Consider the following 57,149-nt stretch of genomic DNA (forward strand, 5'->3'; position numbering starts at 1 on the left):
CAATCTCATGTTCAGTAATAATCATTTCAATAGTGACTCGGTATTTCAGATTGATCGAAATGCTTTGTAAGCCATCAAGCCTTCCAGACAAACTATGAAGACGCAGAGAAGGATGATGGGGATTGGGCTCTAACAGTTCTAATGCTTTGGCATACTGTGTTTCCACATCAGGATGACGCTTTAGAAACTTCGCAGCACGCCGGTTGTATTGCTCAGTAAAGATTAACTGCCAACTCATTAGGCTGACTTGTTGATTTGCTTAAGACGTTTAATATGCTGAGCCACGGTTTCTTTAACAAAGCGTCCACCCGCCAAATCAGCCCTGGATTCAGCCAGTGCAGCCTCCAGTTCGCATTCACGTAAATATTGATATTGCTCCTGGCTCATCACCACATACTTCACCTGTCCACGCACGGATACAGGCGCTTCTAGTTGATCCAGTAAAGCTTCCTCAATGGCTTTAATGCCCTTAGTTTTTAAATTATTTGCTACGACGGTACCCATTATAGCCTCCTTAATAACACTATTAATAGTATTGTATAGAATATTATTTATGCTGGCAAGGCTCTTGGTTGGGTAAAAATCAATGCCTAACATGGAGAGTTCAAATAGCGGCATTCATTGCGCGTCAATTTGCACAAGTAGCCCAGGTACACTGCACTGCTCTTGAAGGATCTTCATCGGTAACTGCCACTCCGAGCTTATGCAGAGCGTCAAAATGATTGGGATCATTTTGAAGAATATCTTCGTAAAGTAATTTTGCTTGCTCTACTTCGCTTTGCTGGTGAAGGGTGAAGGCTTGTTGGAAGGTTGTATTCATAGGCTGTTTTGAATAGCTGACTGGTTATCTAGCTTGCTAGCTTATAGTCACGCCGACGTTCGAAAGCTTGGTAAGTCTCAGCCACTTGCGGATCCGCATATTGCGCTGAAGAATCTACCCCTGCATTGACCCCATCAAGGCCTGGCAAGATTGATATATATTCCAACCACTGATCTCGGTGAATTTTCTCGCCAATGAATGGGCGCAGATATTGATCTAAAGCACCAGCATGAGGATATTCAATTTCACGAGTTAATGCCTCTAGATAAGCAGTCTTGTCAGTAGCAATCCAATCAATCGACATATTCGCACGAAAACATAACTCAGCATGAACAAGGAGCATGGCACGCCCATTGCCATCTAGAAATGGGTGACCAAATGCAAACATGCCCATAATAAATCCTGGCCTTACTGCCATTTGTTGTTTGTCTTGAGCGGATGAAAGCCCCTCCTCAATCGCACGCTGACAATCTTTTGGGTGGCAAAAGTACACCCCACCTTTGCTGATGGACCTATCTGGCAAAAGCGTATTTCGATCTTCACCAGCCCAAGGATAAAGACCTAAAAATAGAATACGGTGGACCTCCAAAAAATCAGAGTACTCAATTCTTTTGCATTGTGCTAAAAAATCCAAAGCAATTGGTAACTGAGCACGAAATAGTTCGTGCTCCGCAATTTTAATGATTTCTATATCTTTTTCGCCAGCGGTGTTGCGCAGATAACCACGTGAAGCATAATCTCCAAATGGATCAAACACGCTTGAGGTCTTTATGGTGTTTGATTACCAGTGCCACCATATCTTTGGGGGTCATTTTTCCTGAGCGTGTAAGAGCGACTAGTAAATCATCGGTTGCGTCACTCATTACTTCATCGCCTGCTAACTTAGTAACTGAACTCGCCCAACGATCTGCATAGATGGGATTAAATCTAACGCCCTCACTTTTTGCCAAACTCTTGACATACCGAGCGGTTGGCGTCAAACGAGTTCGCTTACTGAGGCGTATGAATTGATCGCGCAAGTTTTTTACTCTCAAAGAAGCGCTTGCTAGCAACGCTTCCTTACCCAATTCCAACACCTTAGAAGGCTTAGCGTAAACACCTCGATCTAGCTTTTCAATGAGGCCACTATCAACCAAAGAACGCAGGGCATCAGACACTTGACTAGGGCTGCCAAAAGACTTAGTGTCTAAGCGCAACAAAAGCCCATCTCGACGCGGGCGAAGGGATTGCAAGATGCGGCCTTTAATGTCCATATGGTTATTGTAATTTAGATGTAAATATAAAGCAATATCAATAACTTAAAGACTTACTATATGCCGGTTTAAAGATCCATATATTGGGGGGGATAGTGTTCAATGCCGCATAAGGCTAGATAATTTTCCATATCCAAATATCACCTCAACTTCAGCATATTTTTACTAGCCTCAATTCCCTGCTCGATCACGATTTGATAAGGGGCAGCTAGTGTGGGTAGCATCAGCATGATTACTAAGAATCCAACCAATAGGGTTAGTGGAAAGCCGATACCAAAAATATTGAGCTGCGGTGATGATCTTGTCAAAATACCTAAAGCTAGGTTAGTAATGAGTAAAGTCGCCACAATGGGTAATGAGAGTTGCAAAGCGATGCTAAATAGCTTAGCGCCCCACAGAGCAATCATCATGCCATCTACCATATGGGCTTGTGCTGTGACGGGGAAGTCATAAAAGCTCTGCAGCAATGCAGAAATCATGATCAAGTGGCCATTCATACTTAGGAAGACTAAGAGTGCCAAGATACCCATGAGCTGACTAATCACCACGGTTGTGCCGCCTGATTGAGGATCGTAGTTGGTTGCAAAACCAAAGCCCATAGTCATACCACTCACCTGCCCGGCAAACTCAATCGCACTAAAGATAATCTGCGCCATAAAACCGATTGCCAAGCCTATGATCAATTGCTCGGCAACAATCAAAACACCACTCAAGGAGAGTAAGTCAATGTCTGGCATTGCTGGTGCTGCAGGCGCAATCACCATGGCGAGCAAAATACCCATAGCCACTTTAATTTGCGGTGAGACTGCTTGATTACCAAAAAACGGGGCGATGGCTACAAAGCCTAGAATCCGCGTGAGCGGTATTAAGATCGTGACAACCCAAGCTTGGATGAGTTCGCTATTGAGCGTCAGCATGGGTAAGAATGAATGGTGTTAGCCCATCAAGAGCGAGAAATTACTAAACATACCCCGCATATAGGTCACTAATACTGAGATCATCCAAGGCCCTGCGATGAGGAGTGTCAGCAAGATACCCAGCAGCTTTGGAATAAAAGACAAAGTCGCTTCGTTAATTTGAGTGGCTGCTTGAAATACCGAAATAATCAAACCGACTAGCAGAGAAACTAAGAGCAAAGGTGCGCCGACCAGCAAGGTGGTCTCCATTGCAAGGCGTCCGATATTCATTACTGATTCTGGTGTCATGACTTTTGTCCTGGTCCTATTATTTATTTTTTCTATTTTTTATCTGTTTGATTATTGAGTTTTTGCTGCCACCACTTAGGATGCAAAGCTAGCTGCTAAGGAGCCCAATAAGAGCTGCCAGCCATCTACCAATACGAATAGCATCAGCTTAAAGGGCAAGGAAATAATCGCCGGCGAGACCATCATCATGCCCATGGCCATCAGCACACTGGCGACCACCATATCAATGATACAAAAAAGGAATAAAAATACTAAAGCCAATCTGAAAGCCGGTTTTTAACTCACTGGTCATAAAGCTAGGCACCAAAACACTCATCGGAATATCTTCAGGTGAGGCAACTTTCTTGCCAGACATATTTAAGAACAAAGCCAGATCGGTTTCACGGGTTTGTTTGAGCATGAACTCTCTAATCGGGACTGAACCTTTTTCTAAAGCCTGCTGCATCGTGATCTTGTTTTCATTGAGCGGCTGATACGCCTCGTTATAGACTCGATCAAACACCGGGCCCATCACAAAGAAGGTTAAGAATAGCGCTAAGCCTAATAAGATTTGGTTTGGTGGGGTTGCTTGCGCACCAATCGCCTGGCGCAAGAGTGAAAGCACAATAATGATGCGGGTAAAGCTGGTCATCATTAATAAGACGGTTGGCAAAAAGGATAATGAAGTCAACAGAATCAGAGTCTGCAGACTCAAGCTATAGTTTTGACTGCCACCAGGTCCAGCGGAGCTGGATAAAACATTCAATGATGAATTATTGGCTGCATAACTGGGAATCGTGTAGAAAATACAAGCCAAGGCAAAGCCCAAGTACAGCGCCCAAAATATAGTCTTGGCATTGAGATGGATGGGCTTCATTTCATTGAGATCATTCATTGCCATCACCCACTCTGAGGACTTTACGTAAAAAACGCTTCACATTTTCTTTATGAAACTTGGCAGAATTGGTTTGAGGCTTAAAACTGCTTTGTATATTGCGCGGCTCTTCTTGGTATTTAGATGAAGGAGTTGACTGCTCTTCATCAAATTCAGATCTGAATTGAAAACGGGGTTCGGATTGGCGTTGCTCACGACCGCCCTGCTTAGTAGATGGTGCAGTCTCATCTTCATAGAATGGCGCTTCATCGTAGCCATCACTAAAGTCAAGATCTGCCACCTTAAAGTTGGCCAAGCTATTGACCTGACCTGAAGCCACGCCAACAACCACCCAATTGCCACCAATTTCAACGACTACCACACGCTCACGCGGACCGACACTCACGCCACCGACAATTTTGGCAACCGATTGATTGCCAATCTTGGCATGATTGAGTTTTTTCATCGCCCACGCTAAACCAGCGATTAAGGCTAATACCAATAACAAACCCAGAATCACTCGAAATGGTCCACCGTCAGACTCTGGAACACGAGTGACCTGAGCTAGCGCTACTTCAGCAAAGAAGAAGCTTGCGAGTATTGCCCAGTTTGGTGTTTTCAGGATGGTCATCGTGCTGTTTTCTGGCTTATTGAGCTTGTATGGTTTGATGATTGATTGATTTATTTATTAAGCTTGCGAATACGCTCGATTGGGGTAATGATTTCAGTCAGGCGAATACCAAACTTTTCATTAATTACGACCACTTCACCTTTAGCAATCATCGTGCCATTGACGAGGATATCCATCAAATCGCCAGAGGCAGCATCTAATTCAACAATAGAGCCCTGTGTCAGTTGCAAAAGTGACTTAATTGGAATTTTGGTGCGGCCGATTTCTACCGAGAATTGGACCGGAATATCTTTAATGAATTCCAAATCCTTTTCTTGTGGCAGGGACTTGTCGGCCCCTTCCAACTCATTAAATACTTCGGCACCCGTTTGATTGCCGGATTCAATTTCATTTGCCATCATTGGCTCCTTTAATATATTCAGATGCGTCAGGTTTCAAGAGTTTTTCAACTCGCAATGCGTATTGATTGTTATAAATGCCATAACGGCAAGATAAGACAGGCACGTTATCTACCGTTACCGGTATTTCTGCTGAATAAGGGAAGGGAATGACGTCGCCGCTCTTTAAGGCAATGATTTCTTCCATCAGCATGGTTTTATTGCCTAAATTAGCAACCACCTCTACTTCAACTGCTTCTACCTGTTGAAGCAAGGTCTCTTCCCAAACATGATCATGCTCAGCAACCATACCCTGAGTCTGGGATGTCAGAATATCCATGATTGGCTCGAGCATCATATAAGGGATGCATAAGTCAATCTCGTAGCTGGCTTCACCAATCACCAGTGTAAATGTGGTGGTTGACATCAATTCACTTGCCATAGCGATATTCACAAATGACAAATTCATTTCTGAGCTCACGTGATCACATTCGATCTCGTAGGCCGGGGCCCATGCTTCTTGATATGAAGCAAAGAAAGTCTTTAATAAAGTACCCACAATCCGCATCTCAGTAGCCGTGAACTCGCGACCCTCGATGGACACTGGGAAACGGGCTCCGCCACCAAAAAGATTGTCAACGGTGTACAACACCAAATTGGGATCGATGATCAACAAACCAGTACCACGTAGTGGTTTGAGTTTGATCAAATTAATATTGCTTGGTTGACTATGTTTGGATAGAAGCTCACCATACTTACAGGTTGTTGTTGCTGAGGTCTTTACTTCTATGAGCGTGCCAAATAAGTTAGAGGCGGTAATTCTCAGCAAACGAATAAAACGTTCATGAACCGTTTCAATCGTGGGCATATGGCCACGAACTAGGCGCTCTTGGGTGCCTAAATTAAAAGTCTTCGCTGGTGCACCCTGCAGGCTTTGTTCCTGCATTTGAGCATTTTTTTGCTCTTCAGTGAGCTCAACGTCTTTTAACAGCTCGTCAAGTTCACCTTCGGTGAGATTCTCATCTGCCATGATGGGCTCTTACTTACTGAATAATGAAAGAAGTGAAATAGACGCCAGTGATCTTTTGCTCTGTCTCACTGCCGCTAAATGGTTTTTGGAGTTGCTCAATAATGTCAGTCATCAAGGCATTCTTACCTTCAACTGAAGTGATTTCTGAAGCTTTTTTATTGGTGAGAATTAACAAAATACGACTTCTCAACTCTGGCATACGCGCTTTCAAACTGGCGCTCATCTCTTCAGAAGGCACTTGTAAGTTCAAAGTAGTTTGTAGGTATTGTTGCGGCTCTGTACTCTCAGGGCGCAAGTTCACTGTGAACACTTCCAAAGGTACAAAAATCTGGAGTTCTGGAACCTTTGGCTTGGAGGATTCTGCCGACTTAGAATCGGCTTTCATGACCAAGAAATAGTAAGCTGCCCCGCCACCGATGGCCAATGCGAGCACCACACCTAGGATGATGAATAACATCTTTTTAGATTTGGGCTTAACCGGTTGTTCGTTCTCTGCCATTTACCGCTCCATTGTGAAAATTATTCCTCATTATCAATGGAATTGATGACACTAGATACTTAGAAAAGAGGGAGAAACACCCCTTATAAAGGCGTTTAGAGGCTATTTTGAAAACTACTTTAGAGGTTTACTCGGGGCTAAATTCCCTTAAAAGGGAATATTCAGTAAAACTTAGGCCGAAGTAATGAAACTAGCCCCTGGGAAGGCGGCAGGCTGAGCTTGATAAGGGTGACGCGGCATCATTTGACCGGCAGAAGCAGCCATACCAGCTAATGCAGACATCTCATTTTTAGGAGCACTCGAAGTTTGCGAGCTCAGTAAACCATGTAACAAAGTACTGGCTGCTGCATCACCCAATTTAGAAATACCCAAAGAGGCGCCAGGCATGGCAACGGAGGCAACTGCTAAACCACCAGACAGTGTTTTACCTAAAAAGCTGCCTAATCCATCCATAAAACTGGATGAAGGCTCGCCCACAGAAGATTTGCTATTTGCGGGTGCACCATGAAATTCAGCAGAAACCCCTTTAGCTAGAAAGCCGGAGTTCAGTGAATTACCAAAAGAGCTAGGTAGGTTGCCTAAATTAGTCATCATCTGATTTTAGAGGGATGGGCGGGATTCAAATCGGAGAATAAAGGGGGTTTTTGCCCTCAATTCTGAATTTTGGGCAGGCTCTAGACGGATGATTTGACTATTCAGGACCAGTTTCAAAGCTTATCCTGCCACTGAATCGGCGAGCCAACATGCTCGTATTCCTCAGTCTGAGGGTTATAAAAAGTCATTGCCCAACTAGGATACTCACGGGTGCTAATTTCACCCTCCTGGATCACGCTTACTAGGGTGTGACGAGAATCTTGCTCAATTTTGCCAAAAAGTCCTTTCACAGCCAACTCCTCACCTTCGAGGACTTCCATGAAATTACCATCCTTAAATACCAACATACCAGTGATACCCACCTTGGTATTTTCACTACTCATCACAAAAGCCATATCCAGAAACTTTTCTCGAGTAAAAGTCTCTGTTGCAGAACTGACGTAGATGAGTTGATAAATAGCCATAAAAATTAGACGAATACGCTAACAGTGCCATCGTACTGCATTGGCTGGCCCTGAGCTTTGCTGCCCTTGGGTGCTTGATCATTGAGCACTTGGCTCAAAGCATTTTGATGTTCTGATGAAAGGTCAAAATTGGCACCAGACTCGGCCTGAGAAGCTAGAGCGCTCGCCTGACTCTCTTCATAACTAAGCCCAGAGCGGACATCCGCCTGCTCCAAAACGAGATCTGCTTGACTCATCGAGCTACGCAAATGCTCTAAGCCGTCTTGCAAGGCTTGGCGTACATCGGCATTGTTCGATACAAAAGTCGCATTCACCTGATGATCTTTAACGGTAATCACAATTTTTAGAAGTCCAAGATTGTCAGGATTGAGATTTAAAACAGCTAAATGCATATTAGCACCAACCATCAAAATCATTCTCTGTGAGATCTCCTCGCTCCACTGTAAAGAACCAAACTGGGCATGCACTTGACCATGCATCGTATTGGCTTGAATAGGTGCATTACTAAACTCTGATTCACCACCAGTGTCCGCTTGACTGCCTTGCCCCTGATTTTCTGATGCCAAAATTCCCATGGCAGTAATCGCCTCGGTTTCTAGATTTGTACTCTTTTTGGCTACCAACTGATCTTTCTCTGGCATCTCAAACGTCGCATTTTTGGATAGCGCTTGGGCAGGACCTTGGCGTCTAGCCTGCGCTTGCAGAATCTCAGCATCAGTATTCAGCCCCGGCTCTCTCGAAATCACCCGCATATTTTTGGCTTGCGCTTGCATTTCAGCTAGCTTGGCAAAAGGGAACTCATTACGAGGCTGCGTACTCTGAGGATTTTGCGCTGTGCTTGTCTGCACAGAATGGATCTCGCCTGCCTTAGCAATGTTGATAAAGGCATCGGCTTGCCTACTCACAGCAGCCCTCACCTCTTCCTGGTGAGGATTGTCTTTAGCTTGTAATTTGCTAGCCTGCACGACATTAGGTGAAAGTAATTGCGCGGTATTCACCGTGTTTTTAGCATCCAGATCTTGAAATACTTTGGCTTGAGAAGAAAGCAATTGACTAAAGATGGGCAAAGTCGCTGCACCCGCTTTGGTATTTGACGATCCGCCAGCCTCCTGCCCAACACTATTGTTGAGCAAGGATTGGGTTTGTGCTTTGAGGTCAATATTCATGGTGATCTTTTCTATGCACCAGAGTGATTGGCCGATAAAAAGCGGCGTTGATTGCTGCTAAATTCATCCATTTGCTTCTGCTCGCGCCTATTCGCTAACTTTTGCATTTGCAATTGATTTCTTTCAATGATGACTTCGTATGATCTTTTTTTAGCCTGACATTTTTGCCAGTACGCTAAATGATGTTTGACAATTTCTTCGTATTGATGAATAGCGCCGCCCTGACTAACGATGGCCTGATCTAAATTCTTCAAGAAGAGCATATAATTTTGCAGATCAGTAGCCGTAACCCCTTCAAGTGATAAAGCATTGCGCTGAGCAATATATTCATCGCGATAGGTTTGCAAGCGAGTTTCTTGTTCACGCGCCTGCGCGACATCACGATTCGCTTTGGCTAATCTTTCGGCTGCCTTATCGAGATTTCGCTTAGAAAGCTCTAAGAGGGTATTCATGCCATTTAGAATATTCGCCATGCTTAGCCTTGCTGCGTAATAATCTGATTAAGCTGCTCAATACTATCCTGGGTGTTGCACTGTGTCGCAAAATCTTGCTGCAAGAAACTTTCAATCATCGTGCGTTTCTGAATCGCTTCATCCAAAACGGCATCCGCTCCAGGTACATAAGCACCCACATTGATCAGATCTTGATTACGACTATATTTTGAGCTGAGCTGTTTGAGCTTACGAGCCGATTGTTGATGTTGTGTATCCACAATACTATGCATGACGCGACTAATCGACTGCTCAATATCAATGGCTGGATAGTGCCCTGCTTCGGCTAAAGTTCTATCCAAGACAATATGGCCATCTAATATTGCTCGTGCTGAATCGGCAATCGGATCTTGTTGGTCATCACCTTCTGTCAATACGGTATAAAAAGCAGTAATCGAACCACCACCAACATCACTATTGCCAGCACGCTCAACCAACTTAGGGAGTTTTGCAAATACTGAAGGTGGATAACCCTTAGTTGCAGGCGGCTCACCGAGAGCCAAAGCAATTTCACGTTGCGCCATAGCAAAGCGCGTCAATGAATCCATGATCAGCAATACATGTTTACCTTGACTACGGAAATGTTCTGCAATCGTGGCTGAATAATTAGCGCCTTGCAAACGCATGAGTGGTGAAGCATCCGCAGGTGCTGCAATCACCACAGAGCGCGCCAAACCAACCTCACCCAAAATATGTTCAATGAATTCTTTTACTTCGCGGCCACGCTCACCAATCAAGCCGACGACGATGACATCAGCATCGGTATAGCGGGCCATCATGCCAAGCAGCACACTTTTACCAACGCCAGAGCCTGCAAATAGGCCCATCCGCTGACCACGTCCTACTGTCAGCAGACTATTAATTGCCTTCACACCAACATCTAAAATTGTGTCAATCGGAGCACGCTTTAAAGGATTAATCGGCTCTGACTGCAAAGGAGCAAAATGATCCGCCTGCAGAGGTCCTAAGCCATCTAAAGGCACGCCTGCGGCATCAAGTACACGACCTAAGAGATGATTGCCCACTGGCAATCGGGTTACACGAGTTTCACTCTGATTAGAATCATCATTAAGATCAAAGGGCTTATGAAATTGTGAAGTACGCACTGGCATAGACTTCAAGATCACTTTAGCGGATGGAGCAATACCTTCGATATTGCTTTGAGGCATCAAAAACAAGCGTCCATGATCAAAGCCAACGACTTCTGCTTCAACCTGCTGCCCATCACCCATTGGAATCACACAAACACTACCAATCGGTAAAAATATGCCGCCCGCTTCAATCACTAAACCAGTCACCTTCGTGACACGTCCAGCCACTTCAACATTATCGACAGTCGATACTGCGCTAGAGCAATGACGTAAATAATTACTGAGAAGCCCATCTAGATTCAGGTGAGCATGATCACTACCGATTGAATCTAAGGGGTTCGCGATGCTCATGATTTTTCCACCAGCCAATCATGGTTCTGGCCTAAGGCATCACAAATTAAGCGCCAGCGATTCTCATGCGTAGCATCTACGGTGTTGCCTGATGTTTCAATGATGCAAGCGCCACGTTCAATCCGAATATCTTCTTCTATCTGCCAATTACTTAATTCAGCTTGTAAATATTTCTGCACAATCTGCACATCTTCAGGGTTTAACTTGAGATGGAGTGGCCCTTCGCTATCGATCAGGCTATTAGTAGCTTGTCGCAATATGGGTAAGATGGCTTCTTGATTAATCTTGAGATGCTCTTTGAGCATTGCTTTAGCAATATCTAAAGATAAAGCTAATACATCTTCACACAAGACCTTACTTTTTTCTTTGGCGGTATTCGAAAATCCATTTATCAGATTTTTCAAATCGGCTTGTTCAGCTGCCAATTTTTCATTCGCCATATTCATGCCGGCTTCGTGACCACTTTTCATGCCACGGTCATAGCCATCCAAGTAGGCTTTATCCAAAATCTCCTTGATTTTCTCAGGAGAAAAACTCATCGATTGAGCAGGGCTAGGTTCAGGCTTAACAGCCGGCTTAGTCGGGATCAGATCAGTAAAAAAAGATTCGCCTATTGCTTTAGGCCAGGCGCGAGAAGTTTCCATATTAGAGGTAATCCTCACCGCCTCCGGCACCTGGCAACATCACCGAGCCGTCTTCGATCAAGCCCCTGACAACAATCAGAATTTCTTTTTGCTGTGCTTCTACTTCGGAAAGTTTGACAGGACCTTTGTTTTCTAAGTCGTCGCGCATCATATCAGCTGCACGAGATGACATGTTCTTAAAAATCTTTTCACGCAACTCAGCGCTAGCGCCTTTGAGGGCGGTTACCAGGGCATCAGATTGAACGTCACGCAAGATGGTCTGGATACCACGATCATCAATGTTGATGATGTCGTCAAAGGTAAACATTTCATCATTAATCTTTTCTGCAATTTCAATATCGTATTCTTTAATACGATCCATCAGCACTTGCTGTGGAGCTTGGCCAATATAGTTCATGATATCTGCAGCCGCACGAATGCCGCCAATTTGTTTTTTAGTGGAAGTCTGAGCTCCACTCAATAAACGGGCCAGTACCACATTTAACTCTTTGAGCGCTTGTGGCTTCACTTCTTCTAAAGTAGCAATACGCAACATCGTATCTTTGCGTAAATCTTCATTAAACAAGGTCAGAATTTGAGAAGCCTGCTCAGGCTCAAGATGCACCAAAATCGTGGCAATAATTTGAGGATGCTCATAACGGATAAGATCAGCGACAGCTGTTGCATCCATCCACTTGAGGTTATCAATACCCTCTGAATCTTTATTTTCTAGAATGCGCTCAAATAGACCTGAGGCAGTTTCTTGCCCCAATGCCTGGGTTAAGACATTGCGGGTAAACGAATCGGTGTCAATATTAAGAGAGGCACCTTCACCAGCATAGCTAAAAAAATCCCGTAGCGTATCAGCTACCGTAGCCTGCTCAACCCTGCGTAGGGTAGTCATGACGGCACTCAACTTTTGCACATCTCGTGGAGAGACGTGCTTCATCACCTGTGATGCGCCCTCTTCGCCGAGAGCTAACATCAAAATAGCAGCTTTAAGAACGCTACTTTCGTTTGGATTTGTTGCCATTAGCTATTTCCTACCCAACCCGCAACCACATCAGCTACTACTTTTGGATTTTCCTTAGCCAAAGCTTGAATGGTCTTGAGGTCTTTTTGATATGGCGTCAATTTTGGTATGGGTCTGCCATTTTCGTCAAGACTATCATCAAGCGTAGTCGGGGCCTCATCTGGCGCCAATAAATTGGCTAGCATCGGTTTAATTGCTTTGCGATACATAATGAATAGCACGATTAAGCCGACCAGAATTTGACCAATATTTTTGGCCATTTCGATATACACAGGATCTTTCCAGACAGGTAATTCAGATACATCAGCCTCTTTAGCAGGGGTAAATGGGGTGTTCACCACGCTTAAAGTATCGCCTCTCGTTTCATTAAAGCCCATTGCTTGTTTGGCCAAATCGATAATCTGCTGCTTTTCAGCATCATTTAAAGGGCGTGTAGTAGGCTTGCCTTCAGCATCAACATCAGCCTTGTTATTAACAACGATACCTACTGATAAACGCTTCACCCCGCCCATGGATTTTTGGGTAAACGAGATCGTTTTATCAATTTCATAATTCGTAATCGAATTTCTTTGCGTACTCATTGGATTTTGAGCAGCAGCATTATTGGCTCCGGCGCCGGCACCAGCAGCAGCGCCGCCAGGAGCTGCATTATTGGTGGTGTTCAGAGGAGCAGTTGCATTTGCAGGAGGCTGATTACTTAAAGCACCTGGTACGCCACCATTGGTCGATCCTGAAGGCACAATCGATTCATTAGTCTGCAAGCTACGTATAACGGCAACCTCAGGCTTTTGATTTGGCTTATAAATTTCATTAGCCTCTTCGGTATTTGAAAAATCAATTTCGACATTCGCCTCAGCCCGCACATTTTTCTCGCCCACAATTGGGGTAATAATCGCCTGTACTCGCGAGACAATATTTTTTTGCAAGTCCTCAACATATTTGAGTTGGTTTGCATCTAGAGTTTTTGAACCGCCCTTTTTGGCATCAGAAAGCAAGCTACCAGACTGATCAACGATATCAACGCTGGCTAGACTTAAATTTGGGACGCTACTAGAAATTAAATGGGCTATTGCACTGACCTGATTTTGGTCTAGGGTACGACCTTGCATTAATTTCACTAAAACGGATGCCGTTGGTTTTTGCGCATCACGCACGAACACGGACGTTTTAGGGATGGCTAAATGGACTCGAGCACCCTCAACCCCAGAGATGGATTGAATACTGCGCTCTAATTCACCCTCTAAGGCACGTTGAAAGTTAACCTGTTCTACAAATTGAGAAACTCCAAACTTTTGATTTTCCAGAAGTTCAAATCCAACATTGCCACCTCTAGGCAAACCCATAGCTGCTAGTTTCAAACGGGTCTGGTACACCAATTCGGCTGGCACCAGAATGGAAGAGCCACCATCCGCTAATTTATAAGGAATGTTTTGCTGTTCTAAAACAGACACGATGGCACCGCCATCTTTATCGTTGAAATTAGAGAACACTACCTTATATTTAGGTCCCTGACTCCAGATCCAAAAGACGGCCATGATTGCAATCACCGCAGCAATACCCGCTGACAGCAGCACTTTTTTACTAGTGCCCTGCAAATTTAAGCGCGCTAACAAGCTTTCCATAACAATTTTCCCGACCTACTAGTGATATGAAAAGGCAGATTGAAGATCATTCTGGAAACTGATAAGATCGGTTTTTTGCATGATTTGTCCAATACGCCCTAAATAAATATGATGGTTAGACGTCATTATGAATAGGGAAATTTCATTTCAATTGAAGGAATAAGGCCTTTTTTTCCTTCTTATTGCCAAAACTGCCGCCATTCTTTACTGCTACATTACTTCCATTGAAAAGTTTCAGTGAGGAGTTCCATCATGAGTGTCGGCGCTATTGATTCAGGGCGTATTCAAGCAATGTTGGCCCAATTAAAGGCTGCGTCTTCTGCCGCCCCTGCAAACCTGGCTGCCCCAATTCAGGGCCTAGATAGTATTAAGGGTATTAACAGCGGGGATGGCTCAAAGCCTACCCCATCGATTGATTTTGCCACCGCACTGAGGTCATCTCTTGATCAAGTAAACCAAAGCCAGACTAAGGCAGTTGAGCTAGGTAAAAACTTTGCTCTCGGTGACGATAGCGTCAACCTCTCCGATGTCATGGTAGCAACACAAAAGGCTAGTCTGTCGTTTCAGGCGACTGTTCAGGTTCGCAATAAGCTCGTTTCCGCCTATCACGACATCATGAATATGCAGGTGTAATACCCTGTCACTAGTGCAATAGTGACAATTAGCTCGTTATCTTTTGTTGGGTAGCCTCGGTCAACTCAGCACGCGAGTAATGAGAACCTACAACATCACCGACTAGATAGACGATCACATCTACTGCAAAGTTTCGTAACTGCGCTCTGCTGGTAAAGGTTTTACCCATCGAGAATAAAGCCAATACCTCTTTAGGATTTACTGATCTCAGCTTGGGATGTAGCGAATTGCACATCTCCATCATATGCACTAGGGCTTCTCCCGCATTTGCATTTTGCATAAAATGGGCGTTATAAGCAGCGCTCATTTGCAAAATTAGGGTGCTCTCAATGGATACAGACATATTCTCAATTCATGCAATATAGGTTTGAAACTCAATGACTATGCTCACTACTGATATTTTAGCAATCCATTGCATTACTCTATCAGGTAATTCCCTAAGCCTGCTTTTCGAGCTGATATAGCCACGCCAGAATTTCTGCTACTGCCTGATATAAAGCCGGCGGTATATTTTCATCAAGATCGACCTGCATGAGCAAGCCCACCAGATCCTTTGATTCATGAATATAAATCTGATGTTCTTTCGCCTTGGCAATGATTTGCTCGGCCACTAAGCCCTTCCCGCTTGCCAATACCTTAGGGGCAAATTCACCATGCTCATAAGTCAAAGCTACCGCCTGCTGTAGATTCTTAGCCTTATCCATGTGCGATGACCTCCATCGCTTTAAGCTCTTGGCCATTAGCATTAAAGGTATTCTTGAGATCTGATAATTCTTGTTTGAAGAGATTTTCAGTCTGCGACTTCTCAGCTTTAAGTTGCACACTTAAGGCCTTATCCCGCAAGGTCAGGCGAGCCTGCACTTTGCCTAAGTTGGGTAAATCTAACTCAATCACACTCACAATGGTTTGAGTGACACCTTCCTCTGAGACCGTTCGAGGTGACTGCTCTTCCTTGTAAGTCAATTGCCAATCCATTGGCTGCCCTGGCCAAATATTGCCGCTCCAGCGAATCGTCTGATTCTCCAAAGCATCTAACTGTTTATTCACAACTTGTGACGCATTGAAGTTAGGGCGATTTTGAGGCTCCTTCATCAATGAATTTAAAGGCCACTTCCCTTTAGCAAAATTTGCCAGATGGGACTCATAAAAAAGCCCGCTCATGATGATGGCGTTTTGCAATTGGGCTGCAGTGAGTTGTGAGTTCAGGGGGCTTTGCATCAGAGGAGGCAGCAAACTCTCTACCCTTGAAAGCTGTCCTTGTAACTGAGCTTCGTCTTGCAATTGTGTAATCAGCAAGCTAGTGCCGCTCAAAATCACATTCTCAAAAGCAGATTGATTAGCACCAGCGCTTAATAATAGAAAGGTAGGGTTTGGATCGCTGCCGAGAAAGCGAAAATGCAGCACATCTCCTACTGCAAAATTACTGCCCAGCTTCATGCCGAATACTTGTTCACCAATTTGTACCTCAGCCGTTCCAGCAGGATCAAAAGAAACAATTTTTCCGACGTACTCTAGACCTACCTTGAGGGCGGGTTGGCTAGACTGCCCGATTGCCGTTGGCGCGACTGCTGGATTGATACCACCAATCGGATTGATAGCCATGACTGGTCTACTTATTTCTTGAAAGACTGGCCATTCATGATGTCAGTCAAGCGCAACATCCACGGCTGCATTAAATCCATAATTTCTTTATCGTTAGACAAAATAGTTTTGAGGCAAGCAATTTTTCGCTCAAGAGCTTCAGAAGTAAGCGGAGCTTGCTCACCATGCACCGGAATTTGATGAATATAACCCTGACACAAAATCTCTAATTTACCGTAGCCATCCCAATCTTTTTGACGAGCAGCTTGCAACATCTGCTGACTGATTTCAGTCACAGCTTCATAGAGGGAGAGCATATCGCTATTGGGCATTAAATTTTTGACTTGTAAAAGCGATTGCGATGATCGTAAGAAAACCTTGTTTATCCAATATAGATACTACAAAACTTTGAGTCTAGACAATTCCAATATAAGACCTGTAAAAGCGGTTTAACTAGATTAATTAGGGACACTAATAGCAACTTTTATACTGCAAAGACCCGAATTAAGCCAATAAATTGTTTTTAATCGCGTAATGCACTAATTCTGCATTCGTTTTCATACCCATCTTTTTCAGCGTACGAGTGCGGTACATGCTGACCGTTTTCGGCGAAAGGCTGAGCTTTTCAGCAATTGCATTGACGGTCAATCCAGTAGCCACCATCATCATAAATTGATGCTCGCGGTCAGATAGACATTGATGCGGGTCTGCAGCAGTTTGGGCATCCCCAAAGCGTTCCGCTAAAATTTCTGCAACGACAGGGCTGATATATTTCGCACCGGTTGCGACGCGACGAATCGCTAAGACTAGCTCCTGGGTGGGCTCACTTTTAGTAATGTATCCCAAAGCACCCGCAGATAAAACACGGGCCGCATACTGAGAAGGGGGATGCATTGAGAGCACCAGAATCGGTAGCTTTTGATTATTGCGACGAATCGATTTAATAACCTCAATACCATTGCGGTCCTGCAAATCAATATCGAGTACCAAACAATCCAATTCAGGATTGTCGGCTAATTTAACAGCCTCTTTACCTGACTTGGCCTCGGCCACAACTACAATACCAGGGTGTGTATTGAGCACCTGGACTAGACCCTCACGAATGATCGCATGATCATCTGCAAGGGCAATACGTAGGTGCTTCATTAATGTCATAAAAGCCGTCTCAATTTAGTTTTATGACATTCTAACGAAATCTTCAGAATTGCCAAAAATGGCAAATTTATCAGTACATCAGCCCTTCACTGCACTCATCTGCCGATCAAGCTCATTGGTCCAATGGATTGCCTGAAGCTGTAAATCCGTGAGAGATTGTGCTGAAATTCCCAAGTGACTCCTGGAGGCCTCCATGCGACCAAAATCAGCTGCCTCAATCGCATCCGTCAAGACGAGTAATTGACCTAAAATACCCTCATGATGCAAGAGAGCATTTTGTAAATGCTCGGCTAGATGAATATGCTTGAGTACTTCTTCCAAAGTTTGACCGGTGACCTTGTGCGCCAAAGAAAGGAGGCCCACTACAAAAGCCTGATCACTTAATCCTGGCTGAGTAATGTCTTCATGCTGTGAGAGCAGTTCAATTAAACGAGCACGGTTCACGACACGGCGCTGGAGTTCTGAAGTAGCCGCATTCCCGGCTTCTGTGTAGATAAGGAGCAACATCCACTGCAATAGTTGCTTTTGGCCCAAGGTGACCAAAGCCTGACGTACCGAACTAATTTGTAAATGCCCTGCTACGCCAACAGAATTGACTAAGCGAAACAGTCCCAATGTGAGATCGGGGTTGGCCTTAAACAGAGGCTCTAAAGTCGCAATGCCCTCATCCTTAAATAGGAGTCCGACAATTTTCATTAGGCTGACTTGCAATGCTTGCGGTTTTTTACTGCGCATCACTAGAGGCTGGGAAAAATAAGGTCCGCTAAATAAACTAAAACCCTGTGCCTTACAAGCTGCTAAATCTTCACCGGCCTTAACCTGCGTTGCCCAAAAAATCGGGTTTGCTAATTGACGAACCCGGCTCATCAAATCAGCAGTATTTTCAGGTGAAGTGTTTTGTAGGTTTACCTTAACAATGTCAATCAAAGGCAAAATAGCGTCGATATTCTCTACTACGCCCTTTGCTGGAGTTGCATCGCTCAAGCTAGTATCTATAAGCGCAATCCGAAATCCAGCTGTTTTTAGGTCTTGTAAGCGCTTGAGCATTTCTGCATTCAGAGAAACGTCTGGCAAGATTTCTAAAATGATGCGCTGCGCAGGCAGAATCTCCAGGGTATTACTCTTGAGTAACTTCTCAGTGACATGAATAAAACCATCGGCTGAACCGAGCACGCCTTCTAAACCAAAGTGACTCATCGAATTGACAATCACTTGGGTGCTTGTTGCTAAATCATCAGGTTGCCCTTCATCTACGCTTTCTCGGGAACGGAAAAGCATTTCATAGGCCATCACCCTGCCCGAGCGATCAAACACGGAATTGCGCGCAAGAAAGATTTCGGAGGTGCTTAAATCCACAGAAGACTCAGTAGTCGCAATCATATGATCCTTGTTGAAAGGTGCCCCAGCCAGCTAATGGACGGACTTTGGCTATCCTGATAAATAAGCTACCAATGTAGAGGAAAGGGGGGATTTTCAATTCGAAGAATAAGGCCACTTTTTCGGGCTTATTCTCAAGATTCCAGGTTTAACCTGAAACTGAGCCTGATAATTGGCTATTAAACCTTGATATTGACCAAGGAGCCTGTACCGGAGGCAGCCATTAACTGAACTGGCAAAGGTGCTTTTTGAGCACCAGGCATCTTTTCGCTATTGTGATAGGAGTCAACCTGGCCCGATTTTCTGTACTCATCAAGAGCCAAAGAAGCTGACTTAATTTCATCCGTACGGCTTGACTTGATCGAGTTATCAATCTTTTCAAACAGGGCATCTGGGCTAACGCCACCGCCAACGCCACGCAACTCTATCAAAGCCTGTTGAGCAGCAACTACATCACCATTGCGCAAAGCAGCAGCCAACGCGCCCAAGTACCCTTGGCGTGCTTGTGATTCGCTGGCTGATGAATAACTAGAAACAGCAGCCGAAGGTGTTATTTGCATATTCATATAACCTCCTCTAACCTTGCTATCCTTTCAATTCGTGCAATGAAACCCTAAAATTCGACCCGGGCCAACATAAATTACAAGCCCTCACCATCTTTTACGACCCATAAACTCAAAACTTAAGCTCAATGAATAGAAATTTCTAATTATTATGGCTAATATTTATTAAGTTATTGATTTAATTGATTATTTATTATTATCTAGAGCGGCAATTTGGGCTGCAATATCCATCGATTCTTGGCTTGCTTGCAAAATAGCCTGGATTTTCTTCTTGATAGGATCGGAGCCCGATTCACCAAGAGAGTGCATTAATAACTCGGCATTTAAGCGAATAGCAAGCAATGGTTGACCCAAATCATGCAACAGAGTCTCTATTTCGGTTCTTTGATCCATTGCATATCCATTTTTGACGGCAAGACTAATTACAGGTCTTTTTATTGCCCTGCACAACGCAATTGCTGCCGTTGGAATAAATGGTGCGATTGCCGTTCGTCACAGAGCTTCCGCCAGGAGAATAGTAGGTGGTAGTGCCGACCTGGGTTTGAGTAGAGCCATTTGGACCATTCATCACGGTCACGGGCTGGTTGCTATTGGGAGCTCCAGGTACATTACCAGCGTCATAGGGCACCACAACATAGTTGTTATTGTTACCGTAGCCGTTGTTACCGTTATTGCCATGCCCAATATCTCGTCCCCCACCCTCTCTTTGGGCATAGGCTGATGAAGAAATCATGAGAGCAGCGAGGATGATGAATGGCTTGTGCTTCATTAGCTTTTTTCCCTTTTAAGCTTTTGATACCCTAAGACTCTATCCTACTCTTGAATCTAGCTTTGGTCTCTAACCCAAGGTAAATTTGAGCTCCCCAAGCTTTTCTACAACACTGGTTACAACATCACCTTTTTTTAACCAAACTTGCTGATCCTTAGGCATGTTGGCAATGACACCCTGTGGGGTGCCGGTGAAAATAATATCGCCCGGCTCAAGCGCCCAGTAAGTACTGATATAGGCAAGCAACTTTTGGACATTATGGATAAAGTCTGAGGTATTAGAGTTCTGTCGTATCTCCCCGTTGACAAGTGTCTGAATTTGTAAATTATTAGGATCGCCCACAATATCAGCGGTGACAAAATTTGGCCCAATGGGAGCATATTGATCCAAGGTTTTACCCATCATCCACTGGCCACCTGGGAGATCTAACTGCAAATCACGTGAAGTAAAGTCATTTGCAGTGCAATATCCAGCAACGTAATTGAGTGCTTCTGATTCAGGAATATTGCGGCCCCTCTTCCCAATGACTACTAATAGTTCGGTTTCATAGTCAAGCTTATAAGAAACCTCAGGCGGAGGAATTTCTAATACGCACTGATGAGCAGCCAAACTATTGTCATACTTATTAAACAATGCAGGTACAGCTGATTTAGGCACCCCCACCTCTTCTGCATATTGGCGGTAATTAATGCCGACACAAATTATTTTGCCTGGGCTCTTAAAAAGTCTGCCATAGCGAATTTTCGATTCTGCTAAATAGGGTACTCCCGACTTTTCTGCGCCAGCTACTACCTTATTAAAGGCGGTGACATTACCCTCTTGCAGCAATTGATCCAAGGTATATGGCGCAGCAATATTGAGCTTTTTAGCAACAGCGCGAATGTCAATTACCCCTTTTGCACTGAAGACCCCCATTGTCTCTGAGCCATCGCCATTCTTAATGGATAGGATCTTGGCATTTTTGACCATCATATGAGGGCCGCTATAAGCTTCCTGTTCCTTAATAAACTTAAATCTACGCGCAGAAGCCTCCGAAGAAAAACTTAGGGTTGAGGCGGCCACAATACCAATTCCGGATAAGGAAAAGGTCTTAATAAAGCGGCGACGTGCGCTCATGTTTACTCCAGCTTGATGATTGGGTTAGATAGTTTAACGGCTAAATGAGCCACTAATTGAGTCACTTTAAGCTCATCACGCATTTAACAACTCAGTTAATAAACCAGTTAAAACTCCGTTATTAACTGAATTACTCTTCCTCAGTCGCTTCCGCCTGCTCCCAAACGTCCTCATCTGGCGCTAGCTGAGTTTGAGCAACGAAGGTTTTAATTGCCAATAGAGAGTCTTGGGCAACATCATCCAAAGTCAATGACCCTAATTCACCAGCGCATAGCTGCTGACATTTTTCTAAGTCGCCAATCTCGGCAGCCTCAGCCAGGGTGAGTAATTTACCTAAAACGCCACTGCGATCTGCGATGGCATCGACAACGACTCCAGGCAAATTGAATTTAGACAAAATCTCTCGGCTGGACTCATCAAAGAGGTTATCAATTAGGGATAAACCACCAACTAGGAACGCTAAATCGCTCGAGCCCAAACCAGCGCCAGCAGGCAATTTGACCGATGCCAATTCCATAAAGAATGCTCTGACGCAAACTAATTGCAGTAAGGGGGTAGATTCCAAAGAAACTTTAGCCTTGCTATCGGCATAGAGCAAGAGTTGAGTCCAACGGGTAATCCGCTTAACTCCAGAAATCACTGCAGCGTCTCGAACATTCTCAGGCTTTGCACGCTTCCTGCCAGCATCGACTTCCGCGATCACCATTAAATGTTTTGCCACAACTGGGTTCAACTCGATCTCATCAACCAACTCGTGTAGCTCAGGTGAAGAAAGCAGCAAAGTCAGTAGCTTTAATATCTTGCGGTAGTCATCACCGCGATGTAAGGACAGATCTGGATCAGGCTTAATGAAATAAAAGCCCTCATAGGCATCAAAACCTAAGTCGCGAGCCTTATGAAAATCTTCTGGAGTTTCTACATGTGTTGCAATCATCTGCATCACTGCACCATCACTACCGGCTTTTGCGCCTTTTTTCGCAGGCGACTTAGTATCTCTTGGTAAAGGCGTGGCTTTACATAATTCGATCAAGCTTGCTGCATTCTCTACATGCTGAATATCCAGCTTGACATAGCGAAATTTCGGCAAGATATCTTCAAGCCCATCAAATACCTCTGTCAAACCAGTTAGCACAAACTTGTAACCGATGTTGGACATCTTCTCGAGTTTTTCAAGAATCTCAGGCACCTTAGGCGCATCTGGATCATCGGGATTTTTGGCGTCCTTCTTGCTATCTTTCACAGTTTCATCTGGAGGGACTTCAGTTTTAATTGCCTCAAGAATCTCCGCTAAATCAATTTGCAAAGGAAACTTCATTGCCGGAATACCGCGCAGTTCATCCCCTAATTGATGGGGGTGAATTTTGATGAAACCCAGATGCAAGCCAAGTGACTGAGCCACACCCTTGGTCTTCAGTGCGTATAGCATTTCACCGAGAGTGACTTCTTTGACCTCATTGTCCTCATCATCCCGCAAATTAGCCTCTGTAATTTCATCGGGATAAGTGACTTCTGCCTTGGGATCTGCCGCCAGGCGCTTGGCAATTTGTGCCAGCACTTCATTGCGTTCATTGATCCGCTTTGCCTTCAGAGTGGTTCCCGGGCGAAAAAAAAGTTCATACCCAATGATCGCTTGATCGCGATCGATGATAGGTTCACGTCCTAAATATGAATTTTCAGGCGCAACTTTTTCAGGCCCTTTAGGAGCCTGGACGGGAGCTGACTGAGTTTTTTTACCAAATAGTGCCATTTATTTTCTTACCAAGAAGATTTCCTTTTGAATGAATACGGTTCTAAAAATATTTATGATTCATTTTTTTTAGAGCTATCCCACTCTTTTATATAGCGCTCTAAAAATTGAATTTGACCTGTTCTGTGCTCCAAAGTATCTTTCACTACATCTCCAACAGAAATCACACCTCTGACCTTGCCCTCATCCACTACGGGCAAGTGACGAATTCTTTTGGAAATCATGATTTGCATGCAGTCTCGCAAATCATCTTCATAAGCTACTGAGATAGGGTTTGGAGTCATTATCGCTTTGACCAATACTTCTTTGGCGCTCAAACCTGGAAGCAGCACTTTAATAGCGCAATCACCCTGGGAAACAATTCCTACTAATTGATCAGAATCAATCACCAATACAGAGCGCACTAAATTATCGCGCATGAGCTCTAATACTTTGACAACACAGTCAGAGGAACTCACTGAAATCAGTGTATTCGATTTGTTGGCTAAACAGTTTTTTACCATTGGCATACGACGCTTATCCTTTTATATCTTCAGAGCAATATGAGCACCGGAAAATCCAGCTAGCAACATACATTGATCAATCATCGATTCTATCCAAGCCACAGGCTGATCCAAACAAAAAAGCTCTGCCAACTTATACGTATATCCTATCCCGATTGGCCTGTTTTTTGTGCAATCTTAGGGAAAATCCTAAAAAAGGAGCTTAAATATCGCTCTATAGCCTTGCAAGAAAGGGGAAGAAGCTCAAAACAAGCCCTCAATGCCTCAAGCAAAGTATTTAGTTAGTTCAAAAACTGGCGCTTGAAATGCTGATTCTGGAGGGATTGGCTCATTGCCCAGGAATTAGGTACGACTTTTGAATTTTAAGTTCCAGCTATTGCCATTCTTATCCCAATATTCTCGGTAGATTACAGAGCTATCGCCCTGACCAATCGGCTGGTCAATCACTAAAGTGGATGTTGATTCTGGGGCATAGATTGCTTCAGGCGGGCCAATAATTTTGCTTTTGGGGCCAGCAGCTCTAAATCCGGCAATTTCATTGGTTACCTTGTTGGCGCGTGCGCTCCAATCAGCTTTCTTGAGCCATTGAACCGAGGGAACTACAGTGACATTAATTTGTCGCTTACTAGCTAGCTCAATAATTTCTCGTACATCATCATTCGCAAAGGCAAGGCAGCCATCAGACGCTTTTGGCGCTCTACTATAGGTATCTTTAGGTACCCCATGCAACCAAATTCCTGAACCACTGATATCCAGCTTCTTATCGAGCGCATTAGGGAAGCTCAACTCTAGCGCCCCGGCGCCAAAAATAGATCTTAGCTGTTGCTTCGGAATCTGCATGGTTACAGAATAGACTCCGAGAGGAGATTTGAGATCACCCTCTTTTTGTTTCCCAACACCAAGCTTACCGATAGTAACGAAATAATCCTTCTCCCAGACTGGGTCCCCATCTTTATTACGCAAGAGATAGGCCCGGGAAATGGATGCATCAACCAAAATGACATCTGCATTTTTTGGCATTTTTAAGATCTGTGCTGGGCGAAGTTCGGCCAAGTTAGGTATTACCGCATTTCTTAATTGCAGTTCAGACAATAAGTTTTGAGGAGCCTCACCGTCTCGAACTTCACTTTTTGACTTATTAGCTATTGCTCCACCCGTAAGAGCGGTTAACAATTCTGCTCGCATAAATGTTGCCAAACGGAAATTAGGGTGCTCCACTTCGGACTTATTCAATAAGTCCATGGCTTTATCTAGATTGCCGTTACGCACTAATTCTTGGGTAGCCTGACGAACAGTGGTGTCACCGTTAGCCAAACAAATAATAGGCGCTATAGAGAAGCAAGTGATAAATAAAAGCTTAAAACGCAACTTTAGGGCTCCGCTATCGAGGTGTGAGTTATTTATTGAATTCACGAGCAATTAACCAAGTTCCCTTGTCATTGACCCACTCTAAACACTTTACAGAGTTTGTATTAACGTTTGCAGAGCTGTACTTCTGTCTAAAGGTTACAACAATTTTGCTCTTTGACTTGACCACTTTCATAATACTAATTTCAACATTGATAGCCCCAGGCTTAGCAACCCTCTGCTTCCTTTGCTCCAACCAATCTGAATACGATAATCCCTTGTCAGGCGAAAAACTAGGCGAGTAAAACGCCAAATAAGACTTAACGTTTTTACTTGACCATGCCTTCACCCAGTTATCGATATTTGCAGTAATCATCTCAAGCTCCTGCGGAGATGGCGCGGTATCTTTTTCAGTTGCAGCAACCTGGGCTGGTGGCGCCTCAAGAACTGGAGTAGCTAAAGGACTGGTCTTGGGTGCCTGAGCAATAGGGGCAGCGGCTAATGATGAAGGCGTTGCAGGCGCTGACGCTGGTCCTGGTGCTGGTGCTTTTGGAGCCTGTGCCACCACTACCGGTTTATCAACTAAATCAGCGCCAGTAGTAGAGGCCGCCATGAGAATCGGTGTGGGAGCAGAATTTTTTTCATTCAAGGCTTTTGCATAAGCTTCCGCTGCCTGAGCTGAATAAATTTTGCGCAAACTTCTATAGGCTGGCGATGTAGAATTCAGAGCCGTTTCTAGGACCTTTCGTGCCTGCTCTTTTTTATCCATTCCCCATAGGGCAACTGCATAGTTATTAGCCACCAAAAGATTGGCACGGTCCTTTTCATAAAGGGGCTCCAAAAGATTAGCGGCCTCTTGCCAGCGGCCTAACATTAGTAAAGCAGAGGCTTTAGTGTTTGCATAGTCAATGGGGGATAAATCCTTTTTTAGCGACTCGGCTTGCGCAAGAGCCGCCTTTGAGTCCCCTTTTAATAAAAGACTTTCTATCGCCTGTGGAGACACATAAGCAGATGCAGGGGTAATGCCTATAAAAACCAGTGTTAAGGTGCCACAATAAAGTTGAAGGAGCTTGCGCGAAAGGCACAATTTTCTAGCTTTAAGCAAGTGAAATTCAGTCAAAATGGATGGCATTAGGTAAAAGGGGCATTAAAACTCATTGATTTTAGCATTTTCGTAAAAATTATCAATGCCGATAGTCTGTTAGAGCACTTTGAGCCAACAAAACCCCCTTAAAAATCTCTAAATAATTGATCCATAATGGGGTCTTTTACCCATTGATTGTGAGCATTTGTCCGTCTTTTCAAAAAACTCTAAGTCGAGCATTATGAATCGACAGCTCCATTAAAATGAATTGCATAAGCAATTTCCATTTAAGACTCCGTTTATAAGGCCTGCAATTACGTGAAATACCTCATCGCCATTCTGCTGTTAACTACGCAACTGGTTTTTGCTCAAAATTCAGAGAGCGAAAAGCTGGGGGGTATCGGAATTCGATATACCAGAAATGCCGAGGGGATGATCCTTATCAAACATGTTGAAGAAAGATCACCGGCAGCTCAGGCGGGCATTCAGACCAATGACATTATTATTAGCATCGATGGATCAACTCTTAAAGGGATGGATCCGGCCAATATTAAAAATGTACTTCGTGGCAAAGTCGGCAGTACCGCGGAGATTAAATTAGAAAATTCGCAAACTAAGAATGAATACTCCGTTAGCGTAGTTCGAAAGATTGTGCATTTTGGAGCAAATGATGCTCCCAAAGAAGCTGCTAAAACCAACACTCAGGCCGAGATAAAAAATGTTGAGAAATCGGAAGTCGCACCAAAAGTAGTAGCCCCAAAAATAAGTCCCAAGCCTACTGAAAAAAGCTCCACGTCTTCACCTTCTGGCCCCTCTGCATTAGTAGCTTCAGCAACGCCTGCTATCACCAGCGTAGAGAAGACTTCCGCAAGCCCCACCAGTGACTCTAAATACTTTATTCAAACTGGAGCTTTTTTTACGAAAGAAATTGCAAATGATCAGGTAGCAGCATTTAATCAAAAGGGCTATACCAGCTTTGTTGATCCTACAAAGATTAATGGTAGCAATATTTATCGCGTTAGGATTGGCCCCTTAGCAACACAACAAACCGCAGAAGCACTATCTAAAAAATTAGCCAGTCAAGGGATTACTAACGCGATCATTGACGGCTCTCAGATAGCACCCAAGAACTAATCAATCGCGATATGAATGTACTTTTACCTCCTCAAAAAACAACAAGAAACGTATTAGCTTAGCTACACTCTTTTTCACTTCAAAAATCAAGTTACATTATGCAAATCATTTGGATTTCCGGGGCAACATCCCACTACAGAAAATTTAATGTCACGAAAACCCAGCTGACAAGATTTGCGATTCTGCTCGCTTTGCTATTAATTATGATTGGTAGTGCTATCTATTTCATGGGCTTTAGAGTTGCAATCAAATTTGACCCTAGCATGGCTCGAGACATGGGTGGCGTGATTACCTCAGAAGAGCTATATCACCTTGAAGAAGAGTATCGTCAAAAACTAACTAAGCTCCAGGGCTCTCTCAAAGCAATGGACCAAAAAATTGATAGTCTGAGCAAGCTCAATGAGCAGTATGCCGCACTAGCAACACCACTGCCAATAAAAGAAAAACGCAAAGACAAGGAAAAAAGTAGCGAGGCAAGCGAAGGCAAAGGAGGCCCATATTTACCCCTCTTTCCCAATCAAGTCAATTTTGAAGAAAATGTCAGCTTGCGTATTGGCATCATAAAAACACTAGAATCTACGGAAAGCCTGAATAAAAAAATACAATCAATAAAAGAGGCATGGCTTGAAAAATATGAGCGCTTGAGCCTTTTACCTACAAAACCACCTTTAGCTTCGGGTTATGGTTTGAGTAGTAACTTTGGAACGCGCTTAGACCCTATTAACAACAGTCCAGCATTTCATCCTGGAATTGATTTCAATGCTAAGCCTGGTACACAAGTATTTGCGGCAGGAAGTGGCTTAGTAATCAAGGCTAAATACGATACAGAGCTGGGAAACGTCATTGAGGTCAAGCATAGTGAGGGCTTTACTAGCTTATATGCGCACTGTCAAAAGCTACTAGTCAACCAAGGCGATACCGTCACGCGCGGCCAACTCATTGCAGAAGTTGGCAATACCGGTCGTTCCACAGGACCACACCTACATTTCAGTATTTATAAGAATGGCACCCTGTTAAATCCGATGGAAGTTTTATCATTCTCTAAACCATTAGCTGCTAAAGAAAACTAAGAAGAAATTCCTGCATCTTGCTTAATCTTATCAATGGTATTTTGTAACTGCGTGGCTGAGTCAGCAGTAGAGTTTGGCTCTGGTCTCTTAGAAATCATCTGCCCATTGAGGGTTGCGCCAGGCTCAATCCCAATCGTATCGTAGGTAACATCCCCATGAACATTAGCGGTTGCATGTAATTCAACCCTCTCATGCGCGTAGGTGTTGCCATTCACCATACCAGCAATGAGAACTCGAAATGCATAGACATCACCATGAACTTCACCGCCCTTACCAATGGCTACCGTAATTCTTTGACCAGCCCTCTCTTCGATATTCCCAAATATCTTGCCATCCACTCTTACGCTCTCAGAAACCATCAGGGCGCCATGAAACTCGGTAGCATTTCCAATAATTGTCCCGAAAGACTCGATCAGCGGTTCAGAAAACTTGTTTTCATGATTTTTTTTACCAAACATAATCGCACCCCTTTAATTTTGCTTGCTGAGAAAAGCAGGAATGCGGGAAGCCTCAGTAACGTGCTGTTCGCTAGCTTTAAAGGCCTGCATTTGAGAGCGCGCCTGCATACCAGATAGTTTTTTATTCTGACGATATCTATCTAATATCAAAATACCCTTACCCAAACCAGAATAAATAGCGCTCAATTTAGAAGTAGGTGCTTCACGCTCACGCTTTTTATCTAAAATCTTTTCCGATACAAATTCACCAAAGCGGCAAAAGTAGTTAGAAATAGTAGCATTGCTCGAGACACAGAAAAAATCTTCGTAGACAAAGTTATCAATATCATTAGCACGCAACACAGGCGGAGTAACGTAACACATTCCTAATGAGGCAAGATTTGTGGAGATGCTAGTTTCTGCAAAATTGGTCTCTACTCTACTAGGCACAGCCATGATGACTTGTTTATTTTTAGAAATCAAAGGCGAATTACGCAATACATATTCCAATATAAAAATTTCTGTACTAGCTAGCTCAAACTTAGAGGTTGAGGTAGGAACTAAAATGATATCGAAATCATGCATAAAATTTTCTGCCATATTTGGCGTCCAAGTGAGGTCGGAAATACTGACATCAAAACCTGTTGAAAATTTGCGCAAAGATGATCTGGCGCTTAATAGAGTCATACCTGCGCTTTGATAAGACATTTCAGCACGATAGGTCTCAATACCAATATTGGGAGCCTTTTTAATCCAAGCAGAAGATGAACTTTGCTCATCGTAATCAATCAATGAAATCTTTAGGCCTTTTTGAAGAGCTAGATATGCAGCAAGATTGGCGGCAATAGTACTTTTGCCAACACCACCCTTGCGATTTGTTACCAGCACTTTTATTGTTTCCATGACAATCACTCGCTCTGCTTTACTCAAATAGGACATTTATCCTATTGCTATGCATCAGAATTTGCAACAAATTTCTCATAAAAATTAAGTGATTACGGATCAAACTTCAACTTAAAAAGACGAATTGAAGTAGAGGACCATCAAAATGTAAGTATTTTCCTTACATTAAGTTAATGATCGGGATATTTGATCAATCTAAAAATAAGCGCTCTATTGTTCCGTAAATTGAGGCAGATTTAAATCTCGTTCACTAATAAAAGATTTTTCTTCTTTGCTAATGGGATCTACAAAATGAATCTCCTTGGCCAAAAGCTGTAAGGGTTTAGAGAAATCCAAGTCATACTCTTGATATGGTGTTAGGAAAGGATAAATTTGATCATTCCTAATGGGAATACCTAATGTATTCAAATGACTACGCAATTGATGCTTCTTACCACTACCGGGTGATAATCGATACTTAGCCCAGGGCTTGTTGACTTCCATCAGCTCTATGTAAGTATCTGAATTAGGATCGCCCCGCACTTCTTGCATCTGTAAAAAATGTTTGGACTCCACCAACCTGCTTTGGTAGGTCATTGGCAATCTTAAGGCCCGCTCTTCGCAATAAGGTGCTATTGCTTCGTATACTTTCTTGACAGCTCGATCTCTGAATAGGTTTTGGTACTGCGCCCTTTCTTGCGGCCTCACTGAAAAAATCACCAAACCGGCAGTATCTCGATCAATGCGATGAATCGGACTCAATGTTTGGATACCAGTTTGCTTTTTCAGGCGATTGAGTAGAGTTTGATGTAAATAAAGGCCGCTCGGTGTTACTGGTAAAAAATGGGGTTTATCTGCAACAACAATATGCTCGTCCTGATAGAGGATTTCTTCTAGAAAAGGAATTTCAGGCTCGCGTGCTAAGCGCCTGAAATATATTAAATGGGTATTTGCTTGATAAGAATCGTCAGCTTGAACTGGGTCGCCATCCATAGTCATTACTAAACCCTCAGTAAAACGTGCCTCCCACTCACTTGAATCTACATGAGGAAATGTTCTGATAAAAAACTCCAATAAATCATGGTATTTTTTATCAATTGGCAAATAAACCCGCGATGAGGATATACCCTCAATATTAACTTGCATATATTAGATTTAATTATCAGAAGCTAGAGAAATGAAATCTTAAAGGATTGGCAATCACTATTGCTAAAAAGGCCAACTCAAGTAAATATATCTTGAAATAGGTCCCCAAACACTGATTCTATTGCATACTTATACCGAGCCTTCAGTCAAAAAGAAGAGATTGTCCAAATGAGTCCTATCCTACCGATACGCCTTAGCACTTTTGCAATTTGCATTGCCGGAACCATTGCTAGCACTATTGGTCTCCTGGTAAGTACTATCGCATGGTACCCATTAGCTATTTTTGGCCTTCTGACTCTCGTTGGTATTTATGACTGTACACAAACAAGACATGCTGTTTTGCGCAATTATCCTGTTTTAGGTCACATACGCTTCTTATTTGAATTTATTCGACCGGAGATCCGTCAATACTTTATAGAGGGTGATAACGACAAAACACCCTTCTCAAGAAGTCAGCGCACCCTGGTTTACTCACGATCAAAGGCAGTATCAGATAAGAAACCTTTTGGAACTACGCTGGATGTTATGGCACCGGGCTATCAATGGATCAATCAGTCATTAGCTCCCACCCACCTTTCTGATCATAATTTCCGTATCGAGATTGGCGGAAAAGACTGTACACAAAAATACTCAGCTAGTATTTTTAATATTTCAGCAATGAGCTTTGGAGCCTTAAGCGCTAATGCGGTAATGGCGCTTAATTTGGGTGCAAAAAAAGGAGGCTTTGCACACGATACCGGTGAAGGATCTATTTCTCGTTACCACCGCTTGCACGGTGGCGATCTTATTTGGGAAATTGGTTCTGGGTATTTTGGTTGCCGCACTAAAGACGGTCAATTCGACCCCAAAAAGTATATTGAGAATGCCCTTGACCCTCAAGTCAAAATGATTGAGATAAAACTGAGTCAAGGCGCAAAGCCTGGTCACGGCGGCATCTTACCGGGACCCAAAGTAACCGCAGAAATTGCCGAAGCACGCGGTGTACAAGTTGGCGAAGCCTGTGTCTCCCCCTCTTCTCATAGCGCTTTCTCGACCCCCTTGGAGATGATGCAATTTATCCAGCGCTTACGCGAACTTTCCGGCAGAAAACCAGTGGGCTTTAAATTATGTATTGGCCATCCTTGGGAATGGTTTGCAATTGTGAAGGCCATGCTTAAAACAGAAATTTATCCAGACTTCATCGTTGTAGACGGGACTGAGGGTGGTACTGGAGCATCTCCTGTTGAATTTAGTAACCATGTTGGTACGCCATTACAAGAGGGATTGCGACTCGTTCATAATTCTTTGGTTGGAGTCAATTTACGTGAGCAAATCAAAATTGGTTGCTCAGGAAAAATTATCAGCGCCTTTGATATGGCTGTTGCTTTTGCCTTGGGGGCTGACTGGTGCAATAGCGCTCGAGGTTTCATGTTCTCAATCGGCTGCATACAAGCACAAGTCTGTGATACTGGTTTTTGCCCTACTGGCGTTACCACGCAAGACCCAAATCGTCAAAAGGCATTGGTAGTTACCGACAAGTCAGAGCGGGTGTACCACTTTCACAAAGAAACACTCAAGGCTCTAAAAGAAATAGTCGAAGCAGCGGGTCTTAATCATCCTATTGAAATTAATACATGCCATATTGTGAGACGTATCAATGCAAATGAGGTGCGTCTACTTGAAGATCTATTGCCAGATATTGCTGCAGGAAGCTTGTTATCAGATGAAGAAGGTAGTAGTTTGCCTGAGGTATTTCAAATGTATTGGGATGCTGCTCAAGCAGAAAGCTTTGCTGCAAAGCGCACTTGAGTATTCAGTCATTGGCCATTCTATTTAAAAATATTCTAAATAAAACCTGTATTAAGCAATACTCAATCAAATTGCTAGATCTAGCGACAAAATCGTATTAAATTTAAAGATGATGTAAAGATTATTAAATTCAAATAAATCAACGGGGGACAGATGAAAATACTAGTGCCAGTAGACGGCTCAAAATCATCGCTCAATGCTGCCAAATACGCAGCCAAACTGGCTAAGACTTGCGGAGTAAATGCACTGTCACACTAGCAAGTATTCATGACGATATTGGCTTAGGTCATGTTAAACAGTTTGTTGCCCAAAGTGTAATTAATGACTACTTGAGAGAGATTAGCGAGAAAGACCTCAAATCCGCACAAAAGGCTTTGGATGTTGCGGGCATTAAGCACACCATTATGATTAAACGCGGTAATGTTGCGCAAGAGATCATTAATTTGGCCAACAAAGAAAAGTTTGACTTAATCGTCATGGGGTGCAAAGGTCGCACTGGGATCTTGGATGCATTGATGGGTTCAGTGGCTCAAAAAGTCAGCTCTAGCGCAAAGCAAGCAGTTTTGCTCGTGAAATAAATCACTCCTTACTGCAAGCAATCAGAGCCGCTTCTGCGGCCCTTTTTATTAAGTAACTAGCATTCATTAGATCTTGTAGTAACGCTCTTTAATCCAGAGGGCAACGGTCACTAAGCCAATCATGATGGGTACTTCAACCAAGGGCCCTATTACAGCCGCAAAGGCAGCTCCAGAGTTAATACCAAAGACAGCAATTGCTACTGCGATAGCTAGTTCGAAGTTATTACTAGAGGCTGTGAACGATAAAGTGCAGCAGCGCTTGTAATCAATACCCATCTTGGCAGTAATTACGAAGGTGAGAATGAACATCACACCAAAATAAATCAAGAGTGGGATAGAGATGGTTAAAACATCTCCTGGCAACTCGAGAATCAGCTTGCCTTTGAGACTAAACATCACCACGATAGTAAAGAGTAATGCAATTAAAGTCAGCTTGCCAATCTTTGGTACAAAGTGTTCGTGATACCACTCTTTAGAAACAAACTTCAACATGAAGAATCGGGTCAGTAATCCTGCAATACAAGGAATGCCTAAATAAATAAAGACAGTCTTGGCAATCTCACCAATAGTGATGCTCACATTTGATCCTACAAGACCAAAGAATGGTGGAAGTATGGTTAGGAATATGTAGGCATAAAGACTAAAGAATAGAACTTGAAAAATGGCATTAAACGCCACTAAGCCAGCGGCATATTCTGTAGATCCCTTGGCGATATCATTCCAGACGATGACCATCGCAATACAAGGCGCAATTCCAATCAAAATAAGGCCTGCCATGTATTCAGGTTGATTGGGTACAAAGGTAATTGCTAATAGGAACATGAAGATTGGGGCAATAATCCAATTCATGAGAAAGGCAATACCAAATATCTTTTTATCTTTAAACACATCAGGCAGATCTTCATATCTCACCTTAGCAAATGGTGGGTACATCATGAGTATTAAACCCACTGCAATTGGGTAGTTAGTACTACCTACCTGAAATGAATTAATGAAACCTTCTACCCCAGGAATGAAATAGCCCAAGCCAATACCCAAGGCCATAGCAGCAAAAATCCAGACCGTTAAATAGCGATCCAAAAAAGACAGTTTTTTAGTAAGTGAACTCATGAGTTTGAGTGAATTGCTTTTAAGGACATTGCGTCCAGTTTTTCAAGAGGCATAGCAGCCAAGATATCTACTCTCTTTTTCAGGCCATTCATGACTTCGTTAAAGGCAGCTTTCTTCTCCATATCAGTACCCTGCACTTGCGATGGATCAGGAAATCCCCAATGGGCACTCACCGGTTGTCCAGGCCAATGGGGGCATACCTCACCGGCTGCGTTATCACACACCGTAATGATGAAATCCATCTTTGGAGCATCGGGCCCCGCAAATACATCCCAGCTTTTAGATTTCAGTAAAAAAGTATCAAAGCCCAGCTCTTTAGCGATCTGAGCAGCGTATGGGTTCACGCTAGTTCCAGGAGTAGAGCCTGCTGAAAACCCACGGAGCTTACCGCTGGGATGAGTTGATGCTAATGCCTCACCAATAATAGATCTAGCTGAATTATGGGTGCAGAGAAAAAGCACGTTGTATTGCTTCATATTGATTTTGCCTTCTTCAAAACTTTGACTGGAACACACACCTGGCCATTACAGCAGTTTTCTAACAGGAACTCGCTGAGGTCTTGAACAAGCTTGGCATTTGGGCGGTAGATGAGATTACGACTTTGCCTCTCAACTACAAGTAGGTCGGCCTGCGCTAACTCTTTGAGGTGAAAGCTCAAGGTTGCATTCGGAATACCTAATTTTTCGATGATTTGGCTGGGAGTAAGCCCCCCATCTCCTCGCTGCACAATTAAACGGAAGATATTGAGCCTTGACTCTTGCCCCAAGGCCAAAAAGGCCAGTACTGCGTCAGTATTTTTCATATTTCTAATTATATAGAAATATATATGACGAATTGATGACAGTAAAAAAGCCACCCGCAGGTGGCTTTACTGATGAAGCTTGAGGTACTTACTCGCGTGAAGCTTTTTTGCGATCATGTTCCTTGAGGTGACGCTTACGAACACGCACACTCTTAGGCGTTACTTCCACCAATTCATCATCGCTAATGAATTCAACCGCATATTCCAAAGTCAGATCAATTGGAGTGACTAGGCGAACTGCTTCATCGGTACCAGAAGAACGTACGTTGGTTAATTGCTTACCTTTAATCGGGTTCACAACCAAGTCATTGTCACGACTATGAATACCAATCACCATACCTTCATAAACTGGGTCACCATGCTTTACGAACATACGGCCACGATCTTGCAATTTCCAAATAGCGTAAGCAACTGCTTCGCCATCATCTTGGCTAATGAGTACGCCATTATGACGCTCACCTAAAATGCCATCTTTAGCAGGTGCATAAGCATCAAAGGTATGACTCATCAAACCATTACCGCGGGTCATGGTCATAAAATCACCTTGAAAACCAATCAAGCCACGTGCTGGAATGCGGTACTCAAGACGGGTACGCCCTTTTCCATCGCTCACCATATCTTGCAACTCACCCTTACGTTTGCCCAAATCTTCCATCACGGCGCCTTGAGTTGCATCTTCAACGTCAACCGTTAAATTCTCATACGGCTCCATCTTCACGCCATTCTCTTCATGGAAAACGACACGTGGACGAGAAACGGCCATTTCATAGCCTTCGCGACGCATAGTCTCTACCAGAATAGTGAGGTGCAATTCACCGCGACCTGATACTTCAAACACAGTATCGTCATCCGTTTCTTTTACACGCAATGCCATATTGGACTTCAGCTCACGATCTAAACGTTCGCGAATCTGACGGCTAGTGACAAACTTACCTTCACGACCAGCCAATGGACTAGTGTTCACCATAAAATTCATCGTTAAAGTCGGTTCGTCAATTTTGAGCATCGGCAAGGCATCTGGTTTATCAACTGCGCAAACCGTTGTACCAATAGCCAACTCTTCAATGCCATTAATCAATGCGATATCGCCTGCAATGGCCTCTTCAACTACTTCACGCTCCAAGCCTTTAAATTTCAGGACCTGGTTTACACGGCCTTTAAATGGCACGCCATCTGGACCATTCATGCAAATGACTTCCATGCCAGACTTAACGCGACCACGGTTTACGCGACCAATACCGATTTTTCCAACATAGCTGTTGTAGTCAATGGAGGAAATCTGGAACTGCAAAGGACCATCGGGATTATCGTCACGGACAGGTACATGCTCCAAGACAGCATCAAACAATGGGCGCATATCGCCCTCACGCACATCTTCAGTTATGCCTGCATAGCCGTTTAAGCCTGATGCATAAATAATTGGGAAATCGAGCTGCTCTTCAGTAGCCCCCAGTTTGTCAAACAATTCAAAGGTTGCATTGATGACGTAATCGCAACGGGCACCTGGACGGTCAACCTTGTTGATCACCACGATTGGCTTTAGGCCAAGCGCTAGCGCTTTCTTGGTAACGAAGCGAGTTTGCGGCATTGGACCTTCAACTGCGTCAACTAATAGCAATACACCATCAACCATAGACAGTACGCGCTCGACTTCACCACCAAAGTCGGCGTGTCCTGGGGTATCAACAATATTGATATGGGTACCGTCGTACTCTACGGAGCAGTTCTTGGACAAAATAGTAATGCCACGCTCTTTTTCCAAGTCATTTGAATCCATGACGCGTTCGGTCATTTTTTCATTCGAGCGGAATGTGCCCGATTGGCGTAAGAGTTGGTCAACCAGAGTAGTTTTACCGTGGTCAACGTGGGCGATGATGGCGATGTTACGAAGTGCGCGTTTAGTCATTTGAAGCTTTTGAGGTTAAGAATAAGGTTGGAATAAGGATATTGATTAAATAAGTCAATTTGGTTTAATGACCCTGCGAAATCAAACGCTTGGGATGTAATACCCCGGAGCGCCAATCAGCAGTCCCAATAAAGTTATGGGGTGCCGCAGTAGCACGATAAATACGTACTAAAGCTTCAATCGATGGCAGGTTCAGGGGTACACGCTGACCCATCTCTAAGCGCTTAGCCTGTTGCTCATCCACAGTTAAGTGTGGCAAGGTTTGCAGTAATGCATCTACTGGCAAGATGTAATTGGAGCTATTTTGCAAACCGCTCTGAATAGATTCGATCGTAAATGACTGCTCCAGATTTAAGTGCCCTACTTCAGTACGGCGCAGGCCAACTAAATGAGCGCCGCAACCTAAGGCATTACCAATGTCTTCAGCCAATACTCGAATGTAGGTACCCTTGCTGCAAGAGACTTCTAAAGTTGCTACCGGCCATGCAATTTCAGTCCAACGAATGTGATGAATCGTGATATCGCGGGCAGTACGCTCTAATTCAACACCGGCACGCGCATATTCATATAAAGGTTTGCCATCGCGCTTGAGTGCGGAGTACATAGGTGGCACTTGAGAAATCAGCCCAGTAAATTTTGGAAGTAAGGCATCGAGAACTTTTCTGATGCCTGCTTCACCCGTAAAGACTGGTAAGGGTAACTCTTCAATAGTGAGGCCTTCAGCATCACCCGTATCGGTACGCGATCCAAATTTCACTTTAGCTACGTATGTTTTATCTGCCTTCAATAAATCTTGAGAGTATTTAGTCGCCTCACCCAAGCAAATAGGTAAAAGGCCCGTTGCCATCGGGTCTAAAGTACCTGTGTGGCCAGCTTTATCAGCATTGAATGCGCGCTTGACTGCAGTAACCGCGCCTTGGGAACTCATTCCTGCAGGTTTATCTAGCAACACTACGCCGTCGATCCGAATAGCCATGAAATTATTGCGCTTTGTCTTTGCGATCACTGTCCACTGCTTGATCGATCAATCGAGACATCTCTATACCATGCTCAACTGAGCTGTCATAGTGAAAGTGCAAAGTTGGGACGGTATGAATATGCAAACGCTTAAACAATAAAGAATGTAAGTAACCAGCTTTTTCCTGGAGCGCCTTTAGTACATGCTCAGGCTCAGCGCCCAGTACTGTGAAAAACACTTTGGCATGCGCTAGGTCCGGTGTCAGCTCAATACTTTGTAAGGTAATGAGGCCTAAGCTCGGACCCCGTAATTCACGTGGAATGAGCTCGGCCAGGTCTCGCTGAATTTGATCGGCGAGACGCTGGTTACGATGCGGACTAGACTTTTGCATTAGCTGATAACTTAGAGCGAACGAGCTATTTCGGTAACTTCAAATACTTCAAGTTGATCGCCTTCTTTGATGTCGTTGTAGCCTTTTAATGACAGACCACATTCAACACCGGCACGAACTTCCTTAGCATCATCTTTAAAGCGCTTGAGTGAGTCGAGCTCACCTGTCCAGACAACCACGTTATCACGCAGTAAGCGCACGCTTGAAGTCCGTTTAACAATGCCGTCGACTACCAAGCAACCTGCAATCGCACCCACTTTAGATACCAAGAAGACTTGACGAATCTCAACTAGACCCGTGATCTCTTCTTTCTTATCTGGAGTCAACATACCGCTCAGAGCTAGTTTTACCTCATCAACAGCGTCATAAATAATGTTGTGATAACGAATATCAACACCATTGTTCTCAGCCAACTTACGGGCCGCTGCATCTGCACGAGAGTTAAAGCCAATGATCACTGCTTTAGAAGCAACTGCCAAGTTAACGTCAGTTTCAGTAATGCCACCCACCGCTGCGTGAACGATTTGCACCTTCACCTCTGGGGTAGAGAGCTTCATTAAGGACTGAGAAAGGGCTTCTTGCGAACCTTGTACGTCTGCTTTGATGATTAATGGCAATAACTTGGCCTCAATGGCGCCCTCTTCCATATTTTCCATCATGGTTTCGAGCTTGAATGCTTGTTGCTTCGCTAACTTCACATCGCGGAACTTACCTTGACGGAAGAGTGCAATCTCACGAGCCTTACGCTCATCAGGAACCACTTGCACCGACTCACCCGCAGCAGGGACCTCTGCCAAACCTTGGATTTCTACTGGAATCGATGGGCCAGCCTCATTACAAGGCTTACCATTTTCATCCATCATGGCGCGAACGCGACCAAAGGTAGATCCAGCCAACAACATATCGCCACGCTTAAGCGTTCCAGACTGAACCAAAATAGTTGCAACTGGACCCTTACCTTTATCCAGGCGCGCTTCAATCACGAGACCTTGAGCAGGCGCTGCTTTGGCAGCCTTGAGTTCTAAAATTTCAGCTTGCAAAAGAACGTTCTCTAGCAATGCATCAATACCTTCACCGGTCTTTGCAGATACCGGAATAAATGGCACATCACCACCATATTCCTCAGGAACGACTTGCTCTGCTACTAACTCGGTCTTCACTCGCTCAGAATTGGCTTCTGGCTTATCAATTTTGTTGATAGCAACAACAATCGGCACGCCACCTGCTACTGCATGGTGAATCGCTTCCTTAGTTTGTGGCATCACACCATCATCAGCAGCCACTACCAAGATTACGATATCCGTTGCCTTGGCACCACGAGCACGCATGGCCGTAAAGGCTTCGTGACCTGGGGTATCTAAGAAGGTAATCATGCCACGTGGTGTTTCTACGTGATATGCACCGATATGCTGAGTAATACCACCAGCCTCACCAGTAGCTACTTTTGCTGCACGAATCTTATCGAGCAAAGAAGTTTTACCGTGGTCAACGTGACCCATGACTGTCACCACTGGAGGACGCGGCAATAATTCTGCATCATGCCCAGCAATACCAAGATCTAAATCGGGATCATCCAATTTCGCTGCATGGGCTTTATGACCCATCTCTTCAACGATGATCATCGCCGTGTCTTGATCAAGCACCTGGTTAATCGTGACCATTTGGCCCATACCCATCAGAAGCTTAATGACTTCAGCACTCTTGACCGCCATTGCATGTGCTAACTCAGCCACAGTAATGGTTTCTGGAACCTGCACGTCATGCACTACTTTTTCTGTAGGTACTTGGAAATTGGTATCTACGTTAGCCTCTGCAATTTGACGTTGCTTTCTACGGCCACCGCCAGAGCGCCAACCACCAACACCGCCAGATGTATCGCCTCGCGTTTTGAGGCCACCAGGTTTCTTCGCGCCTTCTTCTTGCCAAGTAGAGGATGTCTCTGAAGACTTGATTGTTTTACCGCCAACCTTAGCTGGAGATTTTTTCTTATCCTCGGCACCTTCTACTTTAGCTGGCTTATGTAGCGTTCCTTTTTTCGCTTCCTCAGCAGCGACTTCACTTGGTGCTTTGAGAACGCGAGCTGGCGCACTCATCATGTCGCGAATCGCTAAAGCTTCAGCTTCAGCAGCGGCACGACGAACACGAATCTCAGCCAACTCTTTTTCTTTGCTTGCAGCTAAATCTTTAGCCGCCTTTTCAGTCTTGGCTTTTTTCTCAGCCGCTACTGCAGGCGCATCTTGACCACTCTCAACTTGCGACTTTGCAGCCTCTTTTTGACGAGTCTCTTCTGCCGCCTTCATTTCTGCTTCTTGACGAGCCAATAACTCAGCTTGACGAGTTGCTTCTGCAGCGCGTTTTTCTAACTCTTCAGCAGGAAGAGTTGCTTTAACTGCTGTGGCAGCTTTAGCTGGCTTGGCTTCGGGTTCTTCAGCTGCTGGGGCTTTATCTCCAGCCTTGACCAACACGCGCTTTTTACGCACCTCAACCTGAACGGTACGGGTACGTCCAGCGGAGTCCGCCTGACGAATCTCAGTATTCTCGCGCTTGATTAAAGTAATCTTTTTACGGGCGCCAGCATTAGCACTGCCGTGTGCCTTTTGCAAATGCTCAAGCAGAACAGTTTTGTCCTTTTCGGTAATGCTCTCGTCCTCGGAACCTTTTTCGATGCCAGCCGCCTTTAATTGCTCCAAGAGGTCAGCCGCAGTTCGTTTCAGCTCCTTAGCGAGTACTTTTACTGTTGTTGCCATGCACTACTTCCTCTCATGAAGTAAACCAATGTTCGCGCGCTTTCATGATGAGCGTTTTCGCAGTTTCTTCGTCAATTTGTGTCGCCTCAACTAGCTCATCAACAGCTAGTTCAGCAAGGTCGTCACGGGTATGAACTTGATTGTCAGCAAGCTTAGCAATCAACTCCGTTGTCATTCCCTCTAAGGAACGCAAATCTTGGGAAACTTCACCAATACGCTCTTCTTTTGCCAACTCCATCGTCAACAAGGAATCACGAGCACGAGTACGCAACTCATTCACAGTGTCTTCATCAAATGAATCGATCTCTAACATTTCAGAAAGCGGTACATAGGCCACTTCTTCCAAGGTGTTGAAACCCTCTTCAATCAGAATATCAGCCACTTCTTGATCAACGTCTAACTTATCCATGAACAACTGACGTACAGAAGAAGCTTCTTTTTCTGTTTTCTCAGCAGACTCTTCTGGAGTCATGATGTTGATTTGCCAACCAGTCAAATCGCTCGCTAAACGAACGTTCTGTCCGCTACGGCCAATCGCGATTGCTAGGTTTTCTTCATCAACTACAACATCCATCGCATGACGCTCTTCGTCAACCACGATTGAAGAAACTTGTGCTGGAGCCAATGCACCAATCACAAACTGCGCCGGATCTTCAGACCACAATACGATATCGACTGCTTCGCCAGCAACCTCGTTACGGACTGCAGTAACGCGAGTGCCACGAACACCAACGCAAGTACCAATTGGATCGATACGCTTGTCGTAAGTAACAACGGCAATCTTGGCACGAATACCAGGATCACGAGCTGCACCCTTAATCTCTAATAATCCCTGCTCCATCTCGGGAACTTCATTCTCAAATAATTTGATCAAGAAATCAGGGCAAGTACGGGACAATTCAATTTGTGGACCACGTGCTTCACGATCTACCTTCAGGATATAGGCACGCACACGGTCGCCTGAACGTAAATTCTCTTTTGGGATCATTTGGTCGCGACGCAATAAAGCCTCAACACGGCCAGATTCAATAATCAAACCATTCTTGTCAGCACGTTTAACGGTACCGGTCATGACTTTTTCGCCACGCTCAAGATAGTCATTCAAAATTTGCTCACGCTCAGCATCACGAATGCGTTGCAAGATGACCTGCTTCGCAGCTTGCGCGCCAATACGGCCAAAGGCTAAAGATTCGATTTGCTCTTCGATGTAGTCGCCAACTTCCATATCAGCAAGTTGCTCTTGGGCTTCAAATTGCAGAATCTCTTTATCAGGCTCTTGTAGACCAGCCTCATTGGGCACCACCAACCAGCGACGGAAGGTTTCGTATTCGCCTGACTCACGGTCAATCGATACACGAATATCCACATCTTCGTTGGGATAACGTTTCTTAGTGGCTGATGCCAACGCCATTTCGAGCGCCTCAAACACAATCGCTTGATCAACGTTCTTTTCACGCGCTAGGGCGTCTGCCAACATGAGAACTTCTCGGCTCATGACTTTCTTCCTTTGAAATCAATAACAGGGACCAACCGAGTCTTATCGACCTCGGCTAAAGAGAACTCCAATTGAGAGGGCTGACCATCAGCACCCTCAAATACCAAACCAAACTTTGCGTCAGGCGAATTCAACTCACCAGTCAGCAAACCTTGCAACACACCACGAAAATTCTTACGGCCGCCAGTGGCAACACGCAACTTCAAATCCACTTCCATTCCAGCAAAGCGCTCAAAATCTGCCGCACTCTTCACAGGGCGATCTAGGCCCGGTGAAGAAATCTCCAAACGCTCGTAAGGAATGTTCTCAACTGGCAATGTGTAGCTCAGCTGATGACTTACCTTCTCGCAATCGAGGACATTAATCAAACGCTCGTAATCAGGATTTTCAATCGTGACGCGTAGCAAACCGCCGGCTTCACGCTCGATATCAACCAAGGTGTAACCTAAGTTTTCCAGCTCTGCAGAAATAACCTGCTGATCCTTCACGACTATCCTTCATACCAAAATGGCAAAAAAAAATGGGCTTTGAAGCCCATATTCTCGAAATTCAGAACAGGCCGACTTACGTTGATCGCAACATCAGTCGGTAACAACTAAAAACAGCAGAATCCTGCTGTCAGTCCAAAATTATAGCTGATTTTTAGGGAAAACTGTTAGAAATCAGAAGCTTTCGCCAGGATTACGGGGTTTTCTAGGGCCTTTATTGAAAGGTTTTCGCCCTTTTGGAGCGCCCCGTTTAGGCCCATTTCCAGGGCTTTGGGGGCTGGCTGTCACAAAAGCAGACTGGCCATGATGTACTTTTTTGCCCTTATTGCGGTTTTGACCTTGGCCTTGACCCTGGCCGCCCTGTCCGCCACCTTGACCAGGTCTGCCACCTTGGGTGCGCCCCCGGAATGGGCCTCGGCCTTCACCTGAACCACCACCTGGATTGTTATTTCTGCCCTGATGAGTCATCCCATTGTGACCACTAGCTAGGGTTAAGGCATCACGTGAGCCCCAGTAAGAAACTGAGGTTTGCATTGGATCAGGCTGGAAATCTGCGCCGGCAGGATTACGACTTTGGCCGTTTGGATTTGGATTGCGGCCCTTATCTTGCGGCTGTGGCATTTTTAAGCCTGCAGACTTCATCAAGTTATAGATGCCACCAGCCTCAATCTCTTCCCATTTCCCACGCCTTAAGCGTGGAGGCAATAAGAAAATCCCATAACGGGTTCGGATTAAGCGAGATACCGTATGACCAACCGCTTCAAACATACGACGTACTTCGCGATTGCGGCCTTCACTCAAAGCAACGTGATACCAACGATTCGCGCCTTCACCACCGCCCATTGCTAGGCGCAAGAATTTAGCTTGGCCATCGTCGAGAGTAATGCCACTCTTTAATTGCGCTGTATTTTCTTGACTCAACTCACCCAAGATACGCACAGCATATTCACGCTCAACACCATAACGCGGGTGCATTAAGCGATTAGCTAACTCACCAGAGGTAGTAAATAACAAAAGACCTTCAGTATTAAAGTCCAGGCGACCTACTGCGATCCAACGCCCTTGGCGCGGCTTTGGCAAACGATCAAATACAGTTGGGCGACCTTCAGGATCGGATTGGCTAACGATCTCACCGGCAGGCTTGTGATACATGATGACGCGTGGCGGCTTAGTCTGAATCTTACGATGTAATGGTTTGCCATTAATACGCACTTGATCAGTTGGACCAATACGCTGACCGATATGCGCAGGCAATGCATTAACCGATACGCGACCCTGAATAATCAAGTCCTCCATATCGCGGCGAGAACCCATGCCAGCGTCAGCTAATACTTTATGAAGTTTGACGGTATCTTCATCGTCAGCATCATCATCCAAACCATCGAGATCTGACCAAACTTCATCGCGCATACTCAGTGGTAAATCATCAACATTCGCAAATTGCAAGCTGCTCACTTCTTCTTCAGTCGGCGCATCAGGATCCTCATCTTCACGCAAGCCCTGTGCACGCTGAACGCGACGCTCTGCACCTGTCTGATGAGAAACCTCATTCTCATTAAAGCCATCAGGATTTTTCACATCTAATGCCTCGGGGGCATCTAGAGCAGCATCAAATTCACCAGAAACAACCGAGGCAAATAAAGCTTCACTTTCTGCTGAATTGGGTGCTAATTTGGCAGATTGATTGCCTTGATTGTTGCCGCCCTCACGTGGACCGCTGCCTTCACCACCCTCGCGGCGCGGCCGATCTTTATTGAATGGGCGCTTCTTATTAAATGGATGCTTCCCTGTTCCGGCACGACGTGGATGCCGCGGCCCACGCTCTGTACCCTCGCGACCTTCTGCTTTATTGCCACCCTCATTAGATGGCTCCGCGTCAGAACTTGATGGAACTGCCGATGAATTTACTACCGGGGATGAATCGTTTTCGTTAGAGCTTGTCATTAATTATTGTTTTGTTTCGTCTGATGGTTCTTCAGACTCAGGAGTAACTTCTTCTACTGCTTCATTGATGATCACAGTTTCTACTGTGGCATCTGGATCAAATTCGATAATGGCTTGGCCCAATTGCTCTGCTGCTGCCATTGGCGCTGCATCTTCTAGCATTGGCAAGCTTTGCAAGTTTGTCACACTGAGGTCATCTAAAAATTGCTTGGTGGTGGCATATAAACCCGGGCGGCCGATCGTCTCTTTATGGCCAATCATCTCTACCCAACCACGATCCTCTAATTGCTTCATCACATTGGTGCTGACAGCAACACCACGAATTTCTTCAATCTCGCCGCGCGTCACAGGCTGACGGTAAGCAATAATGGCTAAGGTCTCCATCACTGCACGAGAATACTTTGGCGGCTTCTCCGGGGTTAAACGATCTAAATACTCGCGCATCGATAAACGACTCTGGAAACGCCAGCCAGTCGCAATATGCACCAGCTCCATTCCTTTGTCATCCCAGGCACCCTGAAGTTCGGTTAAGGCTTCATTAATATCTGCAGTAGTGATGTCTTCTACAAATAAGCGAGACAAATCAGCAACGCTGAGTGGTTCCTGTGCGCATAGGAGGGCTGTTTCAATAACGCGCTTGTTGTGATCGTCCATAAAAATTGGGCTATCAGGAATGTCCTGATGAGGCTTTAAAAAATGTATTTCAGTAATGGGTTTGGGGTGTTCTCTAGCTACTACGAACAATCCATCTCTTAGATTCTAGTTGGGGATTGGTTCGCGCCGAAACGAAGTCCTTTTCGTTCACCGTGTACCCATTATAAGGTAGGCTCAATACAATAGCCATATGCACAATATTTCATCAAAACCCCAGATTCAGTCATTTGTGGCGCCGAACTCCCCAGAACGCCGTCGCCTCCTAGGGCTGGGCATTGGTATTGGGACCCTTCTTGGGGCAGCAGGCCTCTCCTCATGCAGCTTGATTGGGAGCAAAAAACCGGTGATTGGCTTGGCACTTGGTGCAGGAGCAGCCAGAGGTTTTGCCCATGTAGGCGTGATTAAGGCACTAGAAGCCCAAGGCATTCGACCTGACATCGTTGTTGGCAGTAGCGCTGGCAGCGTGATTGCCGCCCTACTTGCCTCTGGCGCTACGGGTAATGAGCTCAATCGCCTTGCCCTCAATTTAGATGAAGCTACGATTGCCGACTGGGGTCTGCCATTTGTGGGCCGTTTTGGCGGCCTAATTAAAGGGGATGCCCTGCAAAACATGGTGAACCGAGAAGTCCAAAATAAAACTATTGAGCAAATGCGTATCCCCTTGGGAATTGTGGCAACTGAATTGCAATCAGGCAAAGGTGTCTTATTTAGAACTGGCAATACCGGCCAGGCAGTGCGCGCATCATGCAGCGTACCAGGTGTTTTTCAGCCCACAGTCATTGGCAATAAAGAATATGTGGATGGTGGATTAGTAGCGCCGGTGCCAGTGAGTTATGCAAGACAAATGGGGGCGACCATTGTGATTGCAGTCAATATTTCTTCTGAGCCAGCCCATCAAGATGCCAGCGGTACGTTTGGAATCCTTCAACACACCATTGCAATTATGCAAAGCAGTATTAATCAGTTCGAACTTAAGAGCGCTGATATTGTCATCACCCCACAACTTAAGCAAATGAGTAGTGGCGATTTCAAATCCAGAAATGCAGCGATCCTTGCAGGAGAATCTGCGGCACAGGAACAAATGGCTTTAATTAAGGAAAAGCTAAAGGGCTAAACCCCCTTAAATCAGATGCCCTTTTCATAGGCATGGTATATTTCCATATATCTAATTGTAGTTACAATTAGATATATGGAAATTACTTATGACCGATCAAAAAACCTATACAACATCAACAACCGCAATCTCTCCTTTGAGGAGGTGGTTAATTTTGATTTTGAAACCGCCAATTACGCGATCGACAAGAGAAAAGATTATGGAGAGATCCGTCGATGCGCGATTGGGTATCTTGGAAACAGGTTGTATGCCTTAGTTTTTACAGAAACGAAAAATGGTATTCGAGTAATTAGCTTTAGAAAAGCCAATAAACGAGAGGTAACAAATTATGAACAAAAAAATTAAGAAAGATATGGAAGATTTTGAATGGACGGCGGCTGAATTAAAGGCCTCCAAGAAAATCAACTCCCTTCCAAAGTCCTTACAGCAAAAAATTGCGTCGCGCAAGACTAGAGGATCGCAAGTGGCGCCAACAAAAATTTCAACGACGATTCGTTTGTCTAGCGAGGTAATTCAATCGTTCAAAGCTACTGGAGCAGGCTGGCAATCAAAGATTGATTTCGCCCTAAAGCAGTGGCTTGAAGAACATACGCTTGTATAAGCGGCTTAGAGCTATAAACTGCGTGACTTACGCTTCAGTTTTTTAACTTCATTGAGAAGCTCTTGACGCTCTGAGTCATTCAGACTGTCGCTACCATCTAAGCGGCGTGCACCATCAAAACGCTTATCCCAATACAGACTTCCAAGATCATCGACACGAACAGTGGTGCCCTTGGATGGAGAGTGAATAAATTTATTGTCACCAACGTAAATACCAACGTGGGAAAAAGTTAAACGCATCGTATTAAAAAATACGAGGTCACCTGGTTGCAACTCATCACGATTAATGGGTTTACCAACGCGACTCATCTGTGTTGATTTGCGTGGCAGCAAAAATCCAAGCTTGTCTTTGAAGACGTAGCCAACAAAACTACTGCCGTCTAAGCCAGACTGAGGCAACTCAGTATCCGAGCGATAACGCACGCCAATCACTTCCATAGCGCGATCAATCAGCTCTTCTGATTTTCCAGAGACGCTATCAACCAAGCGATCAGATACCCGATAGAGATAAGAGCGTCCAGCTTGAAACATACTTTCTTTAGGGACCACTGCTTCTGCAGCGGCGACACTAGGCGCATCGACTGCATAGGTCGATACACAAAACACAAATCCCATGGCAAGGCCAAGAGACTTTAAAAGTAGTGCTTTTTTCAGTGACATCAATTCAGTTTAACAAAGAACATTTAATTAGCCAAGTCTAGACTGTAGTCTTAAGTCTTTGTTTATAAAGCTAATTTAGCCTTAAATTGGGGCAAATGCACCAATTTAGCCCATTCAAAGGCAATTTTGTCGCCGCCTTAAGTCAACTCAGCATCAGCAAAAAGCTCCTTGGTATAGACCTGGCGAGGATTCTTAATCAAGGTTTCGGTATCTCCAAACTCCACCACCTTGCCGCCTTTAAGGACCATCACCTCATGAGACATTGCCCGAATCACCGCCAAATCATGGCTAATCATCAGATAGGCCAAGTTGTACTTCTTCTGCAATTCAGTGAGTAAGGCTAATACTTGTTTTTGGATTGAGACATCTAAAGCTGAGGTAGGTTCATCTAAAACCAAAATTTGTGGGCGCAGGATGAGCGCCCTGGCAATGGCAATCCGTTGTCTTTGTCCGCCAGAGAACTCATGTGGATAGCGTGTGAGTGCCGAGCGGTCAATGCCAACTTCTTTGAGCATATCGACTACCCGATTTTCGCGTTCAGCAATTGAGAGTGTCGGAAAGTGAACATCTAATCCCTCGGCCACAATCTGCATTACATTCATCCGCGGGGACAAGGAACCAAATGGATCTTGAAAAATTACCTGCAAGCTTGAGCGCATCGCGCGCCGCTCTACTGGTTTTAGTTTTTGCCAATCATTACCGAGAACATCAACAGCGCCAGAGACCTCTGCCGCAGAATCCCCTAACAAACCTAGCACCGCCATACCAAGGGTAGTCTTGCCAGATCCTGATTCACCAATCACGCCAATCGTTTGCCCCTGCTTTAAAGAGAAGCTCACCTTCTTCAATACCTTGTGCGGTGGCGCCTTTTTAAACCAAGAGCTCGATTCTGAACTGGGATAGGCGACTGATAAATCATCAGTCTTTAGAAGAACGGGAGCTAATGGCATCACAGGAGCCAAATCACGAACGGGCCCACTATTGACTAACGCCTTTGTGTAGGGATCGCTCGGTTGAGTGAAAACCTGTTTAGTTGAGCCTGACTCCATCAAGTTGCCTTGATTTAATACAGCGACACGCTGCGCAAAGTGTTTTACCAAATTGAGATCATGTGTAATCAATAAAATACCCATACCACCTTGATCTTTAGATTCTTCTTGGAGTTCTTTGAGTAAATCTAAAATCTGCAAACGCAAACTCACATCAAGGGCAGTAGTCGGCTCATCGGCAATTAAGAGGCGAGGTTTACAGGCCAAGGCCATCGCAATCATGGCACGCTGACGCTGGCCGCCTGAGAGTTGGTGTGGGTAAGAATGAAAGCGTCGTTCTGGCTCGGGAATACCAGTCTTCTTAAGCAGATCAATCGCTGCATCAATGCAATCCGCCTTAGAAATTAACGGCTGATAAATCTGGACTGCTTCAATAATTTGATTGCCAACTGTAAATAATGGATTGAGCGCAGTCATCGGCTCCTGAAAGACCATGGCAATTTCTCGACCACGAATTTCACGAATATCTTGGATGGGCAATGAGAGTAAATCGACTGTGCCCTGCCCGTCTTTTTTATTCCACAAAATCTTGCCAGATACTTTAGCGCCCTCGGGCTCGAGTCGCAAGGGAGCTAAAGCAGTCAGTGTTTTGCCGGAGCCAGATTCACCCACTAACGCAACTCGCTCACCAATCCCAATTTCCAAATCGAGATGATTAACCGCAAACTTTTCGCGGCGCCCGGCCCCAAATGAAATACACAGATTCTCATAACGTAGCAGGCTCATGAGCGACCTCCACTCATCGTGCCAGATTTACGAGAGTCAAATGCATCCCGTAATGCCTCGCCCATGAACGTCAGCAATAGTAAAGTTGCCACTAGCACCACAAAGGTGGATAAGGAGATCCACCAAGCATCTAAATTGCCCTTACCTTGTGAAAGTAACTCTCCAAGACTTGGAGTACCAGGCGGCACACCTAGACCCAAGAAATCCAAGCTTGTCAAAGACAAAATGGCAGCACTCATCCGAAACGGTAAAAAAGTAATCACTGGGGTCAAGCTATTTGGCAGAATATGGCGCCACATGATTTGCACATTCGTTAGTCCCAACGCCCGTGCTGCACGCACATACTCCAGGGCGCGATTGCGGAAAAATTCCGCGCGCACATAGTCAGACAAGCCCATCCATCCAAAGGCAGCCAAGAGGATGATCAACAAGGAGATGCTGGGATTAAAGATCGAAGCAAAAATAATCAGCAGATACAACTCTGGCATCGCCGACCAAATTTCAATGAGGCGTTGCGAGACCAAATCAAACTTGCCACCAAAGAAGCCCATCAAAGATCCCGTAATAATGCCCACACTCACCCCCACTATCGTGAGTGCTAAACCAAACAAAATAGATAAGCGGAATCCGTAAATGAGACGCGCCAGAACATCGCGCCCACGATCATCGGTGCCAAGCCAGTTTTCCCAAGAAGGTGGCGCAGGGTTGGGCACCTGAGAAAAGTAATTGAGGGTCTCGTAGCTATAGTGAATCGGCGGATAGATTGCCCAATTGCCATTGCTCGTAATATTTTGACGAATATCTGGATCCAAGAAATCCGTCGGGGTCGAGAAATCACCACCAAAAACCGTCTCAGCATGATTCTTTGTAATTGGGAAATAGAAGTGTCCTTCATAACGGACAACTAAAGGTTTGTCATTGGCAATCAGTTCGGCGCACATGGATAAGCCAAATAGGATCATGAAGATCCATAAACTTGTGTAGCCGATACGACTGTTCTTAAAGCGCTGCCAACGACTCATGAGCCGCCTCCAGCGCCAAACTGAATACGAGGATCAATGTAAACGTAGCAAAGATCAGAAATCAGTTTGGTAAACAAGCCAATCAGGGTAAATAAATATAGGGTGCCAAATACCACTGGGTAATCTCTACGCATCACAGACTCATAAGAGAGCAAACCAAGCCCGTCCAATGAGAACAGTGTTTCGATTAATAAGGAGCCCGTGAAAAATGCGCCGATGAATGCTGCTGGGAAGCCCGTTACTAGAGGTAAGAGCGCATTACGGAATACATGCTTCCACAGTACTTGTTTTTCAGTGAGGCCCTTGGCCCTAGCAGTCAATACATACTGCTTGCGAATTTCTTCCAAGAAAGAATTTTTAGTCAACATCGTGATGACTGCAAAACTACCTAATACTGAGGCGGTGATTGGCAACACTAAATGCCATAGATAGTCCATCACCTTGCCGATTAAACTGAGATCGCTCCAGTTGTCCGAGGTAAGACCTCGCAAAGGAAAAATTTGCAAGAAGCTACCGCCGCCGAAGATCACTAAAAGCAATACTCCCAAGACAAATCCCGGGATGGCATAGCCAACCAATATCATGCTACTCGTAACGGCATCAAAGCGAGAACCATCGCGCACTGCCTTGGCAATGCCCAATGGGATCGAAACTAAGTAGGTGATAAAGAAGGTCCACAAACCAATGCTGATGGATACGGGTAATTTTGAAACGACTAAGCCCCAGACACTTTGATGCTGGTAATAGCTTTGACCCAAATCAAATCTGGCAAAACGCCCTAACATCATGAAGTAGCGCTCTAAGGGCGGCTTATCAAAACCGTAAAGCGCTTTTACTTCCTCCAAGCGCTGGGCATCGATACCTTGGCGTCCACGATAAGTTGCACCAGCGCCAGAAGACTCCGTACCCCCAACAGCAGCATCACCTTTGCCTTTAAGCTCTAAAACCATTTGCTCGACTGGGCCACCCGGCACAAACTGCACCACTGCAAAAGTCAAAGTGAGTACGCCTAATAAAGTAGGAATCATCAAGAGCAGTCGCTTAAAGATATATGCGCGCATTTGTCCTTGCATTATTTAGACTCCTCTTTCCACCAATTTTGCATAATCCAGGGCTCAGCAGAATAGTACAAAGGGGGCTCGGGATAGCGCATCTCTTTCCGAAAAGCGACGCGGTGTGTAGGGTTGTACCACTGAGGGACAACGTAATAGCTATTCCATAAAACACGGTCCAAGGCTCTCGTCGCTGCACGCAACTCCTCACGGTTTTGTGCTTTGGTAATTTCCTCAACCAAAGCATCTACCACAGGTGATTGCACCCCGATGATGTTGTCGGAACCCTTCTCTTTGGCAGCTTGACTGCCAAAACGATCCCAAAGCTCATTGCCAGGGTTTTGTGAATCTGGAAAACGCGTGGTCGTCATCTCAAAGTCATAATCATTGATCCGCTTTTGATACAAGGCAAAGTCACTCGTGCGAATATCCAACTGAATACCAAGCTTCTCTAAGTTCCGACTATAAGCAGAAATGACTCTCAAGAAAAATCCGCCGTTTTCTACCATCTCCATGCGGAAAGGTTCGCCTCTTTCATTTCGCAAGGCGCCATCTCGATATTGCCAGCCTGCATGCATTAATAGTTCACGGGCTTTCTTTAAATTCTGGCGCAAACTATCTGGTGATTTGGTTGATGGCGGTGCTGGCATGGGACCAAAGACTGCATCAGGCACCCATTGTGGATATTTAGCCTTAAGCGGTTTTAGTAACTTGAGCTCTGCTTCAGTAGGTTTACGAGGACCATCAAAATTGGCACTCAGATCACTATTGGTGAAGTAACTGTTAATACGCCCATATTGATCAAAAAATATTTGACGATTCAGCCATTCGAAATCTAATGCTAAGCCCAATGCTTGACGAACGCGCACATCCTGAAAAATCGGTTTACGCACATTCATGGCAAAACCTTGCATCCCCGCACCATTGTGATTTAAGAATGCCTTCTTTGTTAAGGTGCCGTTATCAAACTTAGAGCCCACATAACCTTTTGCCCAAATCTTGGCACGATATTCCACAATGGCATCAAACTCACCCGCCTTAAATGCCTCGAGGCGAACGGCATCATCGCTATACAACTTATAAAGCACGCGATCAAAGTTATAAAAACCGACGCGCACATTCAAAGGCTTACTCAATTGATCTGCCCAGTATTGTGGATTGCGTTTATAGACAATCGATTTACCGGCTTTAAAAGATTCAATCAGGTACGGGCCGCTTCCCACAGGCGCTTCGAAGGCGATCTTCTCAAAAGGAATAATCGTACCGTCAGGTTTCTTACCCCAATTGCGAGAAAAAATTGGCAGAGTTCCAGCCAAGATTGGTAGCTCAGCATTGTTATTCTTAAAGTCAAAACGTACGGATCGATCTGAGAGCACTACTGCTTCTTTGATATCGGCAAAAGTGGTTTTGAATCGTGGATGCGCCTTGCCACTCATGAGCACATCAAAACTATATTTAACATCTGCAGCTAAAACTGGCGTGCCATCAGAAAATTTTGCTTCTGGCCGAATCCGAAACGTGACTGACTGACGATCTGCTGCTACTGCGATATCTTCAGCTAGCAATCCATAAATACTGGATACCTCATCCGCACTCCCCTCGGCCAAAGATTCAAACATCAAATCAATTCCAGGGGCGGTTACACCGCGCAGCGTATAGGGATTGAACTTATCAAAACTGGTTCTTTGCCCAGGGTTAGGCAAAGTCAGAGTACCTCCCCTAGGAGCATTGGGATTTACATAATCAAAGTGGGTAAATCCATCGGCATATTTAGGCTTGCCATACTGGGAAATCCCCTGAGCCGCCCGCACTGTATTAGCACCAATCCCTACCAGCATGGCTAGGAGCAAGAAATGGGCGATATGGCGAATAGGGTTTAGGGTAGGCATATATGCAACAATTGTAGATAGCTAATCATATTTGAAGCAAAGGAAACAACATGGGCTTTCTCTCAGGCAAAAAAATCCTCATTACCGGCCTCCTCTCCAACCGCTCGATTGCCTATGGTATCGCCAAGGCATGTCATCGCGAAGGTGCTGAACTAGCCTTTACCTATGTTGGCGAGCGCTTTAAGGATCGGATCGTTGATTTTGCGAAAGAATTCAATACCGAGCTCATTTTTGACTGTGATGTAGGTAGCGATGAGCAGATTAGCGCCCTCTTTGCGGATTTGGCCAAATCCTGGCCTCAATTTGATGGCTTTGTTCATGCCATTGGTTTTGCCCCCCGTGAAGCGATTGCTGGAGACTTTTTGGAAGGGCTCTCGCGCGAAGGCTTCAAAATTGCGCACGATATTTCTGCATATAGTTTTCCTGCAATGGCCAAAGAGGCATTGCCGATGTTGCGCGATAAATCATCTTTAGTCACATTGACCTACTTGGGCTCAATGAAGAATGTTCCAAACTACAACACCATGGGTTTAGCAAAAGCTTCTTTAGAGGCATCGGTACGCTACCTCGCTGGCTCAGTGGGTCCAAAAGGTATTCGTGCTAACGGCATTTCTGCTGGCCCGATTAAAACTTTGGCTGCTTCTGGAATCAAAGGCTTTGGAAAAATTTTGGAGGCGGTTGAAAAAACTGCACCACTCCGTCGCAACGTCACAATTGATGATGTTGGTAATACTGCTGCCTTCTTGTTATCCGATTTAGCCAATGGCATTACTGGTGAAATCATCTACGTGGATAACGGCTTTAGCCAAGTAGTTGGCGGAATGGAAGACGCTTGAGCATTCCACTAAGCGAGGCCCTGAAGTTTTGGGCCAAGCTTGGCTTCATTAGTTTTGGTGGGCCCGCAGGACAAATCGCTGTTTTACATCAAGAGTTGGTTGAGAAGCGTCGCTGGATTTCTGAGCGGCGCTTTTTACATGCGCTTAACTATTGCATGCTACTGCCTGGACCTGAAGCCCAGCAGTTAGTTACTTATATTGGCTGGCTAATGCACCGCAGTTGGGGCGGCATCCTAGCTGGAACGCTCTTTGTATTGCCATCACTATTGATTTTGATTGCGCTATCGTGGATTTATCTCACCTTTGGACAAGTGCCCTGGATCGCTGCCATCTTTTTTGGCATTAAGCCTGCAGTTGTCGCCATTGTTTTGCACGCAGCCGTTCGTATTGGTAAGCGGACTATTCACAACAATGCATTGAAGTGGATTGCGCTTACTTCTTTTTTAGCCATCTTCATTTTGAACTTAGCTTTTCCGATCATCATCATGATCGCTGCTGCTATTGGCTACTGGGGAGGTAAGCGCTATCCGGAGTATTTTGAGCAAACATTACATGCAAACTCCAAAGAGAAAAATTACGGCGGCGCCATCATCGATGACAACACCCCCACCCCTCTGCATGCTCAATTTAATCTTCAGAGAACTATTCGTCATAGCGCAATTGCATTAACTTGTTGGCTACTGCCGATTGCAGTATTGATCACCATCTTTGGTTGGAAAACGCTCTACCCTCAAATCGCTTGGTTCTTTACTAAGGCTGCACTTCTCACCTTTGGTGGTGCATATGCTGTACTACCCTATGTTTACCAAGGCGCAGTAGATCATTTTCATTGGCTTAGTGCCAATCAGATGATTGATGGTTTAGCCCTTGGAGAAACTACGCCAGGGCCCCTCATCATGGTAGTTGCCTTCGTCGGCTATCTTGCTGGTCATATTCAGCATCTCATCGGCAGTAGCAATCCATTTTGGTTTGGCGTACTTGGTGCTTGCGTTGCTACTTGGTTTACCTTCTTGCCCTCTTTCTTTTTTATTCTGGTGGGCGGTCCCCTGATTGAATCTACTCATGGCAAGCTTGGCTTTACTGCACCACTGACTGCCATTACTGCAGCAGTGGTTGGCGTCATCGCCAATTTAGGCTTGTTTTTTGCCTATCACGTGTTTTTACCAAGCGGTCTAGGCGCCTCTATTTCCTGGATATCGATCATCATCTGCGGACTGGCGGGATTGGCGCTATTTAAGTTTCAAAAAGGAGTAATGACGGTTCTAGGAGGCTCTGCATTAGCTGGACTGCTCGTATACCTGATTACAGTTCTCATGGGCTAAGCCCCCTTCCCAAGATTGGCATAATGGAAGCTATGCGAATCGAAGCCCAAACTATTACCCACCTTCAAGAATGGCTCGGTAAAACCGAGTCAGTATCTGACACCATTACAGCAGCGCCTGTTCGCGCCCTATCGGCAACTCTAGATCGACTTGATCCAGAGCCCAATAAGGGCGCATTCCTTCCTGAACTGTGGCATTGGCTGTATTTCTTGCCGCATGCAAGGCAATCTGAAATTGGTGCTGATGGTCATCCCCAACGTGGCGGTTTCTTGCCGCCGGTTCCACTTCCACGTCGTATGTGGGCAGGTAGCCGTATCCAGTGGTTGGCGCCACTTTCAGTAGGCGATGACATTGAGCGCGTTTCTAAAATTGAATCCGTGACCCATAAGTCAGGTCGTACCGGTGATTTGATTTTTGTTTTAGTGAAACATCAGATATCAAACCAATATGGTCTTGCCATCATTGAAGAGCACGATATTGTCTATCGAGATGCACCAGGACCTGATGACAAACCAGTTGCACCTACTCCCGCACCAACCGATGCAAAGTGGACTAAGATAATCACACCTGATGATGTGTTGCTCTTTCGTTACTCAGCGCTCACTTTTAATGGTCATCGTATTCACTATGATCGTCAATACGTTACCGAGGTAGAAGGCTATCCAGGATTGATTGTGCATGGGCCTTTAATTGCTACTCTACTAGTAGATTTAGTGCGTCAAAGTATTCCGGGCTGTAAGCTGAAGAGTTTTGAATTCCGTGCAATTAGGCCAACCTTTGATATCAATATCTTCAAAGTATCCGCTAAGCCTGATTTAGAAAAAGATCCTAGTGGCAAAACGATTACTATTTGGGCGCAAGATCATGAAGGCTGGCTAACCATGCAAGCTACTGCTGTTCTGGCATAACGTAGCAATACTAATAAGAGAATATTTTGATGAGTAATGATCATTTAACTCGTGAGCTAGCCAGCTTTGCTGCCAATTTAAAAGCCAGTGATATTCCAAGTGATGTGATGAGTCGTGCTGAAGATTTATTGGTGGATTGGTTTGGCTCAGCAATCGCAGGCAAAGGTTCGCGCCCTGTGGAAATCATCACTCAGTTTGCTCAGAGTATGGGTAGTTTTGATAGTAGCCATGCTGGCCCTTCTGAAATAGTGATCTCTCGAAAAAGTTCAAGCCCTTTTTTGGCCGCAATGGCTAATGCTGCTGCATCACACGTAGTAGAACAGGATGATGTTCACAATGGTTCAGTCTTTCATCCAGCTACCGTAGTGTTTCCGCCTGCCCTAGCCTGCGCACAAGCAATCGGCGCCTCTGGAGAAGAACTGTTAGTTGCAGCAGTAGTGGGTTACGAAGTGGGTATTCGGGT

The 57,149-nt window shown here is 44.8% G+C and carries 65 protein-coding genes and 1 pseudogene (1 of these 66 running past the window's edge); 13 read left to right on the top strand and 53 right to left on the bottom strand.

Features of this window, described 5'->3' with window-relative positions:
* The 20 genes and pseudogenes from CBI31_RS03000 to fliF all read right to left on the bottom strand — a co-directional run.
* Positions 1-238, bottom strand: a 238-nt coding sequence (locus CBI31_RS03000; RefSeq protein ID WP_088524962.1) for a type II toxin-antitoxin system RelE/ParE family toxin, incomplete at its 3' end; no start/stop codon positions are given.
* Positions 238-504 (bottom strand): prevent-host-death protein, encoded by a 267-nt coding sequence (locus CBI31_RS03005; protein ID WP_088525037.1) that lies wholly within the window; start codon positions 502-504, stop codon positions 238-240. The genes CBI31_RS03005 and CBI31_RS03000, both read right to left, overlap by 1 nt.
* Positions 505-628: 124 nt before the next feature.
* Positions 629-820 (bottom strand): hypothetical protein, encoded by a 192-nt coding sequence (locus tag CBI31_RS03010; RefSeq protein ID WP_088524963.1) that lies wholly within the window; start codon positions 818-820, stop codon positions 629-631.
* 28 nt (positions 821-848) lie between these two features.
* Positions 849-1,577, bottom strand: a complete 729-nt coding sequence (locus CBI31_RS03015) for a Fic/DOC family protein (RefSeq protein WP_088524964.1) — start codon at positions 1,575-1,577, stop codon at positions 849-851.
* Positions 1,570-2,073, bottom strand: a complete 504-nt coding sequence (locus CBI31_RS03020) for a hypothetical protein (RefSeq protein WP_088524965.1) — start codon at positions 2,071-2,073, stop codon at positions 1,570-1,572. The genes CBI31_RS03015 and CBI31_RS03020 overlap by 8 nt, the downstream gene beginning before the upstream one ends.
* Before the next feature lie 140 nt (positions 2,074-2,213).
* On the bottom strand, positions 2,214-2,990 hold the full coding sequence (gene fliR / locus CBI31_RS03025) for a flagellar biosynthetic protein FliR (protein WP_088524966.1): 777 nt from the start codon (positions 2,988-2,990) through the stop codon (positions 2,214-2,216).
* Positions 2,991-3,008: 18 nt separating this feature from the next.
* Positions 3,009-3,278, bottom strand: coding sequence for a flagellar biosynthesis protein FliQ (gene fliQ, locus CBI31_RS03030; RefSeq protein ID WP_088524967.1), 270 nt, complete (start codon positions 3,276-3,278; stop codon positions 3,009-3,011).
* A gap of 75 nt (positions 3,279-3,353) precedes the next feature.
* Positions 3,354-4,134: pseudogene (fliP, locus tag CBI31_RS03035) on the bottom strand (flagellar type III secretion system pore protein FliP).
* Positions 4,135-4,144: 10 nt separating this feature from the next.
* A complete protein-coding gene (fliO, locus tag CBI31_RS03040) occupies positions 4,145-4,762 on the bottom strand; it encodes a flagellar biosynthetic protein FliO (protein WP_088524968.1) in 618 nt (205 codons plus the stop codon).
* A 50-nt stretch (positions 4,763-4,812) separates the two neighbouring features.
* A complete protein-coding gene (gene fliN / locus CBI31_RS03045; RefSeq protein ID WP_088524969.1) occupies positions 4,813-5,163 on the bottom strand; it encodes a flagellar motor switch protein FliN in 351 nt (116 codons plus the stop codon).
* A complete protein-coding gene (fliM, locus tag CBI31_RS03050) occupies positions 5,150-6,169 on the bottom strand; it encodes a flagellar motor switch protein FliM (protein ID WP_088524970.1) in 1,020 nt (339 codons plus the stop codon). Before fliM ends, fliN begins: the two co-directional genes overlap by 14 nt.
* Before the next feature lie 13 nt (positions 6,170-6,182).
* Positions 6,183-6,668, bottom strand: a complete 486-nt coding sequence (gene fliL / locus CBI31_RS03055; protein ID WP_088524971.1) for a flagellar basal body-associated protein FliL — start codon at positions 6,666-6,668, stop codon at positions 6,183-6,185.
* A gap of 171 nt (positions 6,669-6,839) precedes the next feature.
* Positions 6,840-7,262, bottom strand: a complete 423-nt coding sequence (locus tag CBI31_RS03060) for a hypothetical protein (protein ID WP_088524972.1) — start codon at positions 7,260-7,262, stop codon at positions 6,840-6,842.
* Between the two features lie 113 nt (positions 7,263-7,375).
* Positions 7,376-7,726, bottom strand: coding sequence for a BLUF domain-containing protein (locus CBI31_RS03065; protein ID WP_088524973.1), 351 nt, complete (start codon positions 7,724-7,726; stop codon positions 7,376-7,378).
* Positions 7,727-7,731: 5 nt separating this feature from the next.
* Positions 7,732-8,892 (bottom strand): flagellar hook-length control protein FliK, encoded by a 1,161-nt coding sequence (locus CBI31_RS03070; RefSeq protein WP_088524974.1) that lies wholly within the window; start codon positions 8,890-8,892, stop codon positions 7,732-7,734.
* Between the two features lie 11 nt (positions 8,893-8,903).
* On the bottom strand, positions 8,904-9,365 hold the full coding sequence (gene fliJ / locus CBI31_RS03075) for a flagellar export protein FliJ (protein ID WP_088524975.1): 462 nt from the start codon (positions 9,363-9,365) through the stop codon (positions 8,904-8,906).
* 2 nt (positions 9,366-9,367) lie between these two features.
* Positions 9,368-10,825: a flagellar protein export ATPase FliI gene (gene fliI, locus CBI31_RS03080; protein ID WP_088524976.1), complete on the bottom strand. Its 1,458-nt coding sequence runs from the start codon at positions 10,823-10,825 to the stop codon at positions 9,368-9,370.
* The gene (locus tag CBI31_RS03085; RefSeq protein WP_088524977.1) at positions 10,822-11,469 is read right to left on the bottom strand and encodes a FliH/SctL family protein; all 648 of its coding nucleotides are present in this window, start codon (positions 11,467-11,469) and stop codon (positions 10,822-10,824) included. Before CBI31_RS03085 ends, fliI begins: the two co-directional genes overlap by 4 nt.
* Before the next feature lies 1 nt (position 11,470).
* Complete coding sequence (gene fliG, locus CBI31_RS03090) at positions 11,471-12,481, bottom strand: flagellar motor switch protein FliG (protein WP_088524978.1); 1,011 nt, start codon at positions 12,479-12,481, stop codon at positions 11,471-11,473.
* Entirely contained in the window at positions 12,481-14,103 is a 1,623-nt protein-coding gene (fliF, locus tag CBI31_RS03095; RefSeq protein ID WP_088524979.1) for a flagellar basal-body MS-ring/collar protein FliF, read from the bottom strand. Before fliF ends, fliG begins: the two co-directional genes overlap by 1 nt.
* A 252-nt stretch (positions 14,104-14,355) precedes the next feature.
* Here fliF and fliE point away from each other — a divergent pair, with 252 nt between their 5' ends.
* Positions 14,356-14,736 (top strand): flagellar hook-basal body complex protein FliE, encoded by a 381-nt coding sequence (fliE, locus tag CBI31_RS03100; RefSeq protein WP_088524980.1) that lies wholly within the window; start codon positions 14,356-14,358, stop codon positions 14,734-14,736.
* Positions 14,737-14,764: 28 nt separating this feature from the next.
* On the opposite strand, the gene CBI31_RS03105 is transcribed toward fliE, so the two are convergent.
* The 14 genes from CBI31_RS03105 to CBI31_RS03170 form a co-directional block, all read right to left on the bottom strand.
* On the bottom strand, positions 14,765-15,079 hold the full coding sequence (locus CBI31_RS03105) for a hypothetical protein (protein WP_088524981.1): 315 nt from the start codon (positions 15,077-15,079) through the stop codon (positions 14,765-14,767).
* Between the two features lie 94 nt (positions 15,080-15,173).
* The gene (locus CBI31_RS03110; protein WP_088524982.1) at positions 15,174-15,440 is read right to left on the bottom strand and encodes an EscU/YscU/HrcU family type III secretion system export apparatus switch protein; all 267 of its coding nucleotides are present in this window, start codon (positions 15,438-15,440) and stop codon (positions 15,174-15,176) included.
* Positions 15,433-16,338: a flagellar hook-length control protein FliK gene (gene fliK / locus CBI31_RS03115; RefSeq protein WP_088524983.1), complete on the bottom strand. Its 906-nt coding sequence runs from the start codon at positions 16,336-16,338 to the stop codon at positions 15,433-15,435. Before fliK ends, CBI31_RS03110 begins: the two co-directional genes overlap by 8 nt.
* Before the next feature lie 11 nt (positions 16,339-16,349).
* On the bottom strand, positions 16,350-16,649 hold the full coding sequence (locus CBI31_RS03120; protein WP_088524984.1) for a flagellar protein FliT: 300 nt from the start codon (positions 16,647-16,649) through the stop codon (positions 16,350-16,352).
* Positions 16,650-16,821: 172 nt separating this feature from the next.
* A complete protein-coding gene (locus CBI31_RS03125) occupies positions 16,822-17,472 on the bottom strand; it encodes a response regulator (protein WP_088524985.1) in 651 nt (216 codons plus the stop codon).
* 78 nt (positions 17,473-17,550) lie between these two features.
* Positions 17,551-18,852: an EAL and HDOD domain-containing protein gene (locus tag CBI31_RS03130; RefSeq protein WP_088524986.1), complete on the bottom strand. Its 1,302-nt coding sequence runs from the start codon at positions 18,850-18,852 to the stop codon at positions 17,551-17,553.
* 176 nt (positions 18,853-19,028) lie between these two features.
* Entirely contained in the window at positions 19,029-19,415 is a 387-nt protein-coding gene (locus CBI31_RS03135; protein ID WP_088524987.1) for a hypothetical protein, read from the bottom strand.
* A gap of 183 nt (positions 19,416-19,598) precedes the next feature.
* Positions 19,599-19,805: a hypothetical protein gene (locus tag CBI31_RS03140; RefSeq protein ID WP_088524988.1), complete on the bottom strand. Its 207-nt coding sequence runs from the start codon at positions 19,803-19,805 to the stop codon at positions 19,599-19,601.
* A gap of 25 nt (positions 19,806-19,830) precedes the next feature.
* On the bottom strand, positions 19,831-20,181 hold the full coding sequence (locus CBI31_RS03145) for a hypothetical protein (RefSeq protein ID WP_088524989.1): 351 nt from the start codon (positions 20,179-20,181) through the stop codon (positions 19,831-19,833).
* 69 nt (positions 20,182-20,250) lie between these two features.
* Entirely contained in the window at positions 20,251-21,297 is a 1,047-nt protein-coding gene (locus CBI31_RS03150) for a fumarylacetoacetate hydrolase family protein (protein WP_169709853.1), read from the bottom strand.
* A 130-nt stretch (positions 21,298-21,427) separates the two neighbouring features.
* On the bottom strand, positions 21,428-23,044 hold the full coding sequence (locus CBI31_RS03155; protein WP_088524990.1) for an EAL and HDOD domain-containing protein: 1,617 nt from the start codon (positions 23,042-23,044) through the stop codon (positions 21,428-21,430).
* A 53-nt stretch (positions 23,045-23,097) separates the two neighbouring features.
* The gene (locus CBI31_RS03160; RefSeq protein WP_240553711.1) at positions 23,098-23,502 is read right to left on the bottom strand and encodes a CBS domain-containing protein; all 405 of its coding nucleotides are present in this window, start codon (positions 23,500-23,502) and stop codon (positions 23,098-23,100) included.
* A gap of 387 nt (positions 23,503-23,889) precedes the next feature.
* Entirely contained in the window at positions 23,890-24,960 is a 1,071-nt protein-coding gene (locus CBI31_RS03165; protein WP_133062482.1) for a L,D-transpeptidase family protein, read from the bottom strand.
* On the bottom strand, positions 24,944-26,026 hold the full coding sequence (locus CBI31_RS03170) for a tetratricopeptide repeat protein (protein ID WP_088524993.1): 1,083 nt from the start codon (positions 26,024-26,026) through the stop codon (positions 24,944-24,946). Before CBI31_RS03170 ends, CBI31_RS03165 begins: the two co-directional genes overlap by 17 nt.
* A 270-nt stretch (positions 26,027-26,296) precedes the next feature.
* Between CBI31_RS03170 and CBI31_RS03175 the strand changes: the two genes are divergently transcribed.
* Both CBI31_RS03175 and CBI31_RS03180 read left to right on the top strand, forming a co-directional pair.
* Complete coding sequence (locus tag CBI31_RS03175) at positions 26,297-27,112, top strand: SPOR domain-containing protein (protein WP_088524994.1); 816 nt, start codon at positions 26,297-26,299, stop codon at positions 27,110-27,112.
* 98 nt (positions 27,113-27,210) lie between these two features.
* Positions 27,211-28,182 carry a M23 family metallopeptidase gene (locus CBI31_RS03180; protein ID WP_088524995.1) on the top strand — a complete coding sequence of 324 codons (972 nt, stop codon included), beginning with the start codon at positions 27,211-27,213 and terminating at the stop codon, positions 28,180-28,182.
* On the opposite strand, the gene CBI31_RS03185 is transcribed toward CBI31_RS03180, so the two are convergent.
* The 3 genes from CBI31_RS03185 to CBI31_RS03195 all read right to left on the bottom strand — a co-directional run bounded on the left by CBI31_RS03185 (position 28,179) and on the right by CBI31_RS03195 (position 30,647).
* Positions 28,179-28,640, bottom strand: a complete 462-nt coding sequence (locus tag CBI31_RS03185) for a bactofilin family protein (protein WP_088524996.1) — start codon at positions 28,638-28,640, stop codon at positions 28,179-28,181. The genes CBI31_RS03180 and CBI31_RS03185 overlap by 4 nt on opposite strands.
* Positions 28,641-28,652: 12 nt before the next feature.
* Positions 28,653-29,558, bottom strand: a complete 906-nt coding sequence (locus CBI31_RS03190) for a nucleotide-binding protein (protein WP_088524997.1) — start codon at positions 29,556-29,558, stop codon at positions 28,653-28,655.
* Positions 29,559-29,732: 174 nt separating this feature from the next.
* Positions 29,733-30,647, bottom strand: coding sequence for a pseudouridine synthase (locus CBI31_RS03195; RefSeq protein ID WP_088524998.1), 915 nt, complete (start codon positions 30,645-30,647; stop codon positions 29,733-29,735).
* Positions 30,648-30,815: 168 nt separating this feature from the next.
* Between CBI31_RS03195 and CBI31_RS03200 the strand changes: the two genes are divergently transcribed.
* From CBI31_RS03200 to CBI31_RS03205, 3 genes are all read left to right on the top strand, one after another.
* Positions 30,816-32,435: an FMN-binding glutamate synthase family protein gene (locus CBI31_RS03200; protein ID WP_088524999.1), complete on the top strand. Its 1,620-nt coding sequence runs from the start codon at positions 30,816-30,818 to the stop codon at positions 32,433-32,435.
* Between the two features lie 153 nt (positions 32,436-32,588).
* Positions 32,589-32,693 carry a universal stress protein gene (locus CBI31_RS10610; RefSeq protein ID WP_206075443.1) on the top strand — a complete coding sequence of 35 codons (105 nt, stop codon included), beginning with the start codon at positions 32,589-32,591 and terminating at the stop codon, positions 32,691-32,693.
* Positions 32,666-33,013 carry a universal stress protein gene (locus CBI31_RS03205; RefSeq protein WP_206075444.1) on the top strand — a complete coding sequence of 116 codons (348 nt, stop codon included), beginning with the start codon at positions 32,666-32,668 and terminating at the stop codon, positions 33,011-33,013. Before CBI31_RS10610 ends, CBI31_RS03205 begins: the two co-directional genes overlap by 28 nt.
* A 66-nt stretch (positions 33,014-33,079) precedes the next feature.
* Here the strand turns inward: CBI31_RS03205 and arsB are convergent, their stop codons facing one another.
* The 11 genes from arsB to scpB form a co-directional block, all read right to left on the bottom strand.
* Complete coding sequence (arsB, locus tag CBI31_RS03210; RefSeq protein ID WP_088525000.1) at positions 33,080-34,123, bottom strand: ACR3 family arsenite efflux transporter; 1,044 nt, start codon at positions 34,121-34,123, stop codon at positions 33,080-33,082.
* Complete coding sequence (locus CBI31_RS03215) at positions 34,120-34,599, bottom strand: arsenate reductase ArsC (RefSeq protein WP_476704261.1); 480 nt, start codon at positions 34,597-34,599, stop codon at positions 34,120-34,122. Before CBI31_RS03215 ends, arsB begins: the two co-directional genes overlap by 4 nt.
* Positions 34,596-34,925, bottom strand: coding sequence for an ArsR/SmtB family transcription factor (locus CBI31_RS03220; protein WP_088525001.1), 330 nt, complete (start codon positions 34,923-34,925; stop codon positions 34,596-34,598). The genes CBI31_RS03215 and CBI31_RS03220 overlap by 4 nt, the downstream gene beginning before the upstream one ends.
* Before the next feature lie 88 nt (positions 34,926-35,013).
* Positions 35,014-36,831, bottom strand: coding sequence for a translational GTPase TypA (gene typA, locus CBI31_RS03225; protein ID WP_088525002.1), 1,818 nt, complete (start codon positions 36,829-36,831; stop codon positions 35,014-35,016).
* A 64-nt stretch (positions 36,832-36,895) separates the two neighbouring features.
* Positions 36,896-37,807, bottom strand: a complete 912-nt coding sequence (truB, locus tag CBI31_RS03230) for a tRNA pseudouridine(55) synthase TruB (RefSeq protein WP_088525003.1) — start codon at positions 37,805-37,807, stop codon at positions 36,896-36,898.
* A gap of 4 nt (positions 37,808-37,811) precedes the next feature.
* Positions 37,812-38,180 carry a 30S ribosome-binding factor RbfA gene (gene rbfA / locus CBI31_RS03235; protein WP_088525004.1) on the bottom strand — a complete coding sequence of 123 codons (369 nt, stop codon included), beginning with the start codon at positions 38,178-38,180 and terminating at the stop codon, positions 37,812-37,814.
* Between the two features lie 11 nt (positions 38,181-38,191).
* Positions 38,192-40,927 carry a translation initiation factor IF-2 gene (gene infB, locus CBI31_RS03240; protein ID WP_088525005.1) on the bottom strand — a complete coding sequence of 912 codons (2,736 nt, stop codon included), beginning with the start codon at positions 40,925-40,927 and terminating at the stop codon, positions 38,192-38,194.
* A 13-nt stretch (positions 40,928-40,940) separates the two neighbouring features.
* Positions 40,941-42,422: a transcription termination factor NusA gene (gene nusA, locus CBI31_RS03245; protein WP_087910206.1), complete on the bottom strand. Its 1,482-nt coding sequence runs from the start codon at positions 42,420-42,422 to the stop codon at positions 40,941-40,943.
* Entirely contained in the window at positions 42,419-42,910 is a 492-nt protein-coding gene (gene rimP / locus CBI31_RS03250; RefSeq protein ID WP_088525006.1) for a ribosome maturation factor RimP, read from the bottom strand. The genes nusA and rimP overlap by 4 nt, the downstream gene beginning before the upstream one ends.
* 174 nt (positions 42,911-43,084) lie before the next feature.
* On the bottom strand, positions 43,085-44,854 hold the full coding sequence (locus CBI31_RS03255) for a pseudouridine synthase (RefSeq protein ID WP_088525007.1): 1,770 nt from the start codon (positions 44,852-44,854) through the stop codon (positions 43,085-43,087).
* Between the two features lie 3 nt (positions 44,855-44,857).
* Positions 44,858-45,508 (bottom strand): SMC-Scp complex subunit ScpB, encoded by a 651-nt coding sequence (scpB, locus tag CBI31_RS03260; protein ID WP_088525008.1) that lies wholly within the window; start codon positions 45,506-45,508, stop codon positions 44,858-44,860.
* 190 nt (positions 45,509-45,698) lie between these two features.
* Here scpB and CBI31_RS03265 point away from each other — a divergent pair, with 190 nt between their 5' ends.
* The 3 genes from CBI31_RS03265 (at position 45,699) to CBI31_RS03275 (ending at position 47,223) form a co-directional block, all read left to right on the top strand.
* Positions 45,699-46,622, top strand: coding sequence for a patatin-like phospholipase family protein (locus CBI31_RS03265; RefSeq protein ID WP_088525009.1), 924 nt, complete (start codon positions 45,699-45,701; stop codon positions 46,620-46,622).
* 75 nt (positions 46,623-46,697) lie between these two features.
* The gene (locus CBI31_RS03270; RefSeq protein ID WP_088525010.1) at positions 46,698-46,967 is read left to right on the top strand and encodes a BrnT family toxin; all 270 of its coding nucleotides are present in this window, start codon (positions 46,698-46,700) and stop codon (positions 46,965-46,967) included.
* The gene (locus tag CBI31_RS03275) at positions 46,951-47,223 is read left to right on the top strand and encodes a BrnA antitoxin family protein (protein ID WP_088525011.1); all 273 of its coding nucleotides are present in this window, start codon (positions 46,951-46,953) and stop codon (positions 47,221-47,223) included. The genes CBI31_RS03270 and CBI31_RS03275 overlap by 17 nt, the downstream gene beginning before the upstream one ends.
* Positions 47,224-47,234: 11 nt before the next feature.
* Here the strand turns inward: CBI31_RS03275 and CBI31_RS03280 are convergent, their stop codons facing one another.
* The 5 genes from CBI31_RS03280 to CBI31_RS03300 all read right to left on the bottom strand — a co-directional run bounded on the left by CBI31_RS03280 (position 47,235) and on the right by CBI31_RS03300 (position 53,620).
* On the bottom strand, positions 47,235-47,882 hold the full coding sequence (locus tag CBI31_RS03280; RefSeq protein WP_088525012.1) for a C40 family peptidase: 648 nt from the start codon (positions 47,880-47,882) through the stop codon (positions 47,235-47,237).
* 137 nt (positions 47,883-48,019) lie between these two features.
* Positions 48,020-49,657 carry an ABC transporter ATP-binding protein gene (locus CBI31_RS03285; protein ID WP_088525013.1) on the bottom strand — a complete coding sequence of 546 codons (1,638 nt, stop codon included), beginning with the start codon at positions 49,655-49,657 and terminating at the stop codon, positions 48,020-48,022.
* Positions 49,654-50,679, bottom strand: coding sequence for an ABC transporter permease (locus CBI31_RS03290; protein WP_088525014.1), 1,026 nt, complete (start codon positions 50,677-50,679; stop codon positions 49,654-49,656). Before CBI31_RS03290 ends, CBI31_RS03285 begins: the two co-directional genes overlap by 4 nt.
* Complete coding sequence (locus tag CBI31_RS03295; protein WP_206075448.1) at positions 50,676-51,740, bottom strand: microcin C ABC transporter permease YejB; 1,065 nt, start codon at positions 51,738-51,740, stop codon at positions 50,676-50,678. The genes CBI31_RS03290 and CBI31_RS03295 overlap by 4 nt, the downstream gene beginning before the upstream one ends.
* An 11-nt stretch (positions 51,741-51,751) precedes the next feature.
* Positions 51,752-53,620, bottom strand: coding sequence for an extracellular solute-binding protein (locus tag CBI31_RS03300; RefSeq protein ID WP_088525016.1), 1,869 nt, complete (start codon positions 53,618-53,620; stop codon positions 51,752-51,754).
* 50 nt (positions 53,621-53,670) lie between these two features.
* On the opposite strand from CBI31_RS03300, the gene fabI reads away from it, so the two are divergent.
* The 4 genes in view from fabI to CBI31_RS03320 are tightly spaced (at most 29 nt apart) and all read left to right on the top strand, a layout consistent with a single transcriptional unit that may run on beyond the window.
* Positions 53,671-54,456, top strand: coding sequence for an enoyl-ACP reductase FabI (gene fabI, locus CBI31_RS03305; RefSeq protein ID WP_088525017.1), 786 nt, complete (start codon positions 53,671-53,673; stop codon positions 54,454-54,456).
* Positions 54,453-55,778, top strand: coding sequence for a chromate efflux transporter (gene chrA / locus CBI31_RS03310; protein ID WP_088525018.1), 1,326 nt, complete (start codon positions 54,453-54,455; stop codon positions 55,776-55,778). The genes fabI and chrA overlap by 4 nt, the downstream gene beginning before the upstream one ends.
* Positions 55,779-55,801: 23 nt before the next feature.
* Entirely contained in the window at positions 55,802-56,686 is an 885-nt protein-coding gene (locus CBI31_RS03315) for an HTD2 family dehydratase (protein ID WP_088525019.1), read from the top strand.
* A gap of 29 nt (positions 56,687-56,715) precedes the next feature.
* Positions 56,716-57,149, top strand: the start of a protein-coding gene (locus CBI31_RS03320) for an MmgE/PrpD family protein (protein ID WP_088525020.1). The gene runs 943 nt beyond the window's last position; the window shows 434 of its 1,377 coding nt (coding positions 1-434); it begins with the start codon at positions 56,716-56,718; its stop codon lies beyond the right edge, outside the window.

The organism is Polynucleobacter campilacus, from assembly GCF_002206625.1.
Lineage (GTDB): Bacteria > Pseudomonadota > Gammaproteobacteria > Burkholderiales > Burkholderiaceae > Polynucleobacter > Polynucleobacter campilacus.

Coding starts and splice junctions, on each gene's coding strand:
- CBI31_RS03005 (WP_088525037.1), bottom strand. CDS start 504: ATGGGTACCGTCGTAGCAAATAATTTAAAAACTAAGGGCATTAAAGCC.
- CBI31_RS03010 (WP_088524963.1), bottom strand. CDS start 820: ATGAATACAACCTTCCAACAAGCCTTCACCCTTCACCAGCAAAGCGAA.
- CBI31_RS03020 (WP_088524965.1), bottom strand. CDS start 2,073: ATGGACATTAAAGGCCGCATCTTGCAATCCCTTCGCCCGCGTCGAGAT.
- fliR (WP_088524966.1), bottom strand. CDS start 2,990: ATGCTGACGCTCAATAGCGAACTCATCCAAGCTTGGGTTGTCACGATC.
- fliQ (WP_088524967.1), bottom strand. CDS start 3,278: ATGACACCAGAATCAGTAATGAATATCGGACGCCTTGCAATGGAGACC.
- fliO (WP_088524968.1), bottom strand. CDS start 4,762: ATGACCATCCTGAAAACACCAAACTGGGCAATACTCGCAAGCTTCTTC.
- fliN (WP_088524969.1), bottom strand. CDS start 5,163: ATGATGGCAAATGAAATTGAATCCGGCAATCAAACGGGTGCCGAAGTA.
- fliM (WP_088524970.1), bottom strand. CDS start 6,169: ATGGCAGATGAGAATCTCACCGAAGGTGAACTTGACGAGCTGTTAAAA.
- fliL (WP_088524971.1), bottom strand. CDS start 6,668: ATGGCAGAGAACGAACAACCGGTTAAGCCCAAATCTAAAAAGATGTTA.
- CBI31_RS03060 (WP_088524972.1), bottom strand. CDS start 7,262: ATGATGACTAATTTAGGCAACCTACCTAGCTCTTTTGGTAATTCACTG.
- CBI31_RS03065 (WP_088524973.1), bottom strand. CDS start 7,726: ATGGCTATTTATCAACTCATCTACGTCAGTTCTGCAACAGAGACTTTT.
- CBI31_RS03070 (WP_088524974.1), bottom strand. CDS start 8,892: ATGAATATTGACCTCAAAGCACAAACCCAATCCTTGCTCAACAATAGT.
- fliJ (WP_088524975.1), bottom strand. CDS start 9,365: ATGGCGAATATTCTAAATGGCATGAATACCCTCTTAGAGCTTTCTAAG.
- fliI (WP_088524976.1), bottom strand. CDS start 10,825: ATGAGCATCGCGAACCCCTTAGATTCAATCGGTAGTGATCATGCTCAC.
- CBI31_RS03085 (WP_088524977.1), bottom strand. CDS start 11,469: ATGGAAACTTCTCGCGCCTGGCCTAAAGCAATAGGCGAATCTTTTTTT.
- fliG (WP_088524978.1), bottom strand. CDS start 12,481: ATGGCAACAAATCCAAACGAAAGTAGCGTTCTTAAAGCTGCTATTTTG.
- fliF (WP_088524979.1), bottom strand. CDS start 14,103: ATGGAAAGCTTGTTAGCGCGCTTAAATTTGCAGGGCACTAGTAAAAAA.
- fliE (WP_088524980.1), top strand. CDS start 14,356: ATGAGTGTCGGCGCTATTGATTCAGGGCGTATTCAAGCAATGTTGGCC.
- CBI31_RS03105 (WP_088524981.1), bottom strand. CDS start 15,079: ATGTCTGTATCCATTGAGAGCACCCTAATTTTGCAAATGAGCGCTGCT.
- CBI31_RS03110 (WP_088524982.1), bottom strand. CDS start 15,440: ATGGATAAGGCTAAGAATCTACAGCAGGCGGTAGCTTTGACTTATGAG.
- fliK (WP_088524983.1), bottom strand. CDS start 16,338: ATGGCTATCAATCCGATTGGTGGTATCAATCCAGCAGTCGCGCCAACG.
- CBI31_RS03120 (WP_088524984.1), bottom strand. CDS start 16,649: ATGCCCAATAGCGATATGCTCTCCCTCTATGAAGCTGTGACTGAAATC.
- CBI31_RS03125 (WP_088524985.1), bottom strand. CDS start 17,472: ATGACATTAATGAAGCACCTACGTATTGCCCTTGCAGATGATCATGCG.
- CBI31_RS03130 (WP_088524986.1), bottom strand. CDS start 18,852: ATGATTGCGACTACTGAGTCTTCTGTGGATTTAAGCACCTCCGAAATC.
- CBI31_RS03135 (WP_088524987.1), bottom strand. CDS start 19,415: ATGAATATGCAAATAACACCTTCGGCTGCTGTTTCTAGTTATTCATCA.
- CBI31_RS03140 (WP_088524988.1), bottom strand. CDS start 19,805: ATGGATCAAAGAACCGAAATAGAGACTCTGTTGCATGATTTGGGTCAA.
- CBI31_RS03145 (WP_088524989.1), bottom strand. CDS start 20,181: ATGAAGCACAAGCCATTCATCATCCTCGCTGCTCTCATGATTTCTTCA.
- CBI31_RS03150 (WP_169709853.1), bottom strand. CDS start 21,297: ATGAGCGCACGTCGCCGCTTTATTAAGACCTTTTCCTTATCCGGAATT.
- CBI31_RS03155 (WP_088524990.1), bottom strand. CDS start 23,044: ATGGCACTATTTGGTAAAAAAACTCAGTCAGCTCCCGTCCAGGCTCCT.
- CBI31_RS03170 (WP_088524993.1), bottom strand. CDS start 26,026: ATGCCATCCATTTTGACTGAATTTCACTTGCTTAAAGCTAGAAAATTG.
- CBI31_RS03180 (WP_088524995.1), top strand. CDS start 27,211: ATGCAAATCATTTGGATTTCCGGGGCAACATCCCACTACAGAAAATTT.
- CBI31_RS03185 (WP_088524996.1), bottom strand. CDS start 28,640: ATGTTTGGTAAAAAAAATCATGAAAACAAGTTTTCTGAACCGCTGATC.
- CBI31_RS03190 (WP_088524997.1), bottom strand. CDS start 29,558: ATGTCCTATTTGAGTAAAGCAGAGCGAGTGATTGTCATGGAAACAATA.
- CBI31_RS03195 (WP_088524998.1), bottom strand. CDS start 30,647: ATGCAAGTTAATATTGAGGGTATATCCTCATCGCGGGTTTATTTGCCA.
- CBI31_RS03200 (WP_088524999.1), top strand. CDS start 30,816: ATGAGTCCTATCCTACCGATACGCCTTAGCACTTTTGCAATTTGCATT.
- CBI31_RS10610 (WP_206075443.1), top strand. CDS start 32,589: ATGAAAATACTAGTGCCAGTAGACGGCTCAAAATCATCGCTCAATGCT.
- arsB (WP_088525000.1), bottom strand. CDS start 34,123: ATGAGTTCACTTACTAAAAAACTGTCTTTTTTGGATCGCTATTTAACG.
- CBI31_RS03215 (WP_476704261.1), bottom strand. CDS start 34,599: ATGAAGCAATACAACGTGCTTTTTCTCTGCACCCATAATTCAGCTAGA.
- CBI31_RS03220 (WP_088525001.1), bottom strand. CDS start 34,925: ATGAAAAATACTGACGCAGTACTGGCCTTTTTGGCCTTGGGGCAAGAG.
- typA (WP_088525002.1), bottom strand. CDS start 36,831: ATGACTAAACGCGCACTTCGTAACATCGCCATCATCGCCCACGTTGAC.
- truB (WP_088525003.1), bottom strand. CDS start 37,807: ATGGCTATTCGGATCGACGGCGTAGTGTTGCTAGATAAACCTGCAGGA.
- rbfA (WP_088525004.1), bottom strand. CDS start 38,180: ATGCAAAAGTCTAGTCCGCATCGTAACCAGCGTCTCGCCGATCAAATT.
- infB (WP_088525005.1), bottom strand. CDS start 40,927: ATGGCAACAACAGTAAAAGTACTCGCTAAGGAGCTGAAACGAACTGCG.
- nusA (WP_087910206.1), bottom strand. CDS start 42,422: ATGAGCCGAGAAGTTCTCATGTTGGCAGACGCCCTAGCGCGTGAAAAG.
- CBI31_RS03255 (WP_088525007.1), bottom strand. CDS start 44,854: ATGACAAGCTCTAACGAAAACGATTCATCCCCGGTAGTAAATTCATCG.
- scpB (WP_088525008.1), bottom strand. CDS start 45,508: ATGGACGATCACAACAAGCGCGTTATTGAAACAGCCCTCCTATGCGCA.
- CBI31_RS03265 (WP_088525009.1), top strand. CDS start 45,699: ATGCACAATATTTCATCAAAACCCCAGATTCAGTCATTTGTGGCGCCG.
- CBI31_RS03270 (WP_088525010.1), top strand. CDS start 46,698: ATGGAAATTACTTATGACCGATCAAAAAACCTATACAACATCAACAAC.
- CBI31_RS03275 (WP_088525011.1), top strand. CDS start 46,951: ATGAACAAAAAAATTAAGAAAGATATGGAAGATTTTGAATGGACGGCG.
- CBI31_RS03280 (WP_088525012.1), bottom strand. CDS start 47,882: ATGTCACTGAAAAAAGCACTACTTTTAAAGTCTCTTGGCCTTGCCATG.
- CBI31_RS03285 (WP_088525013.1), bottom strand. CDS start 49,657: ATGAGCCTGCTACGTTATGAGAATCTGTGTATTTCATTTGGGGCCGGG.
- CBI31_RS03290 (WP_088525014.1), bottom strand. CDS start 50,679: ATGAGTCGTTGGCAGCGCTTTAAGAACAGTCGTATCGGCTACACAAGT.
- CBI31_RS03295 (WP_206075448.1), bottom strand. CDS start 51,740: ATGCGCGCATATATCTTTAAGCGACTGCTCTTGATGATTCCTACTTTA.
- CBI31_RS03300 (WP_088525016.1), bottom strand. CDS start 53,620: ATGCCTACCCTAAACCCTATTCGCCATATCGCCCATTTCTTGCTCCTA.
- fabI (WP_088525017.1), top strand. CDS start 53,671: ATGGGCTTTCTCTCAGGCAAAAAAATCCTCATTACCGGCCTCCTCTCC.
- CBI31_RS03315 (WP_088525019.1), top strand. CDS start 55,802: ATGGAAGCTATGCGAATCGAAGCCCAAACTATTACCCACCTTCAAGAA.